Annotated in this window: 49 protein-coding genes (2 of these 49 cut by a window edge); 24 read left to right on the top strand and 25 right to left on the bottom strand. The window is 57.5% G+C overall.

The features are described 5' to 3' along the window. Positions 1-258, top strand: the 3' portion of a protein-coding gene (locus tag ABJT94_RS09040; RefSeq protein ID WP_348493911.1) for a hypothetical protein. It extends 666 nt beyond the left edge of the window; 258 of the gene's 924 nt are visible here — the last part of the coding sequence; its start codon lies beyond the left edge, outside the window; the stop codon is at positions 256-258. 6 nt (positions 259-264) lie between these two features. On the opposite strand, the gene ABJT94_RS09035 is transcribed toward ABJT94_RS09040, so the two are convergent. Next, positions 265-1,176, bottom strand: coding sequence for a LysR family transcriptional regulator (locus ABJT94_RS09035; RefSeq protein ID WP_348475647.1), 912 nt, complete (start codon positions 1,174-1,176; stop codon positions 265-267). Positions 1,177-1,273: 97 nt separating this feature from the next. Between ABJT94_RS09035 and ABJT94_RS09030 the strand changes: the two genes are divergently transcribed. Then, entirely contained in the window at positions 1,274-2,377 is a 1,104-nt protein-coding gene (locus ABJT94_RS09030) for a citrate/2-methylcitrate synthase (protein WP_348475648.1), read from the top strand. Here the strand turns inward: ABJT94_RS09030 and ABJT94_RS09025 are convergent. The 8 genes from ABJT94_RS09025 to ABJT94_RS08990 all read right to left on the bottom strand — a co-directional run bounded on the left by ABJT94_RS09025 (position 2,362) and on the right by ABJT94_RS08990 (position 9,875). Further along, the gene (locus tag ABJT94_RS09025) at positions 2,362-3,261 is read right to left on the bottom strand and encodes a DMT family transporter (protein WP_348475649.1); all 900 of its coding nucleotides are present in this window, start codon (positions 3,259-3,261) and stop codon (positions 2,362-2,364) included. The genes ABJT94_RS09030 and ABJT94_RS09025 overlap by 16 nt on opposite strands. A 15-nt stretch (positions 3,262-3,276) precedes the next feature. Beyond that, positions 3,277-3,696 carry a phosphoribosyl-AMP cyclohydrolase gene (gene hisI, locus ABJT94_RS09020; RefSeq protein WP_348475650.1) on the bottom strand — a complete coding sequence of 140 codons (420 nt, stop codon included), beginning with the start codon at positions 3,694-3,696 and terminating at the stop codon, positions 3,277-3,279. A gap of 65 nt (positions 3,697-3,761) precedes the next feature. After that, positions 3,762-4,943 carry a hypothetical protein gene (locus tag ABJT94_RS09015; RefSeq protein WP_348475651.1) on the bottom strand — a complete coding sequence of 394 codons (1,182 nt, stop codon included), beginning with the start codon at positions 4,941-4,943 and terminating at the stop codon, positions 3,762-3,764. Positions 4,944-4,992: 49 nt separating this feature from the next. Then, the gene (locus ABJT94_RS09010; RefSeq protein WP_348475652.1) at positions 4,993-5,685 is read right to left on the bottom strand and encodes an ABC transporter ATP-binding protein; all 693 of its coding nucleotides are present in this window, start codon (positions 5,683-5,685) and stop codon (positions 4,993-4,995) included. Between the two features lie 224 nt (positions 5,686-5,909). Continuing rightward, positions 5,910-7,139, bottom strand: coding sequence for an FtsX-like permease family protein (locus ABJT94_RS09005; protein ID WP_348475653.1), 1,230 nt, complete (start codon positions 7,137-7,139; stop codon positions 5,910-5,912). A gap of 1 nt (position 7,140) precedes the next feature. Next, a complete protein-coding gene (locus ABJT94_RS09000; protein ID WP_348475654.1) occupies positions 7,141-8,367 on the bottom strand; it encodes an ABC transporter permease in 1,227 nt (408 codons plus the stop codon). Positions 8,368-8,376: 9 nt separating this feature from the next. Further along, on the bottom strand, positions 8,377-9,147 hold the full coding sequence (locus tag ABJT94_RS08995) for an outer membrane lipoprotein-sorting protein (RefSeq protein ID WP_348475655.1): 771 nt from the start codon (positions 9,145-9,147) through the stop codon (positions 8,377-8,379). 47 nt (positions 9,148-9,194) lie between these two features. After that, on the bottom strand, positions 9,195-9,875 hold the full coding sequence (locus ABJT94_RS08990) for a cyclic nucleotide-binding domain-containing protein (RefSeq protein WP_348475656.1): 681 nt from the start codon (positions 9,873-9,875) through the stop codon (positions 9,195-9,197). Positions 9,876-10,216: 341 nt separating this feature from the next. Between ABJT94_RS08990 and lnt the strand changes: the two genes are divergently transcribed. Next, on the top strand, positions 10,217-11,737 hold the full coding sequence (gene lnt, locus ABJT94_RS08985) for an apolipoprotein N-acyltransferase (protein WP_348475657.1): 1,521 nt from the start codon (positions 10,217-10,219) through the stop codon (positions 11,735-11,737). On the opposite strand, the gene rlmJ is transcribed toward lnt, so the two are convergent. After that, positions 11,738-12,607: a 23S rRNA (adenine(2030)-N(6))-methyltransferase RlmJ gene (gene rlmJ, locus ABJT94_RS08980; RefSeq protein WP_348475658.1), complete on the bottom strand. Its 870-nt coding sequence runs from the start codon at positions 12,605-12,607 to the stop codon at positions 11,738-11,740. Positions 12,608-13,165: 558 nt separating this feature from the next. Here rlmJ and ABJT94_RS08975 point away from each other — a divergent pair. The 5 genes from ABJT94_RS08975 (at position 13,166) to ABJT94_RS08955 (ending at position 18,446) form a co-directional block, all read left to right on the top strand. Next, positions 13,166-13,948: an ABC transporter ATP-binding protein gene (locus tag ABJT94_RS08975; RefSeq protein WP_348475659.1), complete on the top strand. Its 783-nt coding sequence runs from the start codon at positions 13,166-13,168 to the stop codon at positions 13,946-13,948. Between the two features lies 1 nt (position 13,949). Beyond that, positions 13,950-14,654, top strand: coding sequence for an ABC transporter ATP-binding protein (locus ABJT94_RS08970; protein ID WP_348475660.1), 705 nt, complete (start codon positions 13,950-13,952; stop codon positions 14,652-14,654). Positions 14,655-14,673: 19 nt separating this feature from the next. Next, complete coding sequence (locus ABJT94_RS08965) at positions 14,674-15,675, top strand: branched-chain amino acid ABC transporter permease (protein WP_348475661.1); 1,002 nt, start codon at positions 14,674-14,676, stop codon at positions 15,673-15,675. After that, positions 15,675-16,940 (top strand): branched-chain amino acid ABC transporter permease, encoded by a 1,266-nt coding sequence (locus ABJT94_RS08960; protein WP_348475662.1) that lies wholly within the window; start codon positions 15,675-15,677, stop codon positions 16,938-16,940. The genes ABJT94_RS08965 and ABJT94_RS08960 overlap by 1 nt, the downstream gene beginning before the upstream one ends. Positions 16,941-17,051: 111 nt before the next feature. Next, the gene (locus ABJT94_RS08955; protein WP_348475663.1) at positions 17,052-18,446 is read left to right on the top strand and encodes an FAD-binding oxidoreductase; all 1,395 of its coding nucleotides are present in this window, start codon (positions 17,052-17,054) and stop codon (positions 18,444-18,446) included. Here ABJT94_RS08955 and ABJT94_RS08950 read toward each other — a convergent pair. Then, the gene (locus ABJT94_RS08950; RefSeq protein WP_348475664.1) at positions 18,443-19,909 is read right to left on the bottom strand and encodes an aspartate ammonia-lyase; all 1,467 of its coding nucleotides are present in this window, start codon (positions 19,907-19,909) and stop codon (positions 18,443-18,445) included. The genes ABJT94_RS08955 and ABJT94_RS08950 overlap by 4 nt on opposite strands. Before the next feature lie 139 nt (positions 19,910-20,048). On the opposite strand from ABJT94_RS08950, the gene ABJT94_RS08945 reads away from it, so the two are divergent. After that, the gene (locus tag ABJT94_RS08945) at positions 20,049-20,957 is read left to right on the top strand and encodes a LysR substrate-binding domain-containing protein (RefSeq protein ID WP_348475665.1); all 909 of its coding nucleotides are present in this window, start codon (positions 20,049-20,051) and stop codon (positions 20,955-20,957) included. A 67-nt stretch (positions 20,958-21,024) separates the two neighbouring features. Here the strand turns inward: ABJT94_RS08945 and ABJT94_RS08940 are convergent, their stop codons facing one another. Both ABJT94_RS08940 and ABJT94_RS08935 read right to left on the bottom strand, forming a co-directional pair. Continuing rightward, complete coding sequence (locus tag ABJT94_RS08940; RefSeq protein ID WP_348475666.1) at positions 21,025-22,224, bottom strand: ABC transporter substrate-binding protein; 1,200 nt, start codon at positions 22,222-22,224, stop codon at positions 21,025-21,027. 298 nt (positions 22,225-22,522) lie between these two features. Continuing rightward, positions 22,523-24,061 carry a peptidoglycan DD-metalloendopeptidase family protein gene (locus tag ABJT94_RS08935; protein WP_348475667.1) on the bottom strand — a complete coding sequence of 513 codons (1,539 nt, stop codon included), beginning with the start codon at positions 24,059-24,061 and terminating at the stop codon, positions 22,523-22,525. Positions 24,062-24,216: 155 nt separating this feature from the next. Between ABJT94_RS08935 and ABJT94_RS08930 the strand changes: the two genes are divergently transcribed. From ABJT94_RS08930 to ABJT94_RS08910, 5 genes are all read left to right on the top strand, one after another. Beyond that, a complete protein-coding gene (locus ABJT94_RS08930; RefSeq protein WP_348475668.1) occupies positions 24,217-25,416 on the top strand; it encodes an acetate kinase in 1,200 nt (399 codons plus the stop codon). A 16-nt stretch (positions 25,417-25,432) separates the two neighbouring features. Then, positions 25,433-27,574 carry a phosphate acetyltransferase gene (pta, locus tag ABJT94_RS08925; RefSeq protein ID WP_348475669.1) on the top strand — a complete coding sequence of 714 codons (2,142 nt, stop codon included), beginning with the start codon at positions 25,433-25,435 and terminating at the stop codon, positions 27,572-27,574. A gap of 112 nt (positions 27,575-27,686) precedes the next feature. Further along, positions 27,687-29,534: a methyl-accepting chemotaxis protein gene (locus tag ABJT94_RS08920; RefSeq protein WP_348475670.1), complete on the top strand. Its 1,848-nt coding sequence runs from the start codon at positions 27,687-27,689 to the stop codon at positions 29,532-29,534. 111 nt (positions 29,535-29,645) lie between these two features. Next, positions 29,646-30,617 carry a D-2-hydroxyacid dehydrogenase gene (locus ABJT94_RS08915; RefSeq protein WP_348475671.1) on the top strand — a complete coding sequence of 324 codons (972 nt, stop codon included), beginning with the start codon at positions 29,646-29,648 and terminating at the stop codon, positions 30,615-30,617. Positions 30,618-30,897: 280 nt separating this feature from the next. Continuing rightward, positions 30,898-31,572 carry a MaoC family dehydratase gene (locus ABJT94_RS08910; RefSeq protein WP_348475672.1) on the top strand — a complete coding sequence of 225 codons (675 nt, stop codon included), beginning with the start codon at positions 30,898-30,900 and terminating at the stop codon, positions 31,570-31,572. A 187-nt stretch (positions 31,573-31,759) separates the two neighbouring features. Here ABJT94_RS08910 and prmC read toward each other — a convergent pair whose 3' ends face one another. Genes prmC through hemA form a run of 3 tightly spaced genes read right to left on the bottom strand, consistent with a single transcriptional unit; the run spans position 31,760 to position 34,984 of the window. Then, positions 31,760-32,596 (bottom strand): peptide chain release factor N(5)-glutamine methyltransferase, encoded by an 837-nt coding sequence (gene prmC / locus ABJT94_RS08905; protein WP_348475673.1) that lies wholly within the window; start codon positions 32,594-32,596, stop codon positions 31,760-31,762. A gap of 30 nt (positions 32,597-32,626) precedes the next feature. Further along, entirely contained in the window at positions 32,627-33,712 is a 1,086-nt protein-coding gene (prfA, locus tag ABJT94_RS08900) for a peptide chain release factor 1 (RefSeq protein WP_348475674.1), read from the bottom strand. 15 nt (positions 33,713-33,727) lie between these two features. After that, a complete protein-coding gene (gene hemA, locus ABJT94_RS08895) occupies positions 33,728-34,984 on the bottom strand; it encodes a glutamyl-tRNA reductase (protein ID WP_348475675.1) in 1,257 nt (418 codons plus the stop codon). Between the two features lie 462 nt (positions 34,985-35,446). Here hemA and ABJT94_RS08890 point away from each other — a divergent pair, with 462 nt between their 5' ends. Next, on the top strand, positions 35,447-37,195 hold the full coding sequence (locus ABJT94_RS08890; protein ID WP_348475676.1) for a tetratricopeptide repeat protein: 1,749 nt from the start codon (positions 35,447-35,449) through the stop codon (positions 37,193-37,195). After that, positions 37,192-37,752: a lipoprotein insertase outer membrane protein LolB gene (gene lolB, locus ABJT94_RS08885; RefSeq protein ID WP_348475677.1), complete on the top strand. Its 561-nt coding sequence runs from the start codon at positions 37,192-37,194 to the stop codon at positions 37,750-37,752. The genes ABJT94_RS08890 and lolB overlap by 4 nt, the downstream gene beginning before the upstream one ends. Before the next feature lie 208 nt (positions 37,753-37,960). Here lolB and ABJT94_RS08880 read toward each other — a convergent pair whose 3' ends face one another. The 5 genes from ABJT94_RS08880 to ABJT94_RS08860 all read right to left on the bottom strand — a co-directional run bounded on the left by ABJT94_RS08880 (position 37,961) and on the right by ABJT94_RS08860 (position 43,758). Continuing rightward, positions 37,961-39,133 (bottom strand): 1-acyl-sn-glycerol-3-phosphate acyltransferase, encoded by a 1,173-nt coding sequence (locus ABJT94_RS08880; protein WP_348475678.1) that lies wholly within the window; start codon positions 39,131-39,133, stop codon positions 37,961-37,963. 82 nt (positions 39,134-39,215) lie between these two features. Continuing rightward, complete coding sequence (locus tag ABJT94_RS08875; RefSeq protein ID WP_348475679.1) at positions 39,216-39,890, bottom strand: TetR/AcrR family transcriptional regulator; 675 nt, start codon at positions 39,888-39,890, stop codon at positions 39,216-39,218. A 135-nt stretch (positions 39,891-40,025) separates the two neighbouring features. Then, on the bottom strand, positions 40,026-41,372 hold the full coding sequence (gene guaD, locus ABJT94_RS08870) for a guanine deaminase (protein WP_348475680.1): 1,347 nt from the start codon (positions 41,370-41,372) through the stop codon (positions 40,026-40,028). A 57-nt stretch (positions 41,373-41,429) separates the two neighbouring features. Next, positions 41,430-42,122, bottom strand: a complete 693-nt coding sequence (locus ABJT94_RS08865; RefSeq protein WP_213678275.1) for an ATP-binding protein — start codon at positions 42,120-42,122, stop codon at positions 41,430-41,432. Further along, positions 42,106-43,758 carry a response regulator gene (locus ABJT94_RS08860; RefSeq protein ID WP_348475681.1) on the bottom strand — a complete coding sequence of 551 codons (1,653 nt, stop codon included), beginning with the start codon at positions 43,756-43,758 and terminating at the stop codon, positions 42,106-42,108. Before ABJT94_RS08860 ends, ABJT94_RS08865 begins: the two co-directional genes overlap by 17 nt. 283 nt (positions 43,759-44,041) lie before the next feature. On the opposite strand from ABJT94_RS08860, the gene ABJT94_RS08855 reads away from it, so the two are divergent. From ABJT94_RS08855 to fabB, 4 genes are all read left to right on the top strand, one after another. Then, a complete protein-coding gene (locus ABJT94_RS08855; RefSeq protein ID WP_348475682.1) occupies positions 44,042-45,526 on the top strand; it encodes a tetratricopeptide repeat protein in 1,485 nt (494 codons plus the stop codon). Positions 45,527-45,537: 11 nt separating this feature from the next. Further along, positions 45,538-47,259: a FecR family protein gene (locus ABJT94_RS08850; RefSeq protein ID WP_348475683.1), complete on the top strand. Its 1,722-nt coding sequence runs from the start codon at positions 45,538-45,540 to the stop codon at positions 47,257-47,259. A 272-nt stretch (positions 47,260-47,531) separates the two neighbouring features. Beyond that, positions 47,532-48,053, top strand: coding sequence for a bifunctional 3-hydroxydecanoyl-ACP dehydratase/trans-2-decenoyl-ACP isomerase (fabA, locus tag ABJT94_RS08845; protein ID WP_028669714.1), 522 nt, complete (start codon positions 47,532-47,534; stop codon positions 48,051-48,053). 2 nt (positions 48,054-48,055) lie between these two features. Then, positions 48,056-49,273 carry a beta-ketoacyl-ACP synthase I gene (fabB, locus tag ABJT94_RS08840; RefSeq protein ID WP_348475684.1) on the top strand — a complete coding sequence of 406 codons (1,218 nt, stop codon included), beginning with the start codon at positions 48,056-48,058 and terminating at the stop codon, positions 49,271-49,273. Between the two features lie 126 nt (positions 49,274-49,399). On the opposite strand, the gene galU is transcribed toward fabB, so the two are convergent. Next, a complete protein-coding gene (galU, locus tag ABJT94_RS08835) occupies positions 49,400-50,242 on the bottom strand; it encodes a UTP--glucose-1-phosphate uridylyltransferase GalU (RefSeq protein WP_348475685.1) in 843 nt (280 codons plus the stop codon). A gap of 333 nt (positions 50,243-50,575) precedes the next feature. On the opposite strand from galU, the gene ABJT94_RS08830 reads away from it, so the two are divergent. After that, a complete protein-coding gene (locus tag ABJT94_RS08830) occupies positions 50,576-52,321 on the top strand; it encodes a sugar phosphorylase (protein ID WP_348475686.1) in 1,746 nt (581 codons plus the stop codon). An 83-nt stretch (positions 52,322-52,404) separates the two neighbouring features. On the opposite strand, the gene ABJT94_RS08825 is transcribed toward ABJT94_RS08830, so the two are convergent. Next, a complete protein-coding gene (locus ABJT94_RS08825; RefSeq protein ID WP_348475687.1) occupies positions 52,405-53,010 on the bottom strand; it encodes a LysE family translocator in 606 nt (201 codons plus the stop codon). A 44-nt stretch (positions 53,011-53,054) separates the two neighbouring features. After that, positions 53,055-53,768: an alanyl-tRNA editing protein gene (locus tag ABJT94_RS08820; protein WP_348475688.1), complete on the bottom strand. Its 714-nt coding sequence runs from the start codon at positions 53,766-53,768 to the stop codon at positions 53,055-53,057. A gap of 276 nt (positions 53,769-54,044) precedes the next feature. Here ABJT94_RS08820 and ABJT94_RS08815 point away from each other — a divergent pair, with 276 nt between their 5' ends. Beyond that, positions 54,045-55,436: a PLP-dependent aminotransferase family protein gene (locus ABJT94_RS08815; protein ID WP_348475689.1), complete on the top strand. Its 1,392-nt coding sequence runs from the start codon at positions 54,045-54,047 to the stop codon at positions 55,434-55,436. Between the two features lie 7 nt (positions 55,437-55,443). Further along, positions 55,444-56,373 carry an EamA family transporter RarD gene (gene rarD / locus ABJT94_RS08810; protein WP_348475690.1) on the top strand — a complete coding sequence of 310 codons (930 nt, stop codon included), beginning with the start codon at positions 55,444-55,446 and terminating at the stop codon, positions 56,371-56,373. Here rarD and ABJT94_RS08805 read toward each other — a convergent pair. Then, positions 56,339-56,965, bottom strand: coding sequence for a LysE family translocator (locus ABJT94_RS08805; protein ID WP_348475691.1), 627 nt, complete (start codon positions 56,963-56,965; stop codon positions 56,339-56,341). The genes rarD and ABJT94_RS08805 overlap by 35 nt on opposite strands. A gap of 414 nt (positions 56,966-57,379) precedes the next feature. Here ABJT94_RS08805 and ABJT94_RS08800 point away from each other — a divergent pair, with 414 nt between their 5' ends. Then, positions 57,380-57,671: the start of a hypothetical protein gene (locus tag ABJT94_RS08800; protein WP_348475692.1), read on the top strand. 779 nt of this gene lie beyond the right edge of the window; 292 of the gene's 1,071 nt are visible here — the first part of the coding sequence; its start codon is at positions 57,380-57,382; the stop codon falls past the right edge of the window.

Here is a 57,671-nt window from a genome sequence, read left to right as displayed (position 1 = left end):
CCAAGCCTGCTGCCAATGCCCCTGACGCTGCGCATTAACGATATGGCCCATGAGCGATCCCTGTTGTATCAGGATCGCTTCAATAGCACCTTTATTATCGAATATGGCTGGAACCTGATTGAATTCTCACTGGAGGACGTGCGCAACGCGCCGTCTGGCCGTGACATGGACATGAGCAACATCAGTCACCTGGAGCTGTTCGCCTTCGAACTCGACCGCCCCCGGGAAATCACCGTTGATTATCTGAGACTGAAATAGCCACCCTTACCGGCCTTCACTGGAAATCAGTGCCCGCCGGTCTTGCCAGAACGCCTGGCAGACCTGAATAAAATCCCGCGTTACCGGGCTTAGCTCCCGGTCGGACCGGTAAAACACCCCGACCTGGCGCTCAATGCTGGCAAAGTCAAACTCCAACAAGGGCCGGAAGTGCTGGATCTGCGGGAGCTGTCGTGTCACTTCGGTACTGATGTACCCCACCGCCAGCCCCTGATCGATCAAATTCAGGCGTACATTCAAACTGCTGATTTGCCAGATCATCTGAAACCGGTCGCGCAGTTTTTCCTGATAGGGCCGCTGGTCGGGTTCATCGAGTGACGAAACCACCAGTGGAATACGCCGCAAGTCAGCCAGCGTCAGCGCGCCGCTGTGAATCGGCTTGGTGGGATTGATCATCAGCAGGCGTTTTTCCCGGTACAGGGGCACACGCTCAAACCGGTCCATCCGGGTTTGAAAAGGCCCCAGCCCCAATTCAACCTCCCCGCTGATCACCGACTGCACAATGGTCCGCGAGGGCTGCTCGATAATGCGCAGCCGTGCTTCGGGCCAGCGCCGGTTGAACACCGAAATCAGCTCGGCACCGGCAAAGCGATTGTTGGTGCTGTCGATGGCAACGGTCAGCCGCTGGTCCAGCCCGCGGGACAGTCGGTTCAGATCGCTGAACACCTGCTGCTCCTGCTGACGCTGATCATCGGCATACCGGTACAGTCGCCGGCCGGCCGGCGTTAACCGGACCGGTCGCTCACGAATCAGCAACGGCACCCCCAACTTAGTCTCCAGCTGCTTAACCGACTGGCTGACCGCCGACTGAGTCAGGTGCAAATCAGCAGCGGCCGAGCGAAAACCACCGGTTCTTGCCACGCTCAAAAAGATACGCAGTTCACTGTTTTCGAAGCGCATGATTAGCCCTGCTTATCATAAATTAACAAAGTTTAATTAGATTAACCAAAACCGGGCGCGTTTAATAGCGCCCTCACAGCGTATTGAAGGTGATTTTATGACTACCGATATCAATTCAGGACTCGAAGGCGTCGTCGTCGGCGCGACCCGCCTGTCCAATGTTGAGGGCGAAATCGGCCGTCTGACTTACCGGGGTGAAGTGATTGAAGAACTGGTAAAACAGCCATTCGCAGGCGTTGCCTACTGGCTGATGACCGGTGAACACCCGACCGAAGACCAGGTTCGCGCTCTGGATCTCTGGCTGGCGGCCGAATCTGAACTGACCGCCACAGAATTGCGTCTGCTGGAACAACTGCCACGCACCCTGCATCCGATGGCGGTACTGCAAAGTGTGGCCCCGGTTGCCAACCTGGCACCCAACCAGCCCGCCCCCGATTTTGTCTCAGATAAATGGCAGGACGGACTGGTATTGGCGGCTCGATTGAACGGTGTCGTTCGTGTCTGGCACAACCTCTGCACTTTGGGTCAGGTGCGCGTTCTGCCTGCTGGCCTCGGATTTCTGGAAACGCTGTTGTACGGCATTCAGGGTCAGAAACCCTCGGCTGAAGCACTGGGTGCCATTAACGCCACTCAGATTCTGCAATTGGACCACGGTTTTAATGCCGGTACCTTTGCCGGCCGCGTCATCGCCAGCACCCAGGGCAGCTTGCAAGCCAGTGTTGCCGGTAGCCTGGGTGCGCTCTCCGGTGCCTTGCACGGCGGTGCCGACGAAGCCGCGGTGATCATGGCGCAAACCATTGGCTCGCCGGATAAGGCTGATGCCTGGGTGCGTGATGCGCTGGCGAACAAGGTCAAGATCATGGGCATGGGCCATCGCGAATACAAAGCACTGGATCCGCGCGCGGCCATTCTGAAGCCGATGGCGCGCCAGTTCTGCGAAGGCACTGAATGGGAAAACCTGATGGAAACGCTGGTGGCGGTTGAAGACACTTGCCAATCAGTCTTCAGCGAGAAAGGTAAGGAAATACACGCCAACCTGGAATTCTACAAAGGCGCCGTTTACCTGGCACTGGGCATTCCGGAGCAGTATTTTACGTCCTTCTTTGCCTGCAGCCGGGTCTTCGGCTGGGTCTCGCATTACCACGAGTTCCAGACCGATGCCCGACTGATTCGCCCGCGCGCGCTTTACATCGGCGCCTGATCGGTTGCTGGCTTCGGCCGGCCAAACCGGATCAACCGGGTGGTGATGGCGGTCCCGAACAGGGTGATCGCCATCCCCAGCCAAACGGTCAGACTGATCGTCTCCCCAAGAAACACATACCCCCACCCCAGCGCACTGACCGGGACCAGAAAGGTTACCGTAGAGGTTGCCGTTGCCCCCGCACTCGACAACAACTGGAAATACACCAGAAAGGCCAGCGCCGTACTGAACAGGGCCAATGCCAGGGTATTTAACCAGGCTTGCGTCGAAGGCATGGTGTCGGGCCACAGAAGAAGGCCCGGTATCAGCAGAATCAACGCCGACAAAGCGGTGCTGCCACCGGCGACCACCTGAACCGGCAAATGCGACAGACGTTGTTTGGTAAAATTACCGGCCACGCCATAGCACAGCGTCGCGGCCAGAGCGGCCAGAATGGACCAGCCATCGCCACCCACTGAGAAATCCAGCCGATTCCCTGACAACACATAGACCCCGACAAAGGCGATGGCCAAGCCCAGATACTGTTGCCGGGTAACGGCCGTGGCGAAAAACATCATGCCAATCAATGCAGTAAACAGAGGGGTAGTGGCGTTAATCAGCGAGGTAAAGCCCGCTTCCAGACTCAGAGTGGCATAAGCCAGCAACGAAAACGGCAGAACATGATTCGTCACTGACAATACGGTCAGTGGCACCTTGTATTGCCAGACCAGAACCAGATGACGGCGAACCAGAAGCAACGGCGACAGCAACAGAGCCGCCACACCCATCCGGATAAAAATAAGGCTGACAGCTCCAAATTCCGGTGCCGCTACCCGCATGAAAATAAAGGACACACCCCAGAGGGTAGACAGCGCCAGCAGGCGCAGTACATCTAACGGCAACATTCAATGACTTCCTGATTAAACAGAGGGCAGGCCCGAGTTAGGGTCTGTGGTAAGCGTCACACCTTCGGGGGTCAGCTCATAAAAAAAACAATCGCGGCGATTGGTATGACAGGCCGGGCCTTGTTGATCGACCTGCAGCAACAGCGTATCGCCGTCACAATCGAGTTTCATGCTAATCAGGCGCTGGCGGTGACCGGAACTTTCGCCCTTGCGCCAATAGGTCTGGCGTGAGCGGGACCAATAGCACACCTGCCCTTCTGCCAGGGTTTCCTCGATCGAGGCCCGGTTCATCCAGGCCATCATCAGCACTTCACCGGTATCGTGTTGCTGGGCGATCGCCGGGATTAGCCCGTCTTCATTGGTTTTCAATTCACTGAGAACCTCATCGAGGCTCAGTTGGGTACCGCGGGGAGCCTGCTCCCATTGCTTGAACATGGTCCTGCCTTTTTGGAATTCGATTGTCGAGGGGTTGGGCTGAAAGCGTCACACGATCTTTGCACTTAAAACACCGTGCTCCAGTTTACCTGAATCCGGGAGGGATACACGCCGTACTCATCCAAAACCCGGGGCTCATTGGCAATGACTTCTGGCCGCTCGGCCAGCGCATGGATGAACGTCAGATCGAGTGTGCTGTTGTTGCCCATACTGCGACTGAGCGCTCCGGTGAGCAACAGACCACCATCACTGAGATTAACGGCTTGCCCTAGCGATGCCTGCCACAGTGGCGACAACGGCTTCGACGCTTGCAGGCTAAGGTAGTGTCGGCCCCAGGGCGAGACCAGGCCGGTTTGATGCCAGCCGGAATCACTTATGTCTGCGTAGTCTGCGTCGACGCCCAGGCTGTTGAAATGGTATTCAGCGACCACATAGACGTCGTCCAGAACCTGCTGATCCAACCCCAGGGTGGCGCGAAAGCCGGAACCGCCATCAGACTCCTGCTCAGTCGCTAGAACCGCCATTTCCTGCCAAAGCCCCCAATCGCCCATCGAGGTTTGGGTACCCAGCCCCAGGACGTGGTTTTCCTGATTCACTGTCAGCGCGGTGGCCTCCCAGGTAAAGCGGCCAGCCTGCGTATAACCGCGGGCAAACAACACTGAATCGTCACCAAAGACCCAGCCAAGATCCAACTCGGACACCGCCCCCAAAGGCACCAGCCAGCGCACCGCATCAACTCCCGCCCGATAATCAGGCTCTTGCGCCTGCAGCCCGGTCGGCAATATGACATCAACCGGCGAATACACTCGTGCAAGCCCAAAGCTAATGGGCTGACGCCCTAGCGTAATATCCCCAAAGCCCGGGTATGCTCGCACATAGGCCCGATCCAGGTTCTGACGAATGCGAACCGGGTCGTCGTCAACCAGCGTGGCATCGAGATCCCGCCAGCGAAAATTGGCCGGGTCGGATTCCAGTGCCTGTTGCAAGGCATCATCACCGTCCGCCTGAGCCAGCCGGGCTTGTTCAGCCAGGCCATAATGCACCCCCACCTCCAACGATGTCGTGGGATACCAGGCCAGATTCAGACGGCCACTCACGGTTTGATCCAGTGCCCAGGCCGGCGGTTGCGAGTCATCGGGCAAGCCCTTTACCTGGGGGTAGACCACAGCTTCAGCGCCGGCGGAAAAATCCCACCAGACATCCACCTCGGCCTGAGCATTAACTGCCAGCCCAACCAATGCAGTCATAACGCTGTGCCCAATAACCCTCTTAGCGACCACGAAGCAGTTTCGGCATTTACGCTTCACGTTCAGACTCGGAATCAATGCAGCCATCCTTCAGCCGAATCAGCCGGCTGGCTCGCTCCATGATCATCGGATCATGGGTAGAGAAAACGAATGTCATGCCTTCGTTGCGGTTCAAGTCGTGCATCATGCCGAGCAAGTCCGACCCGGTTTGCGAATCCAGATTCGCCGTTGGTTCATCGGCCAGAATAATGTTCGGACGGCTGACCATAGCGCGCGCTACGGCCACCCGTTGCTGCTGACCACCCGACAACTGATGCGGAAAGCGCCCTTCCCGCCCCGCCAGTCCAACGCGCTTGAGCATGGCATAAACCCGCTCCCGTCGCTCGGCCTCCGGAACACCCTGCAACAGCATGATGTATTCACAATTCTCGGCAGCGGTTAACACCGGAATCAAATTGTAGGCCTGAAAAATAAAGCCAATGTGGTCGCGCCGAAAATCCGACAGTTCACGCCCCGACATCTGCGTGATGTCCTTGTTCGCCAGATGCACCTGCCCGTGAGTCGGGTTATCCAACCCACCCATCAGTTGCAACAATGTCGACTTGCCCGAACCCGATGGCCCGACAATGGCGGTAAACTCACCCGGCGCAATGCCAAGGCTCACCCGGTCGAGCGCTTTGACCAGTGTATCGCCTTCACCGTAATGCTTGCTGACGTCCCGGGTTTCGATCACCGACGACATGCTTGCTCTCCCTTTCCTGTTTGCTCAAGCTTTGGAGTTTGGTTTTGCTGCGGCACCAGGATTCCGTGTCAGGCACCGGGTACACCTTTCTGGGGTCGGCGTGAACCCATCCATGGGGCCTAGTCCGCAGCATCCTTGCTGCGGACTACCCCAGATAGGTGTACCCGGTACCTAACACTCACTTGGTTGCGAATTCCAAAAGTTAGGGCCTGGAAATACCGCCACTACAAACTCTTGTGCAGTGCCTTCGCAGGCACAATTCTCGCTGCGTGAATAGCCGGGTAAATACAGGCCACCAAGGTCATCACCAGCACCCAAAATGGCAAGGCACTGTATTGCATGAACCGGTGCTGCGGCCTGATAATTTCGGCCAGCGCAACGCCGGAGACTTCCATTGAGCCGTAATCGATACCGACTGAGGCAGACCAGGTAATCAGCAAAACACCCAAGATCAGGCCGATAACAATTGCCCCCAGCGCCAGAATAAGCCCTTCGGTCATAATCAGTTTAAACAGCTGGCGCCGGCGCGTGCCGATCGCCAGCAAAACTCCAAATTCGTAGGTTCGCTCGTAAATCGACATAAACAGCCCGTTGATTACGCCAAGCCCAGCCAGAATAAACAGCACAATCCCGGCAATGATCGTACTGCTGTTGGTCAGTTGCAGCATGGTCGCCAATTGCGGCATCAGCTCTGTCCAGCCCTGGGCGACCCAGCGGTCATTGCTGAGGCGCTGCCATAAGCCGAGGCTGGTATCCGTCGCCAGGGAAGCCGAGGTCATGTTAAACGCAATTTCATGAACGGCGCCACCAATCCCCATCATCGACTGGGCTTCGGGCAAGCGGATAAACGCCAGGTTTTCATCCATGGCGCGGGCGTTCAAATGAAAGATTCCGCTGACCCGGAACAGTTGCTGCTCGGCGGCTTCGGTGATCTGGTTGTTCACCGAGACCACAATACGGTCGCCAATATCCGCTTCCAGCAGCTCAGCCAGTCGATCCCCTATCAGCAGCTGGGTAACTGGCCCTGCTTCCGACAAATAGTCACCGGCGACCATAGCATCGGCAATTTTGGACACTCCGGTCTCAGCCTCCGGGTCGATGCCCACCACCTGCACGGCCCGATTGTTGGCCGCACTTGATACCATGCCGAAAGCCAGCGTTCGGGCGGCGAAACCGGCAACGTCAGGCTCCCGGGCCAGTTGGTCGAGTACTGCTTGGGGGTCATCGATTACCTGGCTTTCATCCTGGCGGGCCAGAAAGTCGCGATGGTGAATTTGCGCATCGCCGGAATACAGCCGGGTCGCCGATCGCACCATGGTGTCTGTCATGCCTTGAATCAGCGCGTCGGTAAACATCAGGGCGGTGAGGCTCAGGCTGATGATCATTGCCGTGAGCAGAGTGCGTCGCCGGTTGCGCGCCAGATTACGCAATGCCAGTCGGCCGGTTAATCCCATATCAGAGTGTCCTCATCGCATCGACCGGCACAATGCGGGCTGCTCGAAAGCCCGGCATCAGGGCAATCAACGCGGCGGCGATGAGTATCACCAGCATCGGAAAACCAAACACATAGGCTGACATCTGGCCCCGATAATGCGAGAACACGATACCGGAAATTTCCATCGGCTCTGCCAGCGCAATGCCTTGCAGGGTGAACCAGAGGTTAATGGGTAACGCCACCAAGCCACCAAACAGGCAGGCAATTACCGCCAGCAAGAGGGTTTCCAGCATAATCAACCAGAACAGTCGCGCGGGCGATGTTCCGATGGCTTTCAATACTCCGAATTCACCGGTGCGTTCCAATACCGACATCAATACGGTATTGAGAACACCAATGCAGACCAGAAAGACAATCACGTAGAGGGTGATCATGCCGCCCTCTTTATCGGCGGTCATGGTTTCATGAAACTCCCTTGCTACCGTTTGCCAGGGGCTTGCACTCAGTTCCTGGCCTGGCAACACCTCACCGATTCGTTCCGCCAGTCGCGGCGCACTCCGATAATCCGCACCCAGAATAACCAGCCGGTGCACTTTGCCCGGCAACACGAAAAAGGATTGAGCGGCGGCCAGCGGCATCACCACCCAGCGTTCCTCCGCATCACCGGGTTGCCCCAGAATACCCTGCACCCGGTAGAGATCGTTCGCCAGAGAGCCATCAGCCCCCTGCGACACCAGTATCAGTTCATCACCGACATCCAGTGACAATTGCCGCGCCACCTGAGCACCGATCATGACACCGGCATAGCCCTGGTCATCGGTTTCACTGGTGAGGTAGCGCCCGGCGCTGACCTTGTCGGCCAGATAAGACAGTGCAGCCTCGCGTTTGGGGTCGACGCCTCGAACGCTTACCGGGAAACTGCGGGTGTCACCATAGCCCAGGGCGCTGCTCTCGATACGCGGCGCCATGGCCTGAACACCGGGCACGGTGTCGATGGCTTGCTGCAGGTCGTCGGTTAGGCTGAACGCTTTGTAGAGCGTTGGCGTCTCTACAAAGCCGCCCACGGTCACCTGAACGTGACCGGTGGTGTCGCGAGTGTAAAAATCGAGCACCTGATCATAACTGCCTTCAGTAACGGACAGCTGCACTGAGACCAGCAGGTAGCCGCCAGCCATGCTCAGTACTGTCAGCAAGGTTCGCCGCCGGTTGCGCAGGATGTTCCGAAAGGCGAGTTTGAGCATCATCATGGGGGCGGCTCAGAACGGACGGCGCAGGTTATTGAGCGTGAAGAAGTCCTCGGTAAGGTCTACTCCAAAATCCAGTTCCTGATAGGTTACGGTGGTTTGGTGTCCGGTCTTGTTCATGGGCGTCAGCGTCATGGTGGCAGGCAAGGTAATGTCACCGTAGTCGGTAATGTCGCTGAATTCCATGACGCGCATCAGGGTTCCGTCTTCATCGAAGTAGCGCTGGCGAACCGGGAGCAGATCCGCTTTGCGAATGGTGATCTCCATGGCCCCCCAGACGGTTACCGTTTGCTCACGGGGCGTTAAGTCCAACTGATACTCCGTGTCTGTCTCGCTTAGCTGTACCCGATACTCCTCCACCAGAGAGACGTCGCGCATGAGGTCATCGTTGGTGAAGTCAGACCCCATCCAGCTGCCCATCATCATCGAAGGCGGCACTTTGACAACCTTGCGAATTTTGGGCAGATAATTCCACATTTCGTTGTCGCGTTGCAGTGTACTGACGCCTCTCTCGCGCTGCGGCTCCAGCACCCTGACCAGCGCATAATCGAGCCCGAGCGACCAGGATTCCAGCGACAATGACCGTTCAAAATCCGGGGTCACAATGCTCATGGTCATGATGGCCCGTGCCGAATCCTGCTGGTACAGGGTGTCGACTCGCTCAAGCAGTTCAATGGCCCTTGGGTCGGTATCGGCCGATTCAGCCCAGCATCCGGCAGCGAGCACCAGCAAAGACCACCGAGCCCAGGTAACGCCGTGACGGATAAAAGCTTTCAGTTCCATTTTGTGTACCTTCCTTCAAGCCATGATGCCTGGTCGTGCCAGGCTGGTCAGTCAGTATTGATCGGGCTGGCGCCGTTGTCGCCACTGCCTTCCTCGTAGAACAGGTTGTTCCAGCGCATCAGCAATACAGTCATCTGTTGCGCCTGACGGGCCAGTGACTGCAGTTCTTCTTCGCTGTTTGGCGTTCCCCGATACAGTTCCAGTTTACGCATGTCGCGGCTGATCACATGATTGGGCTGCTGCATGCGGTAGACTTCCAGCTTCCACCGAGTGTTGGCCACCACCATGCGATAGAACAGAATTTTGGTGTGCCGGCGTACCCGGGTGTAATCGTTCAGTTCTCCAAAACCAGTACCATCGATGGCCACCAGTTTCACTTCACCGCCACTGGGGTCGGCTACCAGTGTGGCCGTGCGGTCGACGTTGCAGATCATTGCCAGCGCGCCGAACACATGCCCTGGTGTAATAATACTCAGCGGTTCGCCCTTAATATGGTCGTCATCCGGATACACCAGCAATTGACCGCGCAACAGAAAATAAAAGCTGGGATCATGATCACCATGGTGGATAACAACTTCGCCGGGGTCGGCAGCCATTACCCGGGCATAAGTAGCCAGAAACTCGGCTTGCTTCGGGTCGACTTCGCGCAATTCCCGAAAGAATGAAATGCCGCCCAGCAAATCATCAAGTGAGACGGCTGATATGTCTTTGAGTGCCAGGGTCTTCATTTTTTATTAGTTACCTTGTAGGTGCTCAATTTTAAACCGGCTGCGCTTTACAGCTTGCTTCAAACGTAATGCTAGCCCCTAAGGTCGCAACTGTGAATTCAATGCACGCACATTGATGTGGTTTCGACCAAAAGCCAGTACATCGTCACAGTTTTGACGGTTTCCATGGCAGTGAATGGATATAACGACGGCCCCTTGTTTCTTTGCAACCTGAGATGGAAACACACTGACGAGGACCCCCTGAAGCGGCTTTACACCACTCGACCGCCGCATGACTTCAAAACCTTACCCAGTCTGGGCATTATGCGCACTGGCTTGCAATCCGTCGGACTCTTCTCGTAATGATACCTACCGCTCCTGCTTTACGTTCCAGCGCCTCGCTGGCACTGTTGTCGTTGTTCTCCGGCATCCTGCTACCTCTGTCACTGGCGCCTTTCGGTTTCTGGCCTTTAGCCTGGCTGAGCCTGATTGGGTATTTTTGGGTAACGGAACGCGCTCAGTCGCCAAAGCAAGCCTTCTGGCTGGGCTGGTGTTTTGGCGCTGGCTTGTTCGGACTGGGTATTTCCTGGGTCTATGGCAGTATGCGGACTGTGGCCACGCCGATCCCCCTCTCGGTTCTGATGACCACGGCATTTTGTCTGGCAATAGCCTTTCTACCGGGCCTTCAGGCCTGGTTGTATCATCGTTTTTTCAAGCAGGGCCGTGGCAGCCAGTGGCTCGCCGCGCCCCTGCTGTGGCTGGTGTTTGAATGGGTTAGAAGCTGGTTGTTTACCGGCATGCCCTGGCTGTTTGCCGGCTATGCGCTGACCGATACACCGGCCGGGCAGTTGGGGGCTGTGCTCAGCGTTTATGGCTTGAGTGCGATTATCGCGTTCTCCTCTGCTGCGCTGGCGATGGCCTTGCCTGCTCAGGTGAACCGCTCCCTGCGCTGGGCACCCGGCCTGGGTGCGGCTGTCATCGTGGTGTCGATGGGGCTGGGCGTTGTGCTGCCAGCCGTGCGCTGGTCGACCGTTATCGACAGCGCCGATGTCGTTGCCATTCAAAGCAACGTTGCTCAGGCGCAAAAGTGGCAAAGCAGCCAGGTAAGGCCCACGCTGGAATTTTACAGTGAGCAGGCGCGCCGCTACGACAGCGCCGACCTGATGATCTGGCCGGAAGCTGCGCTGACGGTGAGGCCGGAACGCATTCCGGCTTATCTTGAAGACCTGGAACGCGTAGGCAATGAGCGCCAGCAGGGCATTATCACCGGCATTGTCACTCAGCAGGAGGGTCGTTACTTCAATGCTCTGCTTGGGTTTGGCACGGCCGATGGCGAATACCGCAAACAGCATTTGGTGCCCTTTGGTGAATACCTGCCGTTTGAACAGCAATTGCGCGGCCTGATCAATTTTTTCAATATTCCCATGTCGACGCTGACACCGGCGCCCGAGCCGCAAGCGCCCATGCTCTGGATGCACCGCGGCGAGGAGCGTTATCTGGCACCGGTGATTTGTTATGAAGCGGCTTATCCGGGCCTGACGATGGCCCTGTCCCGGGAAGCGGACCTGATGATTATGGTCAGTAACGATGCCTGGTTTGGTGATTCACTGGCGCCACACCAACATTTGCAGATCACCCGGATGCGGGCGATTGAAAACAGCCGGGCCATCGTGCGCTCGACGCAGAATGGTATCAGCGCCCTGATTGACGCCAACGGTGAGATTCTGGAGCGCAGTAGACAATTTGAAGTGGCTGCCGTGACCGGCAGTATCAATCTGAGGCAGGGTTTGACGCCCTATCAGCGCTGGGGCGGGCCTTACTGGGCACTATTGCCACTGGCCGGGTTGATCGCCCTGGGCTGGAGCAAACGGCGGGGCGACTGATCAGCCCCGGCTTGCAGCACCCTTGCCTGGCGTGCCCTTGACCGGATGGCGGCGAATACGAAAAAAACCATCCTGCGGGACCTGCAGCGCAGACATCAGGTCAGGCATGACTTCTTCCAGCACCGTATCCAGACCCCAGGGTGGGTTCAGGACCATCAGGCCGCTGGCGGTCATGCCATGTTCACGCGAATCCGGCGCGATGCCCAGTTCAAACACCTGCATTTCTGCCAGTCCGGTCAGCTGTCGCTCCAGCTTTCTGACCCGCTCACGCTGCACCACCGGAAACCAGACGGCGATGACGGCCGTCGACATCCGCTGCATGGCGCGTTTGACGGCGGTGGCAACGTCGTCGTATTCCGCTTTAACTTCGTAGGAAGGGTCAATCAGTACAAAGGCTCTGCGCTCCGGTACCGGCAATTCAGAGACCAGCCGCTCGAGGCCATTCTGGCGAGCCACTTTGACCGGCTTTTGCCGTTTGAACTGGGACTCCAGGGCATCGTAATCCTTACTGTGCAGCTCGGTCAGCACCAGCTTGTCTTGCGGACGCAAGCACTGACGCGCGATCCAGGGTGAGCCCGGGTACAGGTTACCCGCTGCCGAGTCATTCGCCTGAGCGACCAGGCTCAAATACCGTTTGATCAGTGGGTGATTACCGGGTTTGGCCTGCAATCGAACAATGCCTTCTGTGGCTTCACCCGTTTTTTGCGCCTGTGGTGCGGTGAGCGAGTACATGCCTGCGCCAGCATGGGTGTCGATGTACCGCAAGGGCGAGTCCTTGCGCGTCAGATAATCGAGGCACTGGATCAGGACCAGGTGTTTGAGCACATCGGCATGGTTGCCTGCGTGGAAGGCGTGTCGGTAACTGAGCATGGGGTACGGCTTTATGGAAACGGGTGGCGCAGTATAGGGGACAGGGGACCGGGCTGTCATTCCGCTATTTAACCACTCGGCCCGGTTGTCACGCTGACGCTACACAAGAACCCGCCTCTCTCGTTGAAAATACACGCTGGGAGCCCTGATTTACCCGGCTTTCCTTTTGATTTTACAGGTGTACAAGGTAGAATCGCCGGGATTTTTTATCTTAGCCCCTTGCAATCGGGTAAGGTTGCGGGGCATCAAAACGACAAGAAGTGGCCGGCCATGCCGTCAACACTTCGGGCGTCCTCACTGACGCAACGATCAACAATAAAAAATCAAACATTGATCGAGCTTCCAATTCTCGAGCGTGATCACGACCAGCCAGACGAACCGGGTATCATCAGGGTTGACCAATCTCTATCCCTGACGACCCGTTATTGTACAGCGGCTATCACCGACCGGAACCTTATCCCTCGGGCCGGCGGTGTGTTTACAGAATTGGACAGCGCGATCACTTGATGCGACCAGTTGCCGCAGAGCGACGGTTGAAGACTGAATGTGGGAGGGTTAATGGGATCCATCATCGAAGTACAGGGCGTATCGAAAGCCTTTGGCGGCTTGCACGTCATTAATGACTGCTCCATCGCCGTTGAGGAAGGTTCGATCACTGGCCTGATTGGCCCCAACGGGGCTGGTAAATCAACTTTGTTCAACCTGATCGCCGGTGCGTTTCCGGTCGACCAGGGCACCATCACTCTGGCGGGCGAGAACATCACCAACCTGCCGTCCAACGTCCTGTTTGAAAAAGGCCTGCTGCGAACGTTTCAGATTGCACAGGAATTCACGCACATGTCGGCGCTGGAAAACCTGATGATGGTGCCGCCCAATCAACCGGGCGAAAACATTTTCAACACCTGGTTTCAGCCCGGCAAAGTGCGTGACTTTGAACACGGCGTCCGTCAGAAAGCCATGGATGTGATCGACTTCATCGGCCTGGATCATGTCAAGAACGAGCTGGCCGGCAACCTCTCTGGCGGTCAGAAGAAACTGCTGGAACTGGGCCGCACCATGATGGTCGATGCCAAGGTAGTGCTGCTCGACGAAATTGCGGCCGGTGTAAACCGTACCTTGCTGCAAGATCTGGTAGGCAACATCAAACGCCTGAATCAGGAAATGGGCTACACCTTTCTGGTGATTGAACACGATATGGACATGATCGCCGAGCTGTGCGACCCGGTAATCGTGCTCGCCCAGGGCAGTGTCATGGTCGAGGGCACCATTGAGGAAATCCGCAACAACCCCCAGGTGATTGAAGCCTATTTTGGCAGTGATCCGAACGAGGCCGGAGCGTAATATGGCACTGATTGAATGCAAAAACATTCACGCCGGTTACGGCGGCATGAACATCCTCAATGGCGTCAACATGGCCATTGAATCAAGTGAGATTGGCGTGATTGTCGGCCCCAACGGCGCCGGTAAATCAACCACCCTGAAAGCCATTTTCGGCTTGCTCAATGTCAGTGAAGGCAGTATCGAACTGCGTGGCGACAACATCACCAATCTGTCCCCCGATAAGCTGGTGCACAAGGGCATGGGTTTTGTCCCTCAGGAGCACAATGTCTTCGTCAGCATGACGGTTGAGGAAAACCTGGAAATGGGTGCCTTTATCCGGCGCGATGATTTCAGCTACATGCTCGAACGCGTCTACAGCTTTTTCCCTGACCTGAAAGACAAACGCAGACAACCCGCCGGCGAATTGTCGGGCGGTCAGCGTCAGATGGTCGCCATGGGTCGCGCCTTAATGGTTGAACCCAGCCTGCTGTTGCTCGATGAACCAACGGCCGGCCTTTCCCCGCTGTACATGAATGAGATTTTCGAGCGGGTAATCGCGATTAATGAAAGCGGCGTCGGCGTGCTGATGGTGGAACAAAACGCCAAACAGGCACTGCGCATTGCGCATAAGGGGTTCGTACTGGCGGCGGGTAAAAACCGCTTTACCGATACAGGCCAGAACCTGCTGAACGATCCGGAAGTGGCGAAAAGCTTCCTGGGTGGCTGACGGTTAATAGGAGTCCGTTGTGAACGAATTTATTTTCTTTTTTAACAGTGTGGTCATCAACGGCGCGGTGATCGGATCGATCTACGCCATGGGTGCCATCGGTGTCACCCTGGTGTTCGGTATTCTGCGCTTTGCCCATTTTGCCCATGCCGACATGATGACGCTGGGCGCCTTTCTGGTGCTGATCCTCACGGCATTGTTTCCCGCTGTAGGCCCGGCCATCGGGTTGCCCACCGCCTTTGTGATGATGCCGCTTGCCATGGTGGCGACGGCCTTTATTGCTGTGGGCATCGACAAGCTGTTCTACAAAAAACTGCGGGAAAATAACGTTAAACCGGTCGTTATGGTAATGGCGTCGGTCGGCGTAACGCTGATGTTGCAGGGACTGATTCGCTTCTTCGCCGGCACCGGCACACAGAGCCTGTACGTTGATGATCGCAAGGCGATCTTCCGCATCGACCTGCCGTTTGAGTCGGCTTCGCGCAATCTGGTGGTCACCGAACCTCAATTGTTGCTGTTCCTGTCTCTGGCGTTTGCCGTAATTGCGTTGCACCTGTTCCTGAACAAGTCGCGGCTGGGCAAAGCCATGCGCGCCATGTCGGACAATCCGGATCTGGCCAAGGTCTCTGGCATCAACACCAACACCGTCGTCGGTGTCACCTGGATCATCGCCGGTGCACTGGCTTGTGCGGCCGGCACCTTGCTGTCACTGGACGTGACGCTGAAGCCTGACCTGAGCTTTATGATTTTGCTGCCCATTTTTGCGGCGGCCATTGTCGGTGGCGTCGGTAGTCCTTATGGCGCATTGGCTGGCGGTTTTGTGGTTGGCCTGACGGAAACGCTGGCAGTATTCAACTGGACGTTTGTACTGCGCCCGCTGGAGCGAGCCATCCCCGCGCTGGACTTACCCAATACCCTGGCGTTTGTGCCCACAGAATACAAAATCACCATTCCGTTTTTCATCCTGTTGGCGATTCTCATCTGGCGACCAACCGGCCTGTTTAAAGGGAAGATCATCTGATGCAACTGCCAAAGAAAGACATCATCCTGTTCAGCCTGCTGGCTGCTTTGATTCTGATCGTATTTGCCTCTCAGGGCTCCGCTTACAGTGTCCGGGTGCTGGCTGAAGCCAGCTGCTATGCGATTCTGGCACTGGGCCTGACCATTCAATGGGGTTATGCCGGTCTGTTTAACGCGGGCATCATGGGGTTCGTCGCCCTCGGCGGCTTTATTACCATGCTGTTCAGCTTCCCGACTAACGACGACTTCTGGAGCACCGACCTGCCCGGCCAACTCGGCGGCGTTGGCCTCAAGGCGTTGCTTTCGATCGCCATCGTTTATGGCCTTACCCAACTGAAGCGTTTCGGTATCAGCAAGAAGATTCGCTTACCGCTTATCATTGTTGCTTCCGCGATACTGTATCTTTGGGTCGTCACCTCACTGGGGCCAGTTGCCGAAGCGATTGAGTCCGAAGCCGGATTCATCGGCGGTTTTGGTTTGCCGGTCTGGGTCGGCTGGCTGGTCGGCGGTGCCATTGCGGGCGGCATTGCTTATTTCATTGGCCATATTTGCCTGGGTTTGCGCAGTGACTACCTTGCCATCGCGACACTGGGCATTGCCGAAATCATCAAGGCGTTTCTGAAGAATGCCGACTGGTTGACCCGGGGCACACTGACGGTATCGCCCCTGCCCTGGCCAGTGCCACAGGCCGGGGAAATCGGCTTTATTGCAGCCCGTGCAGCCTATCTGTCGGTCACCGCGGTATTGATTGCGGTCATCTACTTCCTGCTGTACCGCGCCTACAACGCCCCCTGGGGCCGCACCATGCGCGCCATCCGCGACAACGAGAACTCCTCGGCCGCCATGGGCAAAGACGTCAACCGTCGCCGCCTGGAAGTCTTTATTCTGGGCTCAGTGCTGATGGGCATTGGCGGTGCTGCACTGGTCACCTTTAACGGCATTTTTGACCCCAGTGGCTTCCTGCCTCTGAACCACACCTTTCTTGTCTGGGTGATGGTGATTCTGGGTGGCGCCGGCAACAACAAAGGCACCATTTTTGGCGCGGTGTTTATCTACATTATCTGGACCATGTCAGAACCCGCGGCGCTGTTCCTGATCGACATGGCACGCCAGTTGGGTACCGCCTGGTTTGAGTGGCAACCACCCGGTGACCTCGACAGCCGAGCGCTTCAGGCACGGGTATTCGTGATCGGACTGACCATCAGCCTGGTGCTGCGTTACGCCCCCAAGGGGCTGTTTCCAGAGAAAGTGGCGCATCACGCCTGATCTGATCAACGCAGTTCATAAAGGGAGCTTTCAGCTCCCTTTTTTGTGTCCGCCTGTCAGAGTCACGTAGACTATTGCAGCCGAATAACAGACAACGCTACTGAGCACTCCATGACTCTCTCGAACTGGCCAAAAACCACAGGCGACATTTCCTTCTGGTATCAGGATATCGGTGGCTTCCCGCCGCCCAGACCGGCGCTTGAGGGCGATACCACAGCCGATGTCTGTATTGTTGGCGCAGGCTACACAGGCTTGTGGACGGCCTATTACCTCAAGAAAGCCAAACCGGATTTGAATGTCATCATTCTCGAAGCCGAGTTCGCCGGCTTTGGCGCATCAGGGCGTAACGGTGGCTGGCTGACGGGTGGCTTTGCCTGGGACCATGAAAGGTACCTGAGCAACGGTAATGCAGCGGGTGTTCGGGCCATGGTTGATGCGATGGGGATCAGCGTCGATGAAATTCTGTCTGTTGCATCGGCCGAGGGTATAGACGCCGATATCCTTCGCACCAGCGAATTGCTGATCGCCACCAACCCGGCGCAGCTGCACCGCATGAACACCGAGATTGAACACCGGAAGAACTGGGGCGAAGCGAGCCGGATTCGGGCACTGCGCCAGGAAGACGTTGCCGCTCGAATCTCGATACCCGGCGCACTGGGCGCGATGGAAATTGATAACGTCGCCCGTATCCAGCCTGCCAAACTGGTGCAGGGACTGGCCCGGGTGGTTGAAGGTCTGGGTGTGCGGATCGCCGAACAAACGAAGGTTATCGCTTTGGAACCAGGCGCCGCTAAAACCGACAAAGGAAGGGTAACGGCGCCCATCATTCTGCGAGCCACTGAAGGATTTACGGCCACTTTGCCCGGCTCGGAACGGGACTGGCTGCCCCTCAATTCAGCCCAAATTATCACCGAGCCGTTGCCACCCGAAGTTTGGCAGCAGATCGGCTGGAACGGCCGTGAGATCGTAGGTGATTTCGCCAATGCCTACTGTTATTGCCAGCGCACCCGTGAAGGCCGAATCGCAGTGGGTGGTCGTGGCCTGCCCTATCGTCTGGGCAGTCAAATTGACCACCGGGGCACACCCGACTCCGACACCATTCGCCACCTGATCCGAATCCTGAACCGGCACTTCCCGGCTGCCAGTAAGGCTCGTATAGATCATGCCTGGTGCGGTGTACTGGCAGTGCCCCGTGACTGGTGCGCCACCGTCGGTCTCGACCCGAAAACAGGTCTCGGCTGGGCCGGAGGGTATGTCGGCGTGGGCGTATCGACCTCCAATCTGGCCGGGCGTACCCTCTGCGATCTGACCCTGGGGCGGGACACCGACCTGACCCGCCTGCCCTGGGTAGGCCGCCGGGTTCGACGCTGGGAGCCCGAACCCCTGCGCTGGCTGGGCGTCAGAGGCATGTATGCCCTGTTCAATGCGGCCGATCAGCGCGAAGCCAGAGGCAGGCAGACACCGTCAAAACTGGCGACGCTGGGCCACTGGCTGACGGGGCATTAAACCAACGCCGGGCTCGCCTGGCGCACCGGGTATACCAGCCGCTCAAGACTTAACGCTTCATCGAGCGCTTCTTTTTGCATTAAGCCCTCTGCCAAAACCAGATCCCTGACACTGTGTCCTGTCGCCAGGGCCAGACTGGCCAGGCGAGTGGCATTGTCGTAACCGATGTAAGGGTTAAGCGCAGTCACAACGCCAATGGAAGCGTTCACCTGCGCCAGGCAGTGCTCCCGGTTGGCCGTAATGCCTTCGATGCACAGGGTGCGCAGCATATCCATGGCGCGACGCAGTAAGCGCATTGAATCGAACAGTTTATAGGCAATCAGTGGCTCCATAGCATTCAATTGCAACTGCCCGCTTTCAGCCGCCATGGTGATGGCCAGGTCGTTGCCGATCACCTGATAAGCGACCTGGTTTACCGCCTCGGGAATCACCGGGTTCACCTTGCCGGGCATGATGGAGGAGCCGGGCTGACGAGCTGGCAGGTTGATCTCGCCAAGTCCAGCCCGGGGGCCGCTCGACAACAGTCGCAAGTCGTTACACATCTTCGACAGCTTAATCGCCAGCCGTTTGGTCATGCCGGAAAACAACACGAAAGCGCCCATGTCGGAGGTGGCTTCAATCAGATCGTTTGCCAGCCGCATCGGGTGTCCACACAGTCGCGACAAGTGGGTCACGGCCAGTTGAGCATAGTCCGGGTGGGCATTCAGGCCGGTACCGATGGCGGTGCCACCCAGGTTCACTTCCCGCAGCAGATCAAACAGGCCGGCAATGCGATCGATGTCTTCACCCAGGGTGGTGGCAAAGGCGCCAAATTCCTGGCCAAGCGTCATGGGTACGGCGTCCTGCAGCTGGGTGCGACCCATCTTAAGGACATCGGCAAACTCATCGCGCTTGTCGGCAAGCGCATCCCGCAGCTGCGCCAGGCTATCGACCAGTTCTGCGTGCGACAATTGCAAGCCCACCCGAATCGCTGTCGGGTAAGCATCATTGGTCGACTGGGACGCATTGACGTCGTTATTGGGGTGCAAGTGTTGGTATGCGCCTTTTGCATGACCGAGCCATTCCAGCCCCAGATTGGCGATGACTTCATTGGCGTTCATATTGGTAGAGGTACCAGCACCGCCCTGAATCATATCGACAATGAACTGGTCATGATGCTGCCCGGCTACCAGTTGATCACAGGCCGCACCGATCGCTTGAAACCGGCGCTCTTCCAGCAATCCGAGCTCTGCATTGGCTGCGGCAGCGGCTTTTTTAACCATGGCCAGCCCGATAATGAGTTTCGGAAAATGGGCCAGCGTTACGCCTGACAGATCAAAGTTTTCGGCGGCACGCAACGTCTGAATGCCATAGTACGCCTCAGCAGGAACAGTCCGTTGACCGAGCAGGTCACGTTCCAGGCGGGTAGGCAGAGAAGGGTCAAGGGTCGTGCGAATGGCGGTGTCGTTCTGCGTTGGCAGCATGATTGTTTTCTGTGTCCTCCGGGGTCTTACCGGCTTGCCACAATGGCGACCGGAGAACTCATTGTGCCGTTTCCCCGGGTTCGCCGACCAATGCCGTTTTCAGCTATAGTATGCATATATTGCATACTTAGGAGCTTGGATGGACTTCGAAACGCGCTGGCTGGAGGATTTTATTGCCCTGGCCGATACCCTGAGCTTTTCCCGGGCGGCAGAGCGTCGCTTCGTGACTCAGCCAGCATTCAGCCGACGCATTAAAGCGCTGGAAACCACGCTGGCGGTTCCCCTGGTGGACCGCTCAACCACCCCGGTGCGACTGACGGATGAGGGCCAGTTATTCCTGCTGACGGCAAGAACCGTGATGTCTCAGCTGCGCGAAACCGTTAGCCGGTTGCGCGGGTTGGACGCTAATCAGCAAGCCACGCTGCGCGTCGCTGCCGCACACTCGCTGGCATTTTCCTTTTTCCCGGACTGGATGACCGAGCACCGGGATGTGATGAACAATCTGAACATGCGCCTGGTGGCAATGAACGTTGAAGAAGCCTTGCATGCCTTACGCGAAGGCCAGTGTGATTTGCTGCAAATCTATTACGACTCCTATGCCACCCTGCAGCTGGATGCCAGCACTTTTCCCTCTATTACCCTGGGGCACACGCGCCTGGTTCCGGTGTCTGTTCCACTGCCTGGCACTGACCAGCCACGCTATTCGCTCGACAGAGAAGGCCAGGAAGAAATTCCGTTACTGGCCTACACACCCGGGGCCTTTCTGGGGCGGACACTTCGGCTGATGTTAAAGCAGGACCCGATCAGATTGCGGCTGAAAACCGTCTACGACACCGCCATGGCGGAAGGGTTGAAAGGCATGGCATTAACCGGCGCGGGCATCGCCTGGGTACCGGAGCTGTGTATTCGACGGGAGCTGCGAGAGGGTGAACTGGTCATCTGCGGGGCTGAGCGCTGGCATGCGCCACTGGAGATCCGGCTGTATCGATGTGCACTGGTTCGGAACCCATCGGTAAACCGGCTTTGGCAGCGATTGGCCGCCCAATAAAAAACCGGCCAAAAGGCCGGTTTTTAACGAACACAGTATCTATTTGTGGAGCGACAATCCGTTCGTTTTACTGGATTTCGCCCACTTCGACAAACGCACCGTTACGCACAGTCATTTCAACAATAACGCCAGGAACGTCACCGCTGTCATCGAATTCGTGCTGACCGGTTGCGCCTTCGTAGTTGATGTCCTGACCCGCTGCCAGCAGACGCTTGGCTTTGCTCCACTCACCCGGCAGGATCACTTCACCCGGCGCAGTCGCTACACGGCGGACATGGTCGCTCAGGCCTTCACGGCTGTCTTCGCCCATTGATTCGATGGCCAGCGCAATAATAAAGGCGGCATCGTAAGACTGACCGGCAAAGGTCGCGTTCGGATCCAGCTCAACCGCTTCGGCCAACCCGGCAAACACAGCTGATCCTGGCAGATCCGGGGTGCCCGGCTTGGTAGCAATCATGCCTTCAAGCACGTCGCCGCCCACAGCCCGAACCAGGCCGTCACCGACCATACCATCACCACCAACGTAAGTGACGAAGTTGCCGCTCTCGTTCGCCTGACGAAGGATCGTCTGACCAGACCCGTCGGCATAGGCCAACACGACCAGGTTTTGCGAACCGGTAGACGCCAGAGAAGCAATTTCAGCACGGTAATCGGCTTTGCCGTCCTCATGCGCTTCATTGGCCATTACCATGCCACCTTCGTTTTCATAGGCCGCCGCGAACGCATCGGCCAGGCCCTTGCCATAGTCATTGTTCACATAAGTGACCGCGGCATCGTTGATACCTTTGGAGATCAGCAACCGTGCCAGAACTTCGCCCTGATAAGCGTCAGACGGCGGTGTACGGAAAACCTGATCATTATCATCCATCTCTGTAATCGCCGGCGAGGTAGACGCCGGTGATATCATCACCACGCTGGCAGGAATGCCTACGTTGTTGGCGGCGGCAATGGTCGCCCCTGAACACAGGGCACCGACGATAGCGGTCACATTTTCCGAGTTGATCAGTCGGTCGGCACCGTTGGTAGCGGCCGATGAGTCAACGCAGGTGGTATCAGCACTGGGCATGACCAGAATGTCACCATCCAGAATACCACCCTGACCATTCACATGCCTGACGGCCAGACGCGCAGCGTCGTAAATGGGAGGTGTCAAACTTTCAATAGGGCCGGTAAAACCACCCAGAAAGCCGATTTTTACTTCTTCAGCCTGTACGGCACCGACGAGTGCTGCAGCGGTTGCTACGCCCAAGAGTGTTTTTTTAATCATAGAGTTCTCTCTCGCTGTTATTATGTTTCCCAAAGGGACCACTTCATGTTGAGGATTTTTTGCCAGAAACACAAGCCTTCAAAAGGCGCATAGGCCCGCATTGTCGGCTTTGTTCACTTTCTGTTCAGACATGACCTGCAATCCGGTGATCGCGTGAGCTGTGCACAGTGCCAGTCTTGTTCTTGTTGTTAGACGGTATTGTGTTACTGCGCCATCGCAGCTTCTCCTATTTTTCAAGCAACAGCACCCCCGGCCGGAGAAAAAGCTTTACGATGCATTGTAAAGCCACGATTCCAGCTCAGGGAAAGAAGCCATTGGTCAGAAAAAAGGCCACCCAGAACCGCACGTCCTCATCGTTCATGATGAAGGTGTGTCCAGCCTCTGCCAGACGGAAGCCATCGGCCTCGCTCAGGCGGGCACTGGCCACCGATACCTTGCCATCGTGATCACCCTGAAACAGAACATTGAACCAGGGGTCGCTGGAGCGGGTGCCGGTAATCACCCCCACGGGCACATCGATGGGATCAAGCTGGTTCACCAGCGCCTCGTCATCGGTGGCCAGTTCTAGCGCCGCGGGACCCATAATCCACTGAAACCAGGCCTGGTCTCCCAGGGCATCGATCACTTCACTGCCGTGGTTGGGCGGGCTCAGCATCACTACCCGCCCCTGCCCCGGCAGATCAGCGCGCTGCAGCCAGTAACGGGCCAGTATGCCGCCCAGTGAATGGGTCACCAGATGAACGGTGTCGTAACCCTGCCGGTTCACCCGCGCCACCGCGTTCGCTACGTAGGCCGACAACTCCGGGACGGTCTCCTTTCGGCTTGGGTATTCCTGATTACAGGTGGCAAAGCCTGCCTCCTGCAGAGCACCCGCCAGCCTGGCCATGGACCTATCGGTTCGGCCCAATCCATGCACCAGTACCACAACCTGTTCGCCCTCGCCTTCCACGGTGCACAAGTCTTCCTGCTCCGGAACCATCAAGCCGGCGTCGATGCGCACATCGGCCAGACTTACGCGCCAGTCGAGATGCGGCCCGGTACTACGACCCGTTGTGCCCACTGCTGCGATCAATTCACCCTGCTCAACCCGATCGCCCACACTGACATGCACACCGGATAAATGCAGAAAACTGGACGTCAGCCCCATGCCGTGGTTCAGCAACACCGTTCCACCGCTGAAATACAAATCCGGTTCTGCCAGCGTTACAACGCCGGAGGCTGGCGCGTATACCGGTGTGCCTGTGGGTACCGCGACATCAATGCCCCAGTGCGGCGCCGAAGGCGTACCATTCAGAATACGCTGGCTGCCATAGACGCCGGAGATTCGCCCATAGGCGGGCCAGAGGAAAGGCTCAAGCCAGCCTTCACTGTCGACCCGTCGAGCACGGGCTGCCTTGACGCGTTCCGCTTCGGCCAGTATGCGGGCAATCTGCTCTTCAGGCGGGTTTACCCGGGACGGATCAAGACCGTCGACGCGCTGAATTCGATAGTCCCGTTCTTCAATTTCCAGCTGAAATCGCTGTTCAGCCTGCCCGGGCACACTCACCGATAACAGATACTTGCCTTTCATCATGCGCTCGAAACCCAGAATATAACGGCCTTCAGCGTCTACCGGTACCGATTGTCCGGCGAACCTTACGTGGCTTTCGGGCTCGGCCCGGCCGACAAAATAGCCCCCGCCCTGAAGTACACCGTACCCTTCGGGCATGGCCCAGGCTGGCATCGTCAGAAACCAGCACAACGCTGCGGCAACCAACGGCTGGAAGCTTCGGCGATGGCGACGCCGGACGTTGCGCGTCGGGACCTGATGCAGGTCATTACCCAAGGTAGCTATCATCTTATATACTCATTTTAAGGTTCACGACTTGCCAAACTCCGGCTTGGTAATGGCGCACAGAATCTGCGTCAGTCTGTAGGCGTCAGCTCGATCTATCTTACACACAATTGGTTCCCTGTTGGGCCCACCATCAAACCGGTTAAGGATTCAAATCCATGGCTGTAGTTCCGGTGCTTGTTATTAATTCCGGCAGTTCATCGCTCAAATTTTCGCTGTTCAACATGACCACCGGCCGCGACTTCCTGTCGGGGTCAGTCGATCGGCTCAACACTCGCAATGCCGAACTGAACTGGCATCACGATGGCAAAAAACAAACCAGCCCCCTGCCCGGCCAGGGTCACTCGGGGGCCTTGCAGGCGGTCAACAACCTCGTGACCCGCCTTGCGTTGAAAGAACCCCTGGCGGGCATCGGGCATCGGGTTGTGCACGGTGGTGAAACCTTTACCGATTCAGCCCGGATTACCGAAGCTACCCTGCGCGGTATCGAAGCCTGCGCCAATCTGGCTCCCCTGCACAACCCGGCAAATGTGCTGGGAATTCAGGTAATGCAGGCGTTGTATCCGTCGGTACCCCAGGTGGCTGTCTTTGATACGGCTTTTCACCAGTCGCTGGATCCGGAAGCCTTTCTCTATGCCGTGCCAATGAAACTCTACCGGGAGCAGGGCGTTCGACGTTACGGTTTTCATGGCACCAGTCACAAATACGTAGCGCAACAGGCGGTGCAACAACTGGAGTTGAACCCTGAATCGCATGCGATTATCACAGCGCACCTGGGCAACGGCTGCAGTGCAACCGCAATTTCCGACGGTTTTTCGATCGACACCACCATGGGGATGACCCCCCTGGAAGGGCTGGTCATGGGCACACGCAGTGGCGATATTGACCCAGGCTTGCATGAATACCTGAGTGAGCAACTCGGCTGGAGCATCGCTGATGTTACCCAGATGTTGAACCGCGACAGTGGCCTGCTGGGTCTTTCGGAACTGTCGAACGACATGCGCACGCTTACCGAAGCGGCGGCCGGCGGGCACCGTCAGGCGCGTCAGGCCATCGATGTGTTCTGTTTCCGGCTGGCCCGCCAGATCGGCGGCCTGGCGGCATCGCTTGGCCGGCTTGATGCGCTGATATTTACCGGAGGCATCGGTGAAAACGCCGCGGACATTCGCGCTAATGTTCTGCAACGCCTGGGTGTATTCGGCTTTGAACTCGACGATGTCCTGAACAAAGCGCACGGTGACAGCCGGGGCCAAATTTCAGCAAGCAAAGGCCCGGTTGCTGCTGTCATTCCCACCCGGGAAGAATGGATGATCGCGCAGGACACCCTGCGGTTGATCAACGAAACGCCAATTAACTGATCAACAGGGAGCGCCTGTGCAACACACTTTTTTCATGACAGCCATCGGTGCCGGTACCGGTCTGACCTCGGTGTGCCTGGGCCTGGTTCGGGCACTGGATCAAGTCGGTATTCGGGTGGCTTTCTGCAAACCCATCGCCCAGCGCTATGGCAAGGATCCGGGGCCGGAACGGTCCACCCACCTGATCAACGCCACGCTCGGCCTGCATCCGGCCGCCCCGATCAGCCTGGCAACGGCACAGCAGGCCTTATCTCAAAACAAGACAGATGATTTAATGGAAGACGTCATCCAGCTTTTCCAGCAATCGGCAGGCGAGGCGGATGTCGTGATCGTTGAAGGGCTGGTGCCGCTGGGTGATGAAAGCTACATCGGCAAGCTGAACGTGAACATGGCCCGGGCACTGGATGCCGACGTCATTCTGGTGGCCGCCAAAAACGCAGAAAGTACGGCGCAGTTGAACGAACGAATTCAGGTCAGCGCCAGCCTGTTTGGCGGCATCGACAACGCCCGGGTGATCGGCTGCATACTCAACAAGATCGGGGCGCCAGAACCCGACTACCAGCAAATATTACCGAGTGAAGACGGCGAACAGCATCTGGCTATTCCCACCGACCCCGACAAGATCATCGCCTCGCTTCCGGTCTTTTCAAACCCGTCGTTCCGGTTTCTGGGGGGTATTCGCTGGAATCCGCTGCTGGTAGCCCCCCGCACCCGGGATGTTGCTGACCATCTGCAAGCAACACTGCTGAATCGTGGCGAGTTGGAGACCCGCAGAGTCCAGGCCATCACCGTCTGCGCGCGAACCATGCGCAACATGCTGCATACTCTGAAAGCTGGCACCCTGGTGGTGACTCCGGGCGATCGCGAAGACATCGTTCTGGCCAGCTGCATGGCCGCGCTAAACGGCGTGCCCCTGGCCGGCCTGGTCCTGACGGGCGGACTGAAACTTGCTAACGCCGTGATCGATTTGTGCCAGGCCGCCTTTGCCACCGGCCTGCCTATGATGGAAGTCAGCTCCAATACCTTCGTAACCGCCCAGCGGTTGAACGCCATGAACACCGAAGTTCCAGTCGACGATGTCGACCGCATGGATGCTGTCATGAACGCGGTTGCGGCCGATCTGGATGGCGCTTGGCTGGCACAGCGAGCCCGGGTCGGCCTCGAACCGAGACTGTCGCCCCCGGCCTTTCGTCATCTGCTGGTCGGTCGTGCCCGCCAGGCCAAAAAGCGCATCGTACTGCCTGAGGGCGATGAACCCAGAACCGTGCAGGCAGCCATTGCCTGCCAGCAGCGTGGCATCGCCCACTGTGTGCTGCTGGGCAAGCGTGACGACATAGAGCGAGTCGCCGCCAGCCGCAACCTGACACTGCCGCCCGACCTTGAAATCGTCGACCCGGAACAAGCTCGCCCGCGGTTCATTCAGCCTATGGTTGACCTGCGCCAGCACAAGGGTCTAACGGCTCCAATGGCCGAAGCACAACTGGAAGATACCGTGGTGCTGGCCACCATGATGCTGGCCGAAGGCGATGTGGATGGCCTGGTGTCCGGTGCGGTGCACACCACTGCCAATACCATTCGCCCCGCGCTGCAGCTGATCAAGACCAGAGCGGATGCCAGCCTGGTGTCGTCGGTATTTTTCATGCTACTGCCCGACCAGGCGGTGGTCTATGGCGACTGTGCCGTTAACCCGGACCCGAATGCTGAACAACTGGCCGACATTGCCATTCAGAGTGGCGACTCGGCCCTGGCGTTTGGCATAGAGCCACGCATCGCGATGATCAGTTACTCCACCGGCGAATCAGGCTCTGGCGATGATGTGGAAAAGGTACGCGCTGCAACCAAACTGGCGCAGGCGAAACGCCCGGACCTGCTTATCGACGGGCCCTTGCAATACGATGCTGCATCAACCCCTTCGGTTGCGACCAGTAAGGCCCCGAACAGCAAGGTGGCCGGGAAAGCCACAGTATTCATCTTTCCGGATCTGAACACCGGCAACACTACCTACAAGGCGGTGCAGCGCAGCGCCAATGTGGTCAGCATCGGCCCCATGCTGCAGGGGTTAAGCAAGCCGGTGAATGATCTATCACGCGGTGCCACGGTCGATGACATCGTCTACACCATTGCCCTGACTGCTGTGCAGGCCAGCCAGCCAGCCTGAGCGGTCTGCGGTTTCAAGAAACTGGCCAAAGTGCCGTTAACTGATCTATAAGTTAGTTAACGGTCATTCAACTGTGAATGGCCAGGTATTTCTTTTCCTGGGAGCCCGACTCATGACGTCCTGGACTATTCGTACCCGCCTGATGGTCGGGGTGGCGCTCAGCGTATTGGTGCTGGTCGCCATCAACGGCGTTTACAACTACCAGCAAGCCCGGTCGGCACTGGTTGAATCGGTCTCCGACACGGTGCAGCGCAGCGGCACCAGTACCCGCCACTTTGTCAGTACCTGGCTGGCCAGCAAGGCACAGGTGGTCGAGTCGGCCGCCCAGGCCATTGCCGACGCCCCCGATCCGATTCCGGTGCTGACGCAGGGCAACAACGCGGGTGGCTTTCTCTATATGTATCTGGGTACCCGGGCCGGTGACATGATCATGTTCCCGGCTGAATCCCTGCCCGATGATTACGACCCCCGCACCCGGCCCTGGTTTATTCAGGCTCAGGAGGAACAACAACGCATTGTTACCGCCCCCTATATTGATGCGTCTTCTGGGGATCTGGTGATGAGTTTTGCCCAGCCGGTGGGCGCTAATGTGCTCGCTGCCGACGTAGCCCTGACCGATATCGTTCAGGAGGTGCTGGGGGTTGAGCTGGGCGAGTCGGGTTATGCAGCACTGGTCGATGGTGCCAACCAGTTTCTGGTTCACCCAAACGAAGACCGGCTGGGAGAGAACCTCAATGGCTTGATCGGCAACGCCCGACTGACTTCAACCACCGCTGGCGTTTCCGTCAATGGTGAAGGCTGGCTCAGTGCCGCCTACCCGATTGAAGGCAGTGACTGGCAGGTCGTCTTAATGGTCAAAAGCAGTGAGGCCTTTGCCGGACTCGGTGCCCTGGCACTCAGCAACACCCTGGTGTCTGCACTGACCATCCTGATTGTGACCATCGTTTCCGGATTTCTGATTTCCTATCTGCTGCGGCCCCTGGCCGGGCTCGATTCAGCCATGTCTGATATTGCCCAGGGTGAAGCCGACCTGACTCGCCGGCTCACCGTCGTGCGCGATGATGAAATCGGCTCGCTCAGCCAATCGTTCAATCAGTTCGTTGAATCGGTGCATCAACTGGTGTCGGAAAGCCTTGGCTATTCCCATGAGCTGGAAACCCTGTCGGATTCCTCACGCAGGAATGCCAAGGCCAATAACGATGCCATTCAATTACAGCAGAGCGAAATCAGCCAGGTAGCCGCCGCCATTAATGAGATGTCGTCTACCTCGGCCGAGGTGGCACAAAATGCGGGAGATACTGCCGAAGCGGCTCAGAAAGCCTCGACTGAAGGCCAAAACGGCATGGGGAATGCCGCCGAGAATCGTCAGCGCATGGGCAAGCTGACCGGGCAGATAGACACCGCCACGGGTGTTATCGGCAAACTGGATGAGCAGGCACTGGAGATCAATACCATTCTGTCGACCATTCAGAACATCGCTGAACAAACCAATCTGCTGGCCCTGAATGCGGCCATTGAAGCGGCTCGTGCCGGTGATCAGGGGCGTGGTTTTGCCGTGGTCGCCGATGAAGTGCGGGCTCTGTCGCAACGCACGCACCAGGCTACCGGCGAAATCCAGACCATGATTGAAACCCTGCAGGAGCAGACCCAACAGGCCGTGTCGATCATGAACAGCAGCAAGACCCTGACCGATGAAACGGCCAGCAGCGCCCAGCAGGTAACCAGCAGCCTTAACGTGATTGCCGAATCGATAGAAGACATTTCTTCCCGGGCACAGAGCATTGCAGAGGCTTCTCGCGAGCAGAACATCGCAACAGAGGAGATCAGCCGCATCGCCACAGCCATTCAGGATGCCTCCAATCAATTGGCGGACAACGTCGATCAGGCAACCACCCAGTCGGACGAGTTGCATGGCGTCAGCCGCAAAATCCGGCAAAATCTGTCGCGTTTCAAGGTCTGAGCCTCCGGGTAGTCAGCTGAAACAAAAGCGGAGCCGGTGCCTGCGAGGTGGGCACCGGCTCTCTGAATAGGGTACATTCAGGGGCACAGAGTCACCGCTGACGGAGCCCTCATGAAAGCCGTATTCCTCGACGCCGCCACCTTCCCCGACGAACAAACACTGACGCCACCAGACGCCGTAACCGACTGGCAAAGCTTCGACAAAACCTCTCCCGAACAGCGTCTCGAACGCTTGCAGCAAGCGGATATTGCTCTGGTTAACAAGGTGGTGCTGGATGCACCCCTGCTGGCCCGGCTACCGGACCTCAAGTGCATTGGCGTAACAGCCACCGGTACCAACAACGTTGATTTGGAGGTCTGCCGGGCCCGGGGCATTGCCGTGTTCAACGCTACCGGTTACGCCGTTGACGCCGTCGGTGAGCATTGCATCATGATGATGCTGACACTGGCCCGGAACCTGAAGGCCTACCTCAGAGATGCCGACAACAAAGGCTGGAGCCAGAGTCCCTTTTTCTGTAACCGTATCGCCCCGATCAATACCCTGAGTGGCAAGCGCCTGGTGATTGTTGGCAAAGGGGATCTGGGCATAGCTGTTGCGACCCGGGCTCAAGCCCTGGGACTCTCGGTGATTTACGCTGAACGGCCCGCGGCAGAGACCGTTAGGCCGGGGTACACCGCCTTCGAAACCGCGCTGTCGCTGGCCGATGTACTGAGCTTACATTGCCCGCTAACTGACCAGACCCGGGGCATGATCAACCAACACACGCTGAGCCTGATGCAGCCACACGCCCTGCTCATCAACAGCGGCCGGGGAGACCTGGTGGATGAATCCGATTTACTGGACGCCCTGACCCGGGGCGTCATCGGCGCCGCGGCGCTGGATGTTGCCAGCAGTGAACCGCCCCCGCCAGACCACATCATCTGGCAACTGGCGGCCCTGCCGAACGTCATTGTGACACCCCATGTCGCCTGGTCGTCAGATGGCGCCATGGCCCGCCTGCTGCGCCAGTTGGAGGAAAAACTGAATCGCTGGGCCCGGAAGGAACCCGATGCCCTGGCCGACTCACTGACCCACGACAGTTAAAAACTCCAGTTCTGGGGTTCGGACCTTGGGTGCCTGTCGACCGCGCAGGATACCGGTGCTAGTACTGTGCGAACTCCGTAACCTGGATTATGAATCAGGCTGCTTCTTGCTGGTGGCCATCTACGGCTTGTGAGCTAGCTCACAGGACGTGAAAAAAGCCCCATCAGTGACCTACTTTCATCGCACTCATTTCCCACCAGACTAAGCGATACGGGGGTTTTGGCGTATAATCCCTATTATTCCCGCTGGACCAGCCTCTGTGTGAAATGGATTCCCGGACATGAGTGTCATCGATTTAATCAAAGAAAAGAAAGAACGCCTGAGCCAGAACCAGGCGGAATTCAGGGAGCTTATTGCGCCGCAATGGCGCGAGTACTGGAACGAACTCTGGCAAAGTGCCCGCAACCACGAATGGGTCAACTGGGTTCTGGACCAGGATCGCAAACCGGTCGATGCCCCTCAGGACTCCCTTACCGAGTGCGATAACCCGCGCGCTGAAGCCATGCGCCAGACCTTGCTGAGCCAGTTGGGTGACGTCGTCTATGAGGGACAGTGGCTTACGTTGGAACAAGACCGCATTAACGCCTTTGCCGGGGTTACCGAAGACCAGCAGTGGATTCATACCGACCCGGCAAGGGCAGAACAGGAATCTCCGTTCAGGGCCACTATCGCCCATGGCTTTTTAACCCTGTCGATGATTCCCAAACTCACCAACTCGGTCGACCCGACCAACCCGCCCTACCCTGGCGCGAAAATGGTGGTCAATCTCGGCTTGAACAAGGTGCGTTTTCCCTATCCGCTAAAAGCAGGCAGCCGAGTTCGCGCCACCAAAAAAATTGTCGCAGTCGAAGTGGTGCGTCGGGGCCTGGAAGTCACGGAAGAAGTCACCGTCAATATCGAACACACCCGACGCCCGGCCTGCGTGGCTGAAACCGTCGTTCGCCTGGTCTATTAGCACAAGCTTCGGAGTTCAAATGAGCTCCATCGCCTAGAACCCGCGACAGATGGCAGGGCTACTCTTGCAGGGGCGCCGTGATTACCTCCATGTAAGCTTAACTTCGGCATCCATGCCTCAGATACCCCCGCAAAAGTAGCCCTGCCACCCGTCGCTAGCCCATTGCGAACTCCAAAACTTAAATTAGTTAAAGGTTCCACTGGCCAAAGCTAACCCGATCCCGGTTCCCCATATCCTGCACGGTTGCTACTGAGCCGTAGCCTTGGCTTTCAAAACACGCCCTGACTGCCTCCCCCTGCCTCCAGCCATGCTCCAGAAACAGCCAACCACCTGGCGCCAAAACCCGTTTCCCCTGCTCGATAAGAATTCGAATATCGGCCAGGCCATCCTCAGCGGCAACCAGAGCAGACAGTGGTTCAAAACGCACATCGCCTTGCTGCAAGTGAACATCATCGGCGGCAATATAAGGAGGATTCGATACCAGCAGATCCAGGCTGTGATCCACCAAAGCTTCGCACCAGTGGCTTTGGCCCACGCTCACCGGCAAACCCAGCTGGTGTGCATTCTCTTGCGCCAGGGCGACGGCATCCGGTTGAACATCAAAAGCGCTGATGCGCCAGTCGGGTCGTTCACTGGCCAGCGCCAGTGCAATGGCACCGGTACCGGTGCCCATATCGGCCACTCTCAGGGATGGTTGGTCAAAGTGGTTCAGAATAGTCTCTACCAGCGTCTCGGTATCCGGCCTCGGAATCAGGGTGCTGGCATTAACCTTAAGTGGCAAAGACCAGAACTCACGCGTACCAAGAATATGAGCGACCGGTTCACCGGCCTCTCGGCGGCGCACGAGGTCTTCAAAGTGGTGCTGCTGGTCATCGCTCAGTTCCCGTTCGGGCCAGGTAAAAAGCCAGGTTCGGCTTTTATCGAGCACAAAGGCGAGCAACAAATCGGCATCGAGCGCTCCCAGGCCCTGTTGCTGCGCCCATTGCTGGGCCTGGCGCACCTGGTTCAGGCCGGAATCTGACATGGGTTAGGTTTCCTGTAAGGTCAGCGCAGATCAGGACTGCGACATATCAGCCAGCAGCTGTGCCTGGTGTTCTTGCACCAGCGGGTCCACCACCTGATCCAGCGTGCCCTGCATCACTTCATCGAGTTTGTAGAGCGTTAAATTGATGCGGTGGTCGGTAATGCGCCCTTGTGGGAAGTTGTAGGTACGGATGCGCTCGGAGCGATCGCCACTGCCGACCAGGCTGCGCCGGGTATCGGCCTGTTCACGGGCGGCGGCACTGGATTGGGCGTCCATGATCTTGGCAGCCAGTAACGACATGGCCCGGGCCTTGTTCTTATGCTGGGAGCGTTCATCCTGGCATTCCACCACGATGCCGGTGGGCAGGTGCGTCAGACGCACCGCCGAATCGGTTCGGTTAACGTGCTGACCGCCAGCGCCCGAGGCACGGTATGTGTCAACCCGCAAATCACCCTTGTCGATCTCGACTTCGGCTAGCTCATCGGCTTCAGGCATCACCGCTACGGTACAGGCCGAGGTGTGTATACGCCCCTGGCTTTCGGTTTCAGGAACACGCTGAACCCGGTGAGCACCGGATTCAAACTTGAGATGTGAATACACCTGGTCACCGCTGATGCGGCTGATGATTTCCTTGAAACCACCGTGCTCGCCCTCACTGGCCGACAATACTTCCAGACGCCAGCCCATACGTTCCGCGTATCGGCCGTACATCCGGTGCAGGTCACCGGCAAACAGAGCGGCTTCGTCACCGCCGGTGCCAGCCCGTACCTCAAGAAAAACGTTCCGGCCGTCGTTCGGGTCTTTGGGCAGCAGCAGAATCTGAAGTTCATCAGTCAGTTGTTCCAGGCGCTCTTCGCCCTGTTTGACTTCGTCGCGACCCATGTCGCGCATCTCGGGGTCGCTGTCGTCCAGCAACTGGCGGGCATCACGAATATCTCGTTCAACACCCTCATAGCGGGCAAAGCAGCCAACCACGTCTTCAAGCTCCGCATATTCCTGTGAATACTGACGGAACCGGGTCTGATCGGTGATCACCTCGGGCTGGGAGAGCAGACGTGCCAGTTCGTCATAGCGTTCTGTCAGTTCAGACAGTTTCTGGCGGATGGAGTCTTTCATAGACGCATGGATGCCTTATAAATCAAACAGACGGGAAACCCAGTCACTGGCTTCCTTGTCATCACCGTCCCCATGGGCCTTGCGTAAGGCCACTGTGGGGGCGTGGAGTAATTTGTTGGTCAGCCCCCGGGCCAGTTGTTCGACCACCCGTTGGGCGTCGACACCCTGCTCCAGAGCTCGCCGCGCTTTTTCCAGTTCGACAGCTTTCAAGGTTTCGGCCTGGTGACGCAGAGCGCGAATGGTGTCAGCCGCCTGGCGTTCTTTCAACGACTGACTGAATGCATCGGTCGAACGGGCGATGATGTCCATGGCTTCGCGCGCAGCTTCCTGCCGGCTTCGTACGTTGGCTTCGATGACGGTTTTGAGATCATCCACCGTGTATAGATAGACGTCTGAAAGATCCCCAACTTCACTCTCGATATCCCGTGGGACGGCGATATCGACCATGAAAACCGGCTTGTGGCGGCGTTTTTTCAGCGCCCGCTCCACCATGCCCTTGCCGATGATGGGCAACTGACTGGCGGTTGAGGAAATCACGATGTCGGCGCCGGGCAGTTCATCGGGAATGTCAGACAACAAGACCGCACGGGCCCCAAACTCCGACGCCAGACTTTGCGCCCGGGCCAGCGTTCGGTTGGCCACGACGATATCGGTTACGCCCTTGTCGCGCAGATGGCGGGCCACCAGGTCAATGGTTTCACCGGCACCAATCAGCAACGCCCGGCAACGGTCCAGGCGGTCGAAGATGCGGGTGCTGAGGCGCACGGCAGCGTAGGCGACACTGACGGCATTCTCGCCAATGGCGGTATGGGTGCGCACTTCCTTGGCCACGCGAAAACTGTGTTGAAACAGATGGTGCAGCTGTTGACCGACGGAATCGTATTCCTGGGCAACGGCGAAGGCGGATTTAAGCTGCCCCAGAATTTGCGGTTCGCCCAGCACCATGGAATCGAGCCCGGCCGCAACGCGCCCCAGATGGGAGACGGCATCGGCATCGGCATGAATGTAGAGCGCAGCGCGCAGTTCGTCGGGGGAAATGCGGTGTGTCAGGGCAAGCCACTGGATTAAAGCTTCTATGCCGACGGCAGGCTCGGTCAGAGAACAATAGATTTCACTGCGATTGCAGGTGGAGAGAATCACCGTCTCTTCGACGCCCGGAATCGACAACACCGATGCCAGCGAGTCAGACATGGTTTCGGGAGCGAAACTGACTTTCTCCCGAACGTCTACTGACGCCGTGTTGTGATTAATACCTAGGGCCAGCAATGACATGTTTGGACGGGGCCTGCTCACTTCGTTGATCAAACGCGTAGTCTACCGATTTTCCGGTCCCGAGGCGACTGTGATAACGCCCGGCACCCATGCTCTAACAAGCCTGAGGGCTGCCATCTTTACACGGATTTACGCTTCGTCTGCTGTACCCGGCAGCCACCCACAGGTCACTCTAACCAGGCACTGGAAGGCAGTATGAGGGCAGCCGGGTCACAAACAATGCCGTGGCCGCTATACTCACGATTGCCGATAGCTATCACGCATGGCGGGATGCACTGTCCGAACCACCCGAGACTGAGCTGAACCATCACCCTGTGCGTACACCCTAATCACGATGTTGACTGCACCGGCTGTGATTCAGTCCGTGCACCCTAGGGCAACACCCCGGCAGCAAAGCCCCGGAGTAACCTGTGTGTTAACCCAGGTCGAAACCCTCACCATCAGACTGCGAAGCCGAGACACATGACATCTACAGCACCTTTCAAACGCACCATGCTGGCCACTTTGGTTCTTAGCCTGGCCTTAAGCGGCTGTACCACGACTGCCTCCCAGACCGAGTCATCGGGCGATGCCGCGCCTCAAACCGACGCATCAGAAGCGCAAGCACCCCAGTCCGACACTCGCATTGCGACAACGCCGCTGACCGGAGAGGCATTCTACACCCTACTACTGGCAGAAATTGCCACGAACCGTGGCGACTACGGCTCAGCCGCGCAGCTCTACAGCCGTCTCGACCGGCAATACGACGATCTGGAAGTGGCCCAACGCGCCACCGCCTTGAACCAGGTGGTGGGTAATTACGACGCCATGGGCGAACATGCCGGCCACTGGTTGCGGCTCGAACCAGAGAATGCCGAAGGCTGGCAAGCGCTGACCATCGCCAGCCTGGCCAATGCAGACCAGGTCACCGCCAGCCGGGCCCTGAATCAGTGGCTGACGCTCGACCCGGACGCCGAAATTGAAGTGGCACTCGCCGGCATTTCCACCCTGGCAGCCGACCAGCAAGAACGATTGCTGCCGGTGTTGGCCGAGGCCGAGGCCAACCACCCGGAGAACTCCAGCATTGGGTTTGCCAATGCCCAGTTGCTATCGACGCTGGGCCAGTACGAACAGGGGCTGGAGGTCATCAGGGCCAACCGGGCTCAGCAAGACAGTCCGGAGAAAGGCCTGTTGGAATTCCGGCTCCATCTCGAACTGAACGACATTGAACAGGCCCGTACGGTAATAAGCGACCTGGCCGAGCGTTACCCAAACAACAGCCAGGTCGCCACCACGTTTGCCGGCTTTGCCTATGCCGACTCGGATACCAACAAGACAGAGACGCTGGAATCCCTGTTCAATCGCTTTCCAAACGAACCGGTGATTGCCCGTGCCTTTGCCCGAGAGTCGTTCGACAATGAAGACTACGACACCGCAGAAGTGTTGTTCGAACGACTGATAAACTCTGAATTCAGCGACGAGGCCCACTATTTTCTGGGCAGAATCAGTCGCATTAATCGTGTGCCGGAAGAAGCTGCCCAGCGCTTTTTAAGTGTCGAAGCGCCACCTTACCTGGTGTCGGCCCTCGCTGAACTCAGTGAAGTCTGGCAAGACAGTCGACCGACCGATGTGCAGGAAGCCTTGCACCAGGCCCGCCAGGATTACCCGGCCCAGAGCCCGGTCTTGTGGCGCATTGAAGCGGATCTGTTCCGTCGACTGGGCAATACCGATCAAGCCATGGCGGTATATGGACAAGCCCTCTCAGCCCACCCGGGTGACACCAGCCTGCTGTACGATCAGGCGTTAATGGCGGCCAACCTGGGCCAATATGAGTTGCTTGAGGAAAACCTGACCGAAGTTCTGGAACAGGAGCCAGACAACGCTTCGGCACTGAATGCGCTGGGTTACACCTGGGCAGACCGCAACATGAATCTGGACCAGGCAAAACGCTACATCGACCGGGCACTCGAGCAGCAACCGGATGACCCGGCAATTCAGGATTCCAAGGGCTGGGTGGAATACCGCCTTGGCAATCTCGAAGAAGCGGAGCGCTGGCTACGTCGCTCACTGGAATCCATGGAGTCCGATGAAGTAGCGGCGCATCTGGCGGCGGTACTGTGGGAACAGGACAAACAGGAAGAAGCCCAGCGCTGGCTCGACCAGGCGTTTAGCTGGAACAGCAACAGCCCGACCGCCAGGAACATCATTGAAACGCTGGACATCGACCGATGAGGTCCCTCCTCGTTGTTGCTCTGGCTACTCTGGTACTGACTGGCTGTGCAGGTTTCGGCAAGCAGCCCGGGGCCAGTGAGCTGACCGAAAACTGGGCGCTGTCTGGCAAGATGGCGGTTCGCAACGCCACCGAAGCCAGCAGTTTCAATGTGGACTGGGAGCAACGGGCGCAGGACTTCGAGATCGAACTGAGCGGCCCGCTGGGGCAAGGTGCCGTTCAGATTAGCGGTGAACCGGGCGAAGTGACTCTAACGAAAGGGTCCGATCAGGTGACCCGCAGCACCCTGCGCGAGCTAGCCTACGAAATTACCGAACTGGATCTGCCGCTCGACTACCTGCAATACTGGGTGCGTGCCAAACCCTACCCGGGCATAGAGGCTACCGTCAACCGAGATACCGACAACGGGCAAGTACAAAGCATTTCTCAATCCGGATGGCAGGTAGAATACCCGTTGTACTTCACTGAAACCGGCGAATCCCTACCCCGACGAATCGACTTCGCACGCAACGGCAGCAGCGGCCGGCTGGTCATTCGTAACTGGGTCAGTGAGCTTTAGGCCCGTTTCGGAGGCCGCGGCTGACAGGTTGCCGATAACCCGTGCCGGTCACCAGATAGGCTTATCCAGGGTCGGCGTGAACCCATCCATGGGGCCTGGACCGCAGCGTCCTGCTGCGGACCACCCTGGATAAGCCTATCTGGCAACCGTCACTAGCCTTCTTTGGCGCGGCCTCCGAAACGGGGGCTGCTTCCCCAAACGCCCGTCCCTATTGATCCTTGGTATCGTCAGACTCTGGCGCAGCAGCATCCATTGCTGAGGTAAGTGCCGGCAAGCCCCGCTTCATTTGCACCGCATTCGCATACTGGCGCAGCATGTAGGGTTTGAGGGTATCCCGCGTTACCGCTACTCGCTCAGCCAGCTTCACTGCATCCGCATTGGTCGGTTCGGTGTGGTCACCATGAAGAGTGGCGTGGGCCCATTCGTTGGATTCGTACAGGCGGTAGTGTTTGTGTACCTGGGCATCGATTGCCGCTGCGACATCGGTGTCTCTTTCGTAGTCGCCGTTCAGCACTTCACCAAAGGCCAGATGCACCCGCCCTTTCCAGCCGGTCATGCCGCGGGCGATGGACTGAACATCTTCGTGAGCTTTTTTCTTGTAACCGCCCTTGTGTTCCTGGGCATAGAGCTCGCGTGCCTTTGATAAATCGAGCGGATCGACTTCATAGCTAATGGTCACCGGCACGATGTTCAGTTCGCGAATGTAGCTGGCGTAGTCGCGGTCTTTGGGTTTGCTCAGGCTGAACATACCAATGACCGCCGGGTTGGTTTTGTCGTAACCGTCTTTGGCTCGCCCTTCCCGCTGTGCAATCCAGACATTTGCCTGGTCTTCGGTGATGCAGTGGTGAATATACCGCGACAGGATCTGAGCTTCCTTAAGCTTGGCCTTCATGCCCTTCACCGAACGACGCACGATAAAACTTTTGTTCAGTCGCATCAGATCACTGACGAAGGGCTTGCTCAGCAGGTTATCGCCAATGGCGATCCGCACGGTCTGGAAACCGGCGTGGTAGAGCGTCCAGTTCACCATGGCCGGGTCCATGACGATGTCCCGGTGGTTGGAGACAAAGAGGTAGCCTTTGGTCGGGTCGAGCGATTCGAGCCCAGAGACAGTCAGGTCGGCGACGCTTTTATCGAGAATGCGTTTCAGGTAACCGCGCAACCGGGGCTGAAAGTCGTCCACCCGGCGGATGCCACGAAATTGCCAGGCAAGACCCAGGCGAATCAGGGGGCGCAATAGCCAGGGAGCCTTGCGGTTCAATCCCGGGGCTACCCAGGCGCCGATGGCGGCGTGCATTTCCGGGGCGGCCAGCACACGTTTTAGTACGAGCGGTACTTCGTCGTCGTTAAAAGGACGAATGTCGTCAAATTCAGCAGTCATACAGCCCTACGAGACCAGTAAAAGGCGGCTACTGTACTCCAACCCCGCCTTAAAATCAGGCCCGGCGTTCAGAATACAGACGTCAGGCCTCACCGGGCACCTGCAGACCAATGCCCTTGAGAATGACGTGTGTCAGCGTGCGTTCAGCCGCTTCGAAATCGGCCTCCGTCAGTCCGTCGCTGTCGAGCGCCCATTCGATCTGGGTGGCGAAGTCGGCGTAATGCTGAGTGCTGCCCCAGATCATGAACATCAGGTGCAGCGGGTCGATCGGGTCTATTTTGCCGGCATCGATCCAGGCTTTGATCACCTCGGTGCGGCCCAGGGCCCAGTGGTGCATGTCTTGCGCCAGGTATTTCTTCAGGTGTGGCGCCCCCTGAATCACCTCGATGGCGAAGATCTTCGACGCCAGGGGGTGACTGCGGGAATAGCGTATTTTTGACCGAATGTAAGCGTATATGGTGTCCGCCGGGTCTTCGTCGGCGGTGGTGGTGTTGAAGGCCTGGTTCCACATGCCCAGTATGTCTGACAACACCGCGCCATACAGGCCGATTTTGCTCTGAAAATAATAGAGGATGTTGGATTTGGGCAGGCCGGCGCGTTCGGCAATGGCATTCAGCGAGGTTCCCTTGAAGCCATGCTGCGCGAATTCAATTTCGGCGGCTTCAAGAATGATGGCTTCGTTCTGTTGCCGGATTCGCCCTGCCTTTTCCTTGGTCTGGAACTCTTCTTTCAAGCGTTTCTGGGCCTGATCGACCATGATGACTTCCCGCACTGAGGTGATAGAGAGGGCGAAGCCAGTGGCTTACGACCAGCGCTCACCGGCCAGTCTAACCCACTGATTCCGCGTACATTTCGAGCTTAAGCGGCTTCCCAGTTCAATGCAACTGGCTGCCTAGGCGCTGAAGCGCCGTTCCCCGGCGACCCAGGTAGCCCGCGTCAGACGTTCATCGCCCAGAATCAGGGTCGCGAACAGGGCTTCATCGAGCGATGTTGCTTGCGCCAGTCGCGCGCTGAGGTTGACGCTGCGGTTCGGGTCGAGCACGAACAGATCTGCCATTTTACCGCTGTCCAGGGTGCCGATGTCAGCCTGCAGGTGCAGCGCCCGGGCATTGCCTGAGGTCATCTGGTACCAAAGTTGGTTAGCCGTAAGTTTGTAGCCCTTCAACTGACCGACTTTATAGGCCTCAGCGGCCGAGACCAGTTGCGACAACGAAGTGCCACCGCCGACATCGCTGGCCAGGCCCAGCACAACGCCTTCCTGTTCGGCCCGGGCGAAATCAAAGAGGCCACTGCCCAGAAAGGTATTGGAGGTCGGGCAAACGGCAATGCGCGTCTGGTGCTCGCGCAGGGCAGTCCATTCGCGGTCGGTCAGGTGCAGCCCGTGTGCCAGCACAGCCCGGTCGTGCAGCAGACCATAGTGTTCATAGACATCCACATAGTCTCTGGCTTTCGGAAACAGTGATTGCACCCAACTGACTTCATCCGGGTTTTCGGACACGTGGGTTTGCATATACAGCCCGTCTGCCTCGCTGTGCAAGGCACCGGCTCGCTCCAGTTGTGCTTCGGTCGAGGTCGGTGCGAAGCGGGGAGTGATGGCGTAGTGCAGGCGGTCGGTGCCGTGCCAGCGATGAATCAGCCGGGCGCTGGCATCAAACCCGCTGTCAGCGGTATCGCTCAGGTAATCCGGGCAATTACGGTCCATCAGTACCTTGCCGGCAATCAGCGCCATGCGGCGCTCGTGAGCTGCTTCGAACAGGGCATCAGTGCCCGCCTCATGTACGGTACCAAACACCATGGCGGTGGTGGTGCCATGAGCCAGCAGCGCATCCAGAAAGACATCGCTTTGCTGACGGGCGACCAGCGGGTCTTCAAAGCGGCGCTCGGCCGGAAAGGTATAGCGGTTCAGCCAGTCGAGCAGTTGCTCGCCCCAACTGGCCATCACCGGCATTTGGGCGGCGTGGACATGGGTGTCGATCAGGCCAGGCAGAATCCAGGCATCGCCATAGTCTTCAACGCGGGCAAAGGCCTGTTGCGCCACTGGCAATTCCGCGGCGGGGCCTTGCCAGGCAATGCGCCCCTGATGGATCACCAGGGCAGCGTTCGGGCACTGGCGAATCGTGTCAGGCTCGGGGAAATCGATGCTGTGCCCCAGTAGCAAGGTTGCCTGGGCAAGCTGTTCGGGCGTCAGACTGGCCGACACATCAGGTGCCGGTGAGGTGTTCTGTTCGGGGCTGGTCATGGCGAGTCACGGGTAGTTCATACAGGAAGACTGTACCAAAGCTGACCGAAAGGTCAACTAGGGTAGCCACAAAGTGAATACGGCCCCGCCATGCTCGGGATGATTGGTCAGTTTGATGTAGCCTTCGGCGTCTCCCTGGCGATGCAATTGAGCGATCTGCTGACAAAAGTACAGCCCGAGGCCAGTGCTGCCATTCTGAAAACTGAGTTCGCCCTGGTTTGGGGTTTCACTCATGAAGTTCATCATCTTCGCGGGGTAGCCTTCGCCGTTATCGGTGAGGGTAATGCACAGCCCACCGTCCGCCATAAAGGCCCGGAAATCGAGTCGGTCTTTGGTGTAACGAATGCTGTTGGTCAGAATATTGGCCAGTACACCTTCGATCAGCACCGGGTCGATGACCCAGGCGATGTCCGGGTCTTCCAGTTCGATTCCCAGATGAATGCCCAGTGATGCCAGCGTTTGCTGGTAACGGGAGGTCGCATCGTGAATGACGTCTTCAATCAACACCTCATCGAAATCGGGCCGGAACGTGTCGGTGTTCATGCGATACAAGCCGAGCATGTGCACCAGATCGTTGTTGATCCGCCCGGCTTCCAGTCGCAGCCGGTTCAATTTCAGCGTACTTTCCGGCTCGCGCTCGTGAATGCTGTCGATCACTTCACGCAGTTCGTTATCGATCAGGCTGAGGGCATTTTTCACATCATGGACGGTGGCGGCCATGATGGTGTGCATATCAACTGGGTTGCTCATGTTTCACCTTGGAATGCAGCGCAATGACTTTGTCTCGAATGCTGGTATAGCGCTCGTACTGATAGTGGTCGGCGGGCAGGTAATCCAACCGGTTGACGATATCGAGACAGCGATCAAGCTGTGACAGAGACACACGGGTCTGCCCCATCAGCAGCAAACTCGACTGAACGAAATTCAGAATAATGCCCGGGTGGCGGGGCGAGAATTTAAGGGCATCCTCAAACAGTTTGGTCGCTGCCTGGTAGTCCTTGTGCTTGTACAATTCGATGCCTTCGGTGTTCACCTTGTGGGCATGACGCCGGGCCTCCTGGGTGATGGGTTCGGCCTGCAACTGGTTTAGCCGTTTTACAAAGTTACCGGACTCTTTATGGTACTGACGCAAATCCTCGACCAGGGCGTCGGCTTCTTTCGACAACCCTTTTTCATAAAGAATGTCGACGATATCCAGTGCGCTGTCTTCACCGAGATCACCCATTTGCTCCCGCGCCGCCTCGGCGATCGATTCCAGAAACACCCGGTCGGTTGACTCGGCATCGCCTGCATCGGCCAGGTAAGCCCGGTAGGCTTTGCTGAACAGTTCGGTATCCGGTTCATCCGGGTATTGCTTGATCAGTTTTTTCAGCAGTGCTTGGGCATCCTTTTGCAACCGTCGCTTGAGGGCGTCGTCATCCAGGCTTTGCAGCTGCGTACGAGTGGAACGCAGCACATCTTTGTAGCCACGGGATGATTCGTGCATGGTGCCATCCGCCAGGCTGACGATTTCCTTATAGGCCCGGGTAGCGGCTACATGATCGCCGTTGTCGCTGGCGAGCCCGGCGAAAACACGTTGGCGGGCAATGTTTCGCGGCGATCGAACCAGAGCCTGTGACAGGGTTTCCTGTGCCTTTTCGGGCTGCTTGATCTGCATTTGCACCTCAGCCAGCAGATCGTAGGCTTCGACCATGTTGGGCTGCAGCATGATCAGCGTTTTCAGGCCGCGCTCTGCGGCTTCGAGTTTGCCTTCCTGTACATCAATCCGGTGGCGTTCCAGTCGCGCCCAGGGCAAGTCCCGTTTGTCGAGCAGGGCTTGCAAAAAATGCGCGGCTTCGGTCAACTGGCCCTGGTGGTACAGTGCTTCAACATATTTTCGTTGCGCCCAGCCCCGGTATCTCGGTTTGGTTTCCATCACCTCCCGCGCTGCCTTGGCCAGCGCCGGGTAATCTTTTTTATCCAGCGCCTGATTGATCGGCCCCAGCGCCGACTGTCGATCCAGCCAGCGGTCCAGCCGGTTTTGCAGGGTATCCATGGCGAAGGGTTTGGCCAGGTAGTCATCGGGCTGAAATTCGAGGGCGCCCATCACAAAATCGCGCGAGGTCTCGGCCGTGATCATCACAAACACGGTCTGGTATGACAGCCACCCCCGGGTGCGCCATTCTTCCAGCAGCTGAGACCCGTTTTTGCTTTTTCCAAGATTGTAGTCACAGAGAATGACATCGAACGTCTGATCACGAACACTTTTGGTTGCCTCTGCTCCATTGGACGCCTCGGAGACATGACTGACCCCGAGGGAGTTCAGCATGCCCTTTACCGACTTGCGCACATTGGAAAAATCGTCAATCAGCAAAAACTTTTTGTTCAAAGACTGGTTCAGTTCCAAATCACTGTTTCCTGTCGGTTTCAATTTGCCTGGGAGCCCCGGGTCTCCAACAGACCCCAAATCAACTAACGACAGTGTCGTTTTGACCTCTGTTCAACTACCCCGTTGCCCTCAGCGTAGCCCCAATTTCTCTTTTTTGCCCGGGTCAGACTGCCAGAGCGATGACGTTTGGGGCTATACTGTCACCACTTTCGGTCATTTAGAAATTTCGGCCGGGTTTACGCACACCGCTGGCGCCAGCGGCGGTGTAAAACCAACAGATTCACGGCGGAACCGCTGCATTATGACTGTTGCTGCATTGTCCGAGTACCGGGTTTACACCCGACGACTGTTTACCCCTATTTTCAGGCTTAGCCTTGGCCTGCTCACTGCCCTGACGCTGACGACAGCCTTCGCGGAATCTGATTCGTCCGATTCTGCTGACCCGGCAGCGCCTCAATCGACGCAAAACAGTGAACCCGGTGCAGAACCAACAGCACCTTTATCGGCCGACAATGCCGATGAAGACACCGCCCTGGCAAAGTTCATTGCCATGGTCGACGCGCAAGACTGGCCCAACGCCCGGGTGATGGGCAGCGAGATACGAGACCGTTTCGAGGGCACCCCGCGGTTTGATCTCTACTACGCCCGCGTGCTGATTCAGGAAGGCCGGGCGCAGGAGGCCATTTTCGCACTGGAGCGGGTGCTGGCCTTCGCACCCGAGCGGCACAGAGTGCGGCTCGATCTGGCGCGAGCCTACTTCATCAATAACAATCTGGAACGGAGCCGAACGGAGTTTGAACGGGTTCGGGCCACCAACCCACCGGTCAATGTCCGTAATAACATCAACGATTTTCTGGCGCGAATCGATGCCGCCCAGCGGGCCCAGATCCAGCAATTTCAGATGTTTGCCGGGCTTGATGTGGGGTACGACACCAACATCAACGGCGGCGCAACACTCGATGAGCGTTTGGCCCCCAACCTGCTGGGCCTGACGAACCTGAGCGAGTCGTCGAAAGCCATCGACAGCAGTTTTGGGCGTTTTCGACTGGGCAGCACCTGGGTGCGACCTACTCACCTCCGAGCGGCCAACATTTATAGCCTGCAGGGCTTTACCACCCTCTATGCCAGCAACAGTGGCTACAACCAATTGGGCCTGAACGGCCAATGGCGGTACCAGAGTAACACTGACCGGTCGCGTCAGACGGTGGCCGCCAACGCCGGACAGCTGTGGCTGGACAACACTCCCTGGCAATTCAGTCTCAACCTGAGCGGCGAAGCGACCTACCCGGTTTGGGAGACTGTATGGCTGGGGCCGGTAGCATCGACCAACATGGCCTTTGCCCAGCAGGATGGCCGCAGCAACAGTGTTCGGGATGCACTCGGTCTGGTTGCCACTGTGCAGGATGCGCCTCGCCGTCACCGCGTTAGCAGTCAGTATGTTCAATACAGCCGGGCTGGAACCGATAACGGCTACAGCGAATGGCGCGGGCTGGCACAACGCTATCAGTTCGACTGGCGCTGGCCGAACCGGTTGACGTCGACCCTGGTGCTGGAACACCAGTGGCACCGGTATCAGGCCGATGACCGTCTTTTTGTGGAACAAGGCACGACCAATAAGAAGCGACGCTCTGATCAGCTGTTGTCGTTCGATGCCAGCCTAACCTGGGTTCCCGAGCCCTGGCTAACTAGCCGCAGCGGCCTGCGCTACGACTGGCTCGACAGCAACATCAATGCCTACAGCCGGGATCAGTGGGTGATTAGCCAGTCCCTGACCCTGACGTTTTAGGAGCTCTGACCATGCCATCAATACATCTGTTCCGCCACGTGGGCCTGGCTCGATCATCCCGGTGGTTGTTGAGCCTTATTCTGGTGCTGCCGCTTACCGCGCTGGGCTCGGCTGGCAAGGTGGTCATTGCCCAGGGTGAGGTTTATGCCCTCGACGCCAATAACGAACAGCGCACCCTGGCACGGCGCTCCGATGTGAACGAGGGCGATACCCTGGTAACCGGTGCCGATGGCCGTTTGCAGATTCGCTTCAACGACAACGCGGTGCTGGCCCTGAGCCCGGATTCGCAGTTGAGAATCAGTGAATATCACCGTCGCGATGCCGGCAACGACCAGGAGCAGGTATTGATGGACCTGCTCGCCGGCGGCTTTCGCACCATCACTGGCAGCATTGGCAGCACTGATCGCGATGCCTACCAGGTACGCACCCCCAACGCCAGTATTGGTATACGCGGTACCCACTATGAGGCTGTTCTGGCCGAATCCAGCCTGTTGCTGGGTGTTTATGACGGCGGCATTGTCGTCAGCAACGAAAACGGCCGTCTGAATGTGGGTCTGGGTGGCAACTTTCTGTTTGCAGAGGTCGGCCCGGCCAGCGCGCCGCGGGGGCTACTGGAACCACCTGCCCGCTTAAATCAGTCCCGTGTACCGGGGACAGGCCAACCCGGCCAACCGGCACCGGACGATGAACCGGAAGCAAACCTTGAGGATGACGATGACGGTGGCCTCTCACTGGAAGAGGCCTTTACCGGCGATGAACCGCCGCCGACTATCCCTCAGTTAACAGACGAGCAACAGGCTCAATTGCTGGCATTGCTGTCGGAGCTCGACGATGAACTGACCGACCTGGGTGAAAAGGCTGAAAACCAGCCCATTACAGCGGATGTCCGACTGACAGAGGCCCAGCAAACAGAACTGGCCAACAATCCCGGCAAAGGCTTTATCGTGCTAACTGACAGTGACGGCGATGCCGTGCACTTCGTGTACCGGGTTGACGGCGAGAACGGCCCGGTGTTTGTCAATTACGAGGGTGAAACACTCGCCGAGCTGGACACGGGTTATGTGACACCCGACCGGGTATACAAAGGGCCAACGCAGACCGATCCACAAAGCCTGGTCACGCTCGAACGTGACGATCAGACGGTTGAATGGGGTATCTGGAACGCCAGCGCTAATGATCCGGCGACCTTGCTTGAGAGCAGTACCTCGCTGTCAGAATCGAGCCTGGATACCACACCCTTCTTTTATGTGTTTGCCGAACCGGCGGATCTAACCACGCTGACCGGCACCCGAAACCTGACCCTCTGTTCGAGTATGGATTGCATCAATGTCTCAGCATCCAACGGCGAGACACTCTCAAGTGCAGACGGCTATATGGATGTGAGTCTGGACGACCTAACCACCTCGGCGGGCATGAATTTGAACATGTCGGACGGCTCCCAGTGGAGCCTGTATTTCAGTGGTGAGGTTAAAAACTCGCTGCTGAATACCAATGATTTGTTTATCGACTATGGCCAGGGAGAGCAGGACGTAAGCAGCTACAACCCGGGCGATCAGTCTCCGCAGGCGACAGACCTGACCGGGGAGTTCCAGGGCCTGTTTATCAACAGCGAAAGCCAGGGGCTGGAGTTTGTGGGTGGCTTTGGCGTCTCCAGCAGCGAAGCCGACCAGTCCATTTCGGGGGTCTTTCTGATGTCCGGGTCGGGCAGTGAAGCGGGCCTAACCGCGCAATAACCTTTCCTGACCAGGCAGTCAAAGACTGCCTGTTAGGGGGTCACCCCTGCGCCCGCCTTCACTCACTTTTTCCCGCACAGCATGGAATAGCCAGGGGTATTCCAGTATTGTCGGTCAACAGACAACGCAGATGGCACCGCAGCGCCACAAAAATAACATCGGGTAGGTGCTAAACTAACCCACGACACGCTGAGCAGTGCCGCCATGCGACCCATATTCTTAAAGACGTTACACTCAACTCATTACTTACAACTACACGGAATCCGACAGTTATGACAGATCGCCCCTCCTCCCTAGACAAAGCGGACCTGATCGAATGCGGTTACGGACGCATGTTCGGGCCGGGTAATGCCCAGCTGCCGGTCGATAACATGCTGATGATGGACCGCATTGCCCTGATCACCGATGAAGGTGGCCAGTACGGCAAAGGCGAAATCATTGCCGAACTCGACATCAACCCGGACCTCTGGTTCTTCCAGTGCCACTTCCCCGGAGACCCGGTCATGCCCGGCTGCCTGGGCCTGGATGCCATGTGGCAGCTGGTCGGCTTCTTCCTCGGCTGGCGCGGCAATGCCGGTAGAGGCCGTGCCCTGGGCGTTGGCGAACTGACCTTCAAGGGCCAGATCATGCCGGATGCCAAGAAAGTCGTGTACAAGCTGAACATCAAGCGTGTTATGGAATCCCGCCTGGTTATGGGCATTGCCGATGGCGTGGTTGAATGCGACGGCAAACCCATCTACTTTGCCAAGGACCTGAAAGTCGGTCTGTTCAAACCTGAACAAATGGGAGCCTGATCGTGAGAAGAGTCGTAGTTACCGGCCTTGGCATTGTTTCTTGCCTGGGCAACGATGCCGAGACCGTCACCGAGAGCCTGCGTGAGGGCAAATCGGGCATTCGCTTCAACCAGACATACGCCGATATGGGCATGCGCAGCCACGTCAGCGGCACACCCGACATCAACCTGGCTGATCACATTGACCGCAAAGCCATCCGCTTTATGGGCAAGGCAGCAGGCTATGCCTACATTTCAATGGATCAGGCCATCAAAGATTCGGGCCTGACACCCGAGCAGGTATCGAACATCCGCACCGGTCTGATCGCCGGTTCCGGCGGTGCCGATTCCGACAGCCAGACCGAAGCGGCCGACATTCTGCGCGAGAAAGGCCTGAAACGTGTCGGCCCCTACCGCGTAACCCAAACCATGGGTTCAACGGTTTCGGCTTGCCTGGCCACCCCGTTCCAGATCAAAGGCGTAAACTACTCCATAACGTCCGCCTGCTCCACAAGTGCACACTGCATTGGCAATGCGGCAGAGCTGATCCAACTCGGCAAACAAGACATTGTCTTCGCCGGTGGCGGTGAAGCCGAGCACTGGACCATGAGCTGTCTGTTCGACGCCATGGGTGCCCTCTCAACCCAATACAACGACGAACCGGAACGCGCCAGCCGCGCTTACGACGCCAACCGCGATGGCTTTGTCATTGCTGGCGGCGGCGGTATGCTGGTGCTGGAAGAACTGGAACACGCCAAAGCTCGCGGTGCCAAAATCTACGCGGAAGTCGTCGGCTATGGCGCCACCAGCGATGGCTACAACATGGTCGCACCCAGTGGCGAAGGCGCAGTTCGCTGCATGCAAATGGCGATGAGCACGGTCGATGGCGACATCGATTACATCAACGCCCACGGCACCTCGACGCCCGCCGGTGACGTCACCGAACTGAAAGCCGTGCGCACCGTCTTCGGCGATGCGATGCCGCCAGTCGCCTCAACCAAGTCACTCTCCGGTCACAGCCTCGGCGCTGCCGGCGTGCAGGAAGCCATCTACTCCCTGCTGATGATGCAAAACAACTTCATCGCCGCCAGCAAAAACGTTGAAAACCTCGATCCGGAAGCAGGCGACGCCAACGTCGTCACCGAACGCAAAGACAACGTCACCCTGAACCGGGTTATGTCGAACAGCTTCGGTTTCGGTGGCACCAACGCAACGTTGGTTATGCAGCGGTATCAGGGCTAGCCTGATTATCAGGACAGTGGGTTAATCATCGCCTGAAGAAAACCGTTAGAATAATAAAAAGGGTCGCCAATTTTGAGCGACCCTTTTTTATAGGTATTTTTCTAGCCAATAACGTTCACTAATAACTCAGTTCAAATTGCCCTTCTTGTACAACTCTTCAAAGCAATAATTCGTCGCTTCAACAAAGCCTTCAACCGAGCCACAGTCAAACCGGGTCCCTTTGAAGCGGTAGGCCATCACAACGCCATCCTGCGCCTGGGTCATCAATGCGTCGGTCAACTGAATTTCATTGTTCTTGCCCGGGGGGGTGTCGCGCAGAATGTCGAAAATATCTGGCGTTAAAATGTAGCGCCCGATGACGGCCAGATTGCTGGGGGCGTCTTCTTTCTTCGGTTTCTCGACCATGCTTTTCACGCGGTAGAGACCGTCCTTCATCTCTTCGCCTTCGATAACACCGTATTTGTGAATCTCGTCTTCGGGCACTTCCATCACCGCGACGATAGAGCAACGGAACTGTTTGAACACCTTGACCATTTGCGCCATGACGTTTTCACCATCCGCATCCGGAATGCACAGGTCATCGGCCAGTACCACACCGAACGGTTCGCTGCCGATCAGCGTTTCGCCAGCCAGAATGGCGTGGCCGAGGCCTTTCATTTCTTTCTGGCGGGTGAAGGAGAAGACGCCTTCGTGCATGACATGGCGAATGGAGGTCAGGTATTTTTCCTTGTCGGAGCCGTTGATCTGATGTTCCAACTCATAGGATATATCGAAGTGGTCGGCGATAGCGCGTTTGCCCCGGCCGGTTACGAAGCCTATTTCATACAAACCGGACTCAATGGACTCTTCCACCCCGTATTGCACCAGGGGTTTGTTGACGATGGGCAGCATTTCTTTGGGGAGGGCTTTGGTGGCCGGTAGAAACCGGGTGCCATAGCCACCCACGGGAAACAAACATTTGCGGATCATGTTACGTCCTCTTCCAGTGTGTTTAGCGCCACTGAGCTGACCGGTTCGGCCAGGCCTGGCTCAGCGAGTCTGTGTTCAGTCTTGCAATTCCCTGACCAGTAACATTTTTGGCGCGACCTTTGCGATGAAAAACAACAAGGTCACTCTCTCCACAGCCCTTAACTGGCGGGAGCGGTGCCCGGGTCAGCCAAAGGGAATGGCCAGCCCTTAAATCGACCATCATTCTGCACCAAAATGGTCGGTAGCACCAATGCGGTGCATGCCGGCTCTAGCCGTGCCAAACTCAGGCTGAATTGTGACGCATAAGTATAACCGCGAACAAGAGGACGCATTATGACAAGCCAGGACGGTTCACTGGACCGGTTGAAAATCTCAGCCCATACGCGGCTGGCTCGGCTGTATGGTGCCCACCGTGCGGAAGCGATTACCGACCAGTTGATGGGCCTGGTACAGCGCTACCAGCCCGTCATTTACCATCACACCCGGGACCCCGGGCTGGATGAAACGGATACCCTGCTGATCACTTACGGTGATGCCATTCGCCAGCGCGAAGAACCCGGGCTGATGCAGCTGGAGCGGTTTCTGGAAGACTTCTACCCCGATCTGATCACCAATATCCATTTACTGCCCTTTTACCCATTCAGCTCGGATGACGGCTTTTCCGTTATCGACTTCAAGCAGGTTCGGCCCAGTGTCGGCCAATGGGACCACATTGATGCCCTGGCTCGACGCTTTGGGATCATGTTCGATCTGGTACTGAACCACTGCTCGCGCGAGAACCTCTGGTTCATCGAGTACATTCAGAATCAGGAACCCGGCTGCAATTACTTTATCGAGATGGACCCGCAAACCGATGTCTCCGAGGTGGTTCGGCCGCGTTCCAGCCCCTTGTTGGCTCCCATCCATACGCACCGGGGTACGCGCCACGTCTGGGCAACCTTCAGTGAAGACCAGATCGATCTGAACTACAGTAATCCCGACGTCTTGTTGGCGATGATGGATATTTTTCTGTTCTACCTGTCGAAAGGCGCGCGGTTGGTCCGGCTCGATGCGGTGGCGTTTCTGTGGAAGGAACTCGGCACCTCCTGCATTCACCTGCCGCAGACTCATGAAGTGGTCAAGCTGATGCGGGATCTGGTCGACGCCATTGCGCCCTGGGTAGAGCTGGTGACCGAAACCAATGTACCCCACCAGGAAAACCTGTCGTACTTTGGCCAGGGCGACGAAGCCGCCATGGTCTATCAGTTCGCCCTGCCCCCACTGATTCTCTACACCCTGAACCGGGGCAATGCCGACCTGCTCACCAACTGGGCGCTGACACTCGCCCCGCCACCGGAAGGCGGCACTTATCTGAACTTCACCGCCAGCCACGACGGTGTGGGTCTGCGTGCACTGGAGGGTATTCTGCCGCCTTATGAAATCCAGAGCCTGCTGGACTGCATGCACCAGTTCGGTGGCTACGTCAGCATGAAAGCCAACCCTCGCGGGCCGGACAGCCCCTATGAAATCAACATCAGCTACTTCGATGCCCTCAGGGGAACCCGAACCGGGCCCGATCAATGGCAGATCGAACGCTTTCTGTGCTCCCAGACACTGATGATGACGCTTCAGGGTGTGCCGGCTTTCTACCTGCAATCACTGATCGCCACGCCCAACGACATTGCCGGCGTCGAGCGCACCGGCCGGTTGCGTTCCATTAACCGCAAAATCTGGGACTGGGGACCACTTGCCGAAGCCATGAAGGATGCACGGCATCCGTCCCACCTGGTCAGCCAGGAGCTCGCGCACCGGCTTCGTCTGCGCAAAGGAAGTAAAGCGTTCCACCCGGCCAGCCGACAGCGGGTACAGGATCTGGGATCGAGCCTGTTCGTGGTGATACGCGACAGTGAACAACAGCGGGTATACGGCGTTTTTAACGTCACCTCAGTCGCCCAAACGCTGGCACTGATGCGACTGGTACCTAAGAATGACGATCACCAGTACCGGGATCTGATCAGCGAGGTGATTTACTGCGAAGAGGATGACTTGGTCCTTCAGCCCTATCAGTGTCTGTGGCTCGTTGCTGTTGACAAGGCCTAAAAAAATCCTCGCACGACTGCATGGGAGGATTTCGTCGGCGAGGATTGGGCAACTTGCTTACTGGGAGCTTGACGGTCGTGTCATTACATCAAAATAAAAACGACACACAGAGCGGTCAAAATTCCCAGCACCAGATTGAACATCCGCAGCCGGGCAGGCGCTTCCAGCCAGCGGCGTAGCTGGGAGCCCAGTACCGCCCAGACGCAACTGCAGGGGTACGTCATCAGGGCGAACATAAAGGCCACGGCCAGTGCACTCGGCCAATAGTCATCGCCCGGCAAACTGAAGGCCGCTATGCCGGTAATCGCCATCGCCCAGGCTTTGGGGTTTACGACCTGAAACAGCGCGGCATGCCACCAGCGCATTGGGCGGGCCTCGCCGTCTACCCGGGCCATGCCTCCCGCCGTGGCAATGTTCCAGGCGAGCCACAACAGGTAGATCGACCCAATAATCTTCAGTGCCAAATGCAGTTGCGGCACGGCCAGCAAGAGCGCGCCTATGCCACTGGCCACGACTAAGTTGAGCGTCAGAAAACCTATGCAGATACCGGTAATGTGCGGCATGGTGCGGCGCAAGCCAAAGTTCATGCCAGAGGCCGTTACCATCAATACATTGGGTCCCGGTGTTATCGTCGTGCTGAAGGTATAAACCACAATCGGCAATAAAAAACCGAGGGTTAAAGCGTCCATTTAGTCAGGCCTCATAGGCTGCACTGGCAGCCCGGATTAATGGGTCAGTCGACCAATTCAATATTGATCCGTTTGTTTTGCTTGCCTTTGCTTTTGATACTGGGAATTCGCACTTGCCCAATCTCAGCAATATTATTCACATGAGTGCCTCCACAGGGCTGATAATCCAGCCCTTCAACCCGCACCATCCGAATGGCCCCATGGCCCCGCGGTGGTTGCACGCTCATGGTTCGCACCAGCTCCGGCTGCTCATCCAGAATCGACTCGGGTAACCACTCGGTCGACACCGCTGCACCTTCGGCAATGGTGGCATTCAACCGCGCTTCCAGTTCGGCTTTGTCGAGGGGTTCCGACAGATCAAATTCAGCCCGGCTTAACTCGGTACCCACGTTGCCACCCGTTACCGGGTCTTTGATCAGGTAACACAGCAAATGCAGACAACTGTGCATGCGCATATGACGATGACGCCGTGCCCAGTTCAAGGTGATCGTTACCGCATCGCCTTCACTTAGGCCAAGCCCTTCACTCACGGCTTCATCCAAAAAATGTTCAATGACTGACCGGTCCTGACTGTAACGGGTGTCCGTTATTGCAATGCGTTGATCGCCAACGATCAACACACCACTATCACCCGGCTGGCCGCCACCATGCGGATAAAAAATCGTATCGGCCAACTCTAACCGATTGCCCTCCAGGCGAACCACCTGGGTATCAAGTTCGGTTTGATAGGCATCCTGATAAAAACGATAAGAGTTCATAAACCTTCCTTTGTATCGATACGATTTCAATCACAAAATCAATTCAGATGTACATTCCGAAGTTCGTACAATGTAAGCGGCGGGTGCCGGTGGTGCCTCTGCGGTCTAGGCTCCATGGATGGATTCACGCCGACCCCGCAGAGGCACCACCGGTAGCCGACGCGGGCCATGACCACTCAGCGAACCCCAGCACTTAGATCCGAATTTGTGTTCGACAAAAGCGAACAATTGCAGTGTAATACGACGACAATTCACTGCAAGCAGTTCTTTGTCACCATGACAATCCTAACACTGACCGGTCAAACCGGCCCCAAATACAAGGCATTGGCCAACCGCATTGAGCGCGCCGTTCAAGATGGCGAGCTCAAGCCCGGCGACCGCCTGCCGACACACCGGCAATTGGCCGAGCAATTGGGTGTCACTGTTGGCACAGTCACCCGCGCCTATGCCGAGGCCGAGCGTCGCCGGTTGATCGAAGCCCGGGTCGGCAGCGGCACTTTCATTCGCGGTTTGAACCCCGGCACCGCCAGCTTCAAAGTCACCGATTCAACCGTCGATACCGGTATCGATCTGGGCTTCAGCATTGCACTGGAAATGGATCAGTCTGAACAGCTAACCCGCACCCTGGCAACGCTGCAACACTCTGATGTATTGCCTCACCTGTTGCGCTACCAGTCTGAATTTGGCCTCGCACACCACCGTGAAGCGGGCCGTCGCTGGTTGCTAAAAACCGGCCTCGGCGACTTCAACAGTGACGATTTACTGGTCACACTGGGCGGTCAGCACGGGTTCTACGTTGCGCTCAATGCCCTGCTGCAACCCGGCGATGGGCTGGCTTGCGAGGGGCTGACTTACCCGGGGTTGGTCGCGGCAGCCACGCAGCAAAACCTGCGACTGATGCCGCTGGCGATCGACGACCAGGGCTTGACGCCCGAAGCACTGGAAAGCCAGTGCCAGCGCCACCCGCCACGGGTGCTGTACCTGATGACCCGGATGCAGAACCCAACCGGCGGTTCGATGTCTCAATTGCGTATTGATGAGCTGGCGCTCATTTGCCGGCAGTATCAAATCACCGTAATTGAAGACGATGTGCAAGGCTGCCTGGGCGATCCGGCCCAGCCTTCTTTTAGCCTGCGCCACCCGGACATCACCGTCACCATCGCCAGCCTGTCCAAGGCGTTATGTGGTGGCTTGCACGTGGGTTTTATGCGCGCACCCGAAGAATGGGTGAATGCTATCGGTGCGGCCTTTCGAGCCACTTGCTGGATGGCCATTCCGCTGACCACCGAAGTCGCCTGCGACTGGCTGAACAATGGCTATGCCGACCAACTGCTGGCCCGTCAGCAAGCCGAGATAGACTGGCGCCAGAACGCAGTTTGCGAGCGATTGAGACAGGTGGGGCTCACCCCGCGCGGCGGCGGCTTCAACGTCTGGCTGGATTTACCCGCCCCCTGGCGCGCGGTCAACCTGGTTGCGCGTGCGGCCGAGCATCGCATTCAACTGAAACCAGCGGAAGTGTTTGCGGCCGGACAATTCGCTGCCCCACAAGCGGTGCGTATCTGCATTGGTGGCCGGCTGAAACGCGATACGTTACTCAGCGCCATCGACACGCTAATCGACCTGATCCAGAGCCCGGGCAATGCCCAGGATTCATTGACCAACATCTGAGGCGACTATGATATCCGCAACGCGCAGCGGCGCTATTTACGCACTGACCGCCTACATTCTGTGGTCAGTAGCCCCCATTTATTTCAAGATTATGGATGACGTTGCGGCAGCAGAATTGTTGTCGCACCGCATCATCTGGTCGTTTCTGTTAACGCTGGGTCTGATTTTCCTGTTTCGCAAACGCGCGGCCCTGATGACCGCCCTGCGCTCTTCCAGAACCCGTTGGAATTTGCTCGCTTCGACAATACTGATTGGGTTTAACTGGGGATTGTTTATCTGGGCGGTGCAAAGCAATTACATGCTCAGCGCCAGCCTCGGTTATTACATCAACCCGCTGATGAACATTCTGCTCGGCATGATCTTTTTCCGGGACCGGCTCGACCGGGTACGCACCATCGCTGCGTTGCTGTGTGTCGCCGCCGTTGCGTTCGAACTTATCCAGTTCGGTCGCCTGCCCTGGGTTGCCTTACTACTGGCCACCAGCTTTGCGCTGTATGGCCTGGTGCGTAAAAAAATCGGCGTCGACAGCTTTACCGGCATGGCACTGGAAACCGGTTTACTGCTGCCCGTTGCCGCTGGCTATTTATTATTGACCACCAGCCCGACCAGTAACCTGGTCGAAAATACCTGGTCAATCAACCTGCTGCTGTTTGCTGCGGGTCCGGTCACGATGGTGCCGTTAATGTGCTTTGCGGCGGCGGCCAATCGCATCAGCCTGACCGCGCTCGGCTTCTTTCAATACATTGCCCCGAGCGGCATGTTCTTGCTGGCGGTGTTCGTTTATGGCGAAACCCTGAGCCCTGGCAAGCTGGTCACCTTCGGACTGATCTGGACAGCCCTGATGCTACTCACACTCGACTCGTTGCGAACCCTGGGGCGCAACCAGTCGGCCAAACGGGCCCTTAAAGCATCCAGCGCTGCCACCAGTCCCAAATAAACAGCAGCGACAAGGCAACAAAAATCACTCCGGCGCCCCGGTCGATCCAGTGGCGCCGGGTTAAAAACCGGCGCTGTAAAACCGGTTGCGACAATACCCAGCCAACCAGACCAAACCACAGGCTAGTCACCACAAACACATAACCAACCAGGGCAGACTGCATCCATCCGTTCAGGCCGTCTACCAACTGCAGCAAGATGGCCGAGAAAAACAGCAGCGCCTTCGGGTTCAGCACATTGGTCAGAAACCCCTGCCAGAAATCACCCCGGTCGCTGATTCTTGCGGAGCTGTCTAGTGGTTGGCCTGGCGGAGTCGGTTGCGCGTTCAACCCACCCCAGCCCAGATACAACAGATACCCGATACCCAGCCAGGGCAGCGTCATCGCCAGCCACCGGCTCGACTGCACCAGGGCCGACACACCAAGCACTGCAACCAGGGTATGGAGAGTAACCCCCAAACCTATGCCCAGGGCATTCAGCGTGCTGGCACGCTTACCCCGGGTAAGCGCCGATTTAACCACCAGCGCAAAATCCGGCCCCGGGCTGATTACAGCGGCGGTATAGACCAATACAAAAGGCCACCAGGCGGGCATAAAAATCTCCAAAGTAGATAATTCACATTCGGAATTTGCAATAAAGTGAGTGGCAGACGCCGGTTAAGCCTATCCGGGGTAGTTCGCAGCAGGGACTAAAACGCCAGGAGCGTTTTAGCATGAGCGAAGCGAGCCCGAGGGGTGAATCCCATGGATGGGGTTCATATCCTGCGAACAAGGCTCCATGGACGGATTCACGCCGAGCGAGATGTCGCACCACCCAGAAAGGCTTTACCGGTGGCTGATACAGACTCCAGGCAACTCAGTTAGACCAATCTCCGATACGTGATTAGGCAATAATCAACCTTCGAAGACTACCAGAAGCCGAAACAGAATGGCGAGCGCGGCCGGGCATTCGCCAAACCGGGAGCTTGCCCCTTATACTGCGGATAAGACCCTGCAGAGATTCGCGCCATGCATACCCGCCCGATTCAGGACCGCATCGACTGGCTGCTCGACCTGAGCCGCACCCATTCGAAACGCTTTTGCGACCCTGAAAATCACCTGGCGCGACAGCGTTACCAGGCTGAACACAGCACTGAAATCATCGCTCTGAAATGCATGGACGGTCGCATCCACCTGCCCCACGCCACCCAAACCCCGCTGGGCATCATTCGCCCGTTTCGCAACCTCGGTGGCATCTTCGACCTCGGCTGGCCTTATTTGGGAGATCTTCTGGCGGATATGGTCAGTGACTCGATCCGTC

The organism is Saccharospirillum sp. (genome assembly GCF_039982735.1).
Taxonomy (GTDB): Bacteria; Pseudomonadota; Gammaproteobacteria; order Pseudomonadales; family Natronospirillaceae; genus Saccharospirillum.
The sequence above is the reverse complement of the archived record's forward strand: the minus strand, read 5'-3'. Positions and strand labels throughout refer to the sequence as shown.

Bases quoted from the DNA above. Each gene is read 5' to 3' on its own strand.
- ABJT94_RS08970 (WP_348475660.1), top strand. From the start codon at position 13,950: ATGGCACTGATTGAATGCAAAAACATTCACGCCGGTTACGGCGGCATG.
- ABJT94_RS08855 (WP_348475682.1), top strand. From the start codon at position 44,042: ATGACTGTTGCTGCATTGTCCGAGTACCGGGTTTACACCCGACGACTG.
- hemA (WP_348475675.1), bottom strand. From the start codon at position 34,984: ATGTCATTGCTGGCCCTAGGTATTAATCACAACACGGCGTCAGTAGAC.
- ABJT94_RS09005 (WP_348475653.1), bottom strand. From the start codon at position 7,139: ATGGGATTAACCGGCCGACTGGCATTGCGTAATCTGGCGCGCAACCGG.
- ABJT94_RS08890 (WP_348475676.1), top strand. From the start codon at position 35,447: ATGACATCTACAGCACCTTTCAAACGCACCATGCTGGCCACTTTGGTT.
- ABJT94_RS08820 (WP_348475688.1), bottom strand. From the start codon at position 53,768: ATGAACTCTTATCGTTTTTATCAGGATGCCTATCAAACCGAACTTGAT.
- ABJT94_RS08865 (WP_213678275.1), bottom strand. From the start codon at position 42,122: ATGAGCAACCCAGTTGATATGCACACCATCATGGCCGCCACCGTCCAT.
- ABJT94_RS08805 (WP_348475691.1), bottom strand. From the start codon at position 56,965: ATGCCCGCCTGGTGGCCTTTTGTATTGGTCTATACCGCCGCTGTAATC.
- ABJT94_RS08910 (WP_348475672.1), top strand. From the start codon at position 30,898: ATGAGTGTCATCGATTTAATCAAAGAAAAGAAAGAACGCCTGAGCCAG.
- ABJT94_RS08975 (WP_348475659.1), top strand. From the start codon at position 13,166: ATGGGATCCATCATCGAAGTACAGGGCGTATCGAAAGCCTTTGGCGGC.
- ABJT94_RS09015 (WP_348475651.1), bottom strand. From the start codon at position 4,943: ATGACTGCATTGGTTGGGCTGGCAGTTAATGCTCAGGCCGAGGTGGAT.
- ABJT94_RS08955 (WP_348475663.1), top strand. From the start codon at position 17,052: ATGACTCTCTCGAACTGGCCAAAAACCACAGGCGACATTTCCTTCTGG.
- rarD (WP_348475690.1), top strand. From the start codon at position 55,444: ATGATATCCGCAACGCGCAGCGGCGCTATTTACGCACTGACCGCCTAC.
- ABJT94_RS08815 (WP_348475689.1), top strand. From the start codon at position 54,045: ATGACAATCCTAACACTGACCGGTCAAACCGGCCCCAAATACAAGGCA.
- prmC (WP_348475673.1), bottom strand. From the start codon at position 32,596: ATGTCAGATTCCGGCCTGAACCAGGTGCGCCAGGCCCAGCAATGGGCG.
- rlmJ (WP_348475658.1), bottom strand. From the start codon at position 12,607: ATGCTCAGTTACCGACACGCCTTCCACGCAGGCAACCATGCCGATGTG.
- ABJT94_RS08995 (WP_348475655.1), bottom strand. From the start codon at position 9,147: ATGGAACTGAAAGCTTTTATCCGTCACGGCGTTACCTGGGCTCGGTGG.
- ABJT94_RS08850 (WP_348475683.1), top strand. From the start codon at position 45,538: ATGCCATCAATACATCTGTTCCGCCACGTGGGCCTGGCTCGATCATCC.
- lnt (WP_348475657.1), top strand. From the start codon at position 10,217: ATGATACCTACCGCTCCTGCTTTACGTTCCAGCGCCTCGCTGGCACTG.
- ABJT94_RS09025 (WP_348475649.1), bottom strand. From the start codon at position 3,261: ATGTTGCCGTTAGATGTACTGCGCCTGCTGGCGCTGTCTACCCTCTGG.
- fabA (WP_028669714.1), top strand. From the start codon at position 47,532: ATGACAGATCGCCCCTCCTCCCTAGACAAAGCGGACCTGATCGAATGC.
- ABJT94_RS08945 (WP_348475665.1), top strand. From the start codon at position 20,049: ATGGACTTCGAAACGCGCTGGCTGGAGGATTTTATTGCCCTGGCCGAT.
- guaD (WP_348475680.1), bottom strand. From the start codon at position 41,372: ATGACCAGCCCCGAACAGAACACCTCACCGGCACCTGATGTGTCGGCC.
- ABJT94_RS08960 (WP_348475662.1), top strand. From the start codon at position 15,675: ATGCAACTGCCAAAGAAAGACATCATCCTGTTCAGCCTGCTGGCTGCT.
- ABJT94_RS08875 (WP_348475679.1), bottom strand. From the start codon at position 39,890: ATGGTCGATCAGGCCCAGAAACGCTTGAAAGAAGAGTTCCAGACCAAG.
- ABJT94_RS08915 (WP_348475671.1), top strand. From the start codon at position 29,646: ATGAAAGCCGTATTCCTCGACGCCGCCACCTTCCCCGACGAACAAACA.
- ABJT94_RS09030 (WP_348475648.1), top strand. From the start codon at position 1,274: ATGACTACCGATATCAATTCAGGACTCGAAGGCGTCGTCGTCGGCGCG.
- ABJT94_RS08880 (WP_348475678.1), bottom strand. From the start codon at position 39,133: ATGACTGCTGAATTTGACGACATTCGTCCTTTTAACGACGACGAAGTA.
- galU (WP_348475685.1), bottom strand. From the start codon at position 50,242: ATGATCCGCAAATGTTTGTTTCCCGTGGGTGGCTATGGCACCCGGTTT.
- ABJT94_RS09035 (WP_348475647.1), bottom strand. From the start codon at position 1,176: ATGCGCTTCGAAAACAGTGAACTGCGTATCTTTTTGAGCGTGGCAAGA.
- ABJT94_RS08940 (WP_348475666.1), bottom strand. From the start codon at position 22,224: ATGATTAAAAAAACACTCTTGGGCGTAGCAACCGCTGCAGCACTCGTC.
- ABJT94_RS08920 (WP_348475670.1), top strand. From the start codon at position 27,687: ATGACGTCCTGGACTATTCGTACCCGCCTGATGGTCGGGGTGGCGCTC.
- ABJT94_RS09000 (WP_348475654.1), bottom strand. From the start codon at position 8,367: ATGATGATGCTCAAACTCGCCTTTCGGAACATCCTGCGCAACCGGCGG.
- hisI (WP_348475650.1), bottom strand. From the start codon at position 3,696: ATGTTCAAGCAATGGGAGCAGGCTCCCCGCGGTACCCAACTGAGCCTC.
- ABJT94_RS08935 (WP_348475667.1), bottom strand. From the start codon at position 24,061: ATGATAGCTACCTTGGGTAATGACCTGCATCAGGTCCCGACGCGCAAC.
- lolB (WP_348475677.1), top strand. From the start codon at position 37,192: ATGAGGTCCCTCCTCGTTGTTGCTCTGGCTACTCTGGTACTGACTGGC.
- ABJT94_RS08990 (WP_348475656.1), bottom strand. From the start codon at position 9,875: ATGAAGACCCTGGCACTCAAAGACATATCAGCCGTCTCACTTGATGAT.
- ABJT94_RS08830 (WP_348475686.1), top strand. From the start codon at position 50,576: ATGACAAGCCAGGACGGTTCACTGGACCGGTTGAAAATCTCAGCCCAT.
- ABJT94_RS09010 (WP_348475652.1), bottom strand. From the start codon at position 5,685: ATGTCGTCGGTGATCGAAACCCGGGACGTCAGCAAGCATTACGGTGAA.
- ABJT94_RS08825 (WP_348475687.1), bottom strand. From the start codon at position 53,010: ATGGACGCTTTAACCCTCGGTTTTTTATTGCCGATTGTGGTTTATACC.
- ABJT94_RS08950 (WP_348475664.1), bottom strand. From the start codon at position 19,909: ATGCTGCCAACGCAGAACGACACCGCCATTCGCACGACCCTTGACCCT.
- ABJT94_RS08930 (WP_348475668.1), top strand. From the start codon at position 24,217: ATGGCTGTAGTTCCGGTGCTTGTTATTAATTCCGGCAGTTCATCGCTC.
- prfA (WP_348475674.1), bottom strand. From the start codon at position 33,712: ATGAAAGACTCCATCCGCCAGAAACTGTCTGAACTGACAGAACGCTAT.